General features: G+C 41.0%; 49 protein-coding genes, 10 tRNA genes, 1 riboswitch and 1 other annotated feature. Of the genes, 13 read left to right on the top strand and 46 right to left on the bottom strand.

All coding sequences use genetic code 11. The annotated features are described in order from the left end of the window. The 6 genes from V7161_RS02205 to acpS all read right to left on the bottom strand — a co-directional run. Nucleotides 1-180: hypothetical protein (locus V7161_RS02205; RefSeq protein WP_335442076.1), on the bottom strand; the 180-nt coding region annotated here is incomplete at its 3' end. A gap of 86 nt (nucleotides 181-266) precedes the next feature. After that, on the bottom strand, nucleotides 267-617 hold the full coding sequence (gene ndoA, locus V7161_RS02200) for a type II toxin-antitoxin system endoribonuclease NdoA (RefSeq protein WP_007083556.1): 351 nt from the start codon (nucleotides 615-617) through the stop codon (nucleotides 267-269). Nucleotides 618-621: 4 nt separating this feature from the next. Next, a complete protein-coding gene (locus tag V7161_RS02195; protein WP_223596333.1) occupies nucleotides 622-903 on the bottom strand; it encodes a CopG family ribbon-helix-helix protein in 282 nt (93 codons plus the stop codon). A 184-nt stretch (nucleotides 904-1,087) separates the two neighbouring features. Beyond that, nucleotides 1,088-2,251: an alanine racemase gene (gene alr / locus V7161_RS02190; protein WP_335442075.1), complete on the bottom strand. Its 1,164-nt coding sequence runs from the start codon at nucleotides 2,249-2,251 to the stop codon at nucleotides 1,088-1,090. Between the two features lie 84 nt (nucleotides 2,252-2,335). Continuing rightward, entirely contained in the window at nucleotides 2,336-3,346 is a 1,011-nt protein-coding gene (locus V7161_RS02185; protein ID WP_335442074.1) for a LolA family protein, read from the bottom strand. Between the two features lie 158 nt (nucleotides 3,347-3,504). Then, nucleotides 3,505-3,852: a holo-ACP synthase gene (gene acpS / locus V7161_RS02180; RefSeq protein ID WP_335442073.1), complete on the bottom strand. Its 348-nt coding sequence runs from the start codon at nucleotides 3,850-3,852 to the stop codon at nucleotides 3,505-3,507. 90 nt (nucleotides 3,853-3,942) lie between these two features. On the opposite strand from acpS, the gene V7161_RS02175 reads away from it, so the two are divergent. Then, nucleotides 3,943-4,671: a rhomboid family intramembrane serine protease gene (locus V7161_RS02175; protein ID WP_335442072.1), complete on the top strand. Its 729-nt coding sequence runs from the start codon at nucleotides 3,943-3,945 to the stop codon at nucleotides 4,669-4,671. 55 nt (nucleotides 4,672-4,726) lie between these two features. Here V7161_RS02175 and V7161_RS02170 read toward each other — a convergent pair whose 3' ends face one another. From V7161_RS02170 to V7161_RS02150, 5 genes are all read right to left on the bottom strand, one after another. Beyond that, nucleotides 4,727-6,211 (bottom strand): DEAD/DEAH box helicase, encoded by a 1,485-nt coding sequence (locus V7161_RS02170; protein ID WP_335442071.1) that lies wholly within the window; start codon nucleotides 6,209-6,211, stop codon nucleotides 4,727-4,729. 219 nt (nucleotides 6,212-6,430) lie between these two features. Beyond that, nucleotides 6,431-7,120: an alpha/beta hydrolase gene (locus tag V7161_RS02165; RefSeq protein WP_335442070.1), complete on the bottom strand. Its 690-nt coding sequence runs from the start codon at nucleotides 7,118-7,120 to the stop codon at nucleotides 6,431-6,433. Between the two features lie 24 nt (nucleotides 7,121-7,144). Next, nucleotides 7,145-8,524: a UDP-N-acetylmuramoyl-tripeptide--D-alanyl-D-alanine ligase gene (locus V7161_RS02160; RefSeq protein ID WP_335442069.1), complete on the bottom strand. Its 1,380-nt coding sequence runs from the start codon at nucleotides 8,522-8,524 to the stop codon at nucleotides 7,145-7,147. A gap of 70 nt (nucleotides 8,525-8,594) precedes the next feature. Continuing rightward, entirely contained in the window at nucleotides 8,595-9,674 is a 1,080-nt protein-coding gene (locus tag V7161_RS02155) for a D-alanine--D-alanine ligase (RefSeq protein WP_335442068.1), read from the bottom strand. 199 nt (nucleotides 9,675-9,873) lie between these two features. Further along, nucleotides 9,874-10,650 carry a hypothetical protein gene (locus V7161_RS02150; RefSeq protein ID WP_335442067.1) on the bottom strand — a complete coding sequence of 259 codons (777 nt, stop codon included), beginning with the start codon at nucleotides 10,648-10,650 and terminating at the stop codon, nucleotides 9,874-9,876. Nucleotides 10,651-10,904: 254 nt separating this feature from the next. On the opposite strand from V7161_RS02150, the gene mgtE reads away from it, so the two are divergent. The 3 genes from mgtE (at nucleotide 10,905) to V7161_RS02135 (ending at nucleotide 14,261) form a co-directional block, all read left to right on the top strand. Next, nucleotides 10,905-12,263 carry a magnesium transporter gene (gene mgtE, locus V7161_RS02145; protein WP_335442066.1) on the top strand — a complete coding sequence of 453 codons (1,359 nt, stop codon included), beginning with the start codon at nucleotides 10,905-10,907 and terminating at the stop codon, nucleotides 12,261-12,263. Between the two features lie 134 nt (nucleotides 12,264-12,397). Further along, nucleotides 12,398-13,582: an FtsW/RodA/SpoVE family cell cycle protein gene (locus V7161_RS02140; protein WP_335442065.1), complete on the top strand. Its 1,185-nt coding sequence runs from the start codon at nucleotides 12,398-12,400 to the stop codon at nucleotides 13,580-13,582. 85 nt (nucleotides 13,583-13,667) lie between these two features. Next, entirely contained in the window at nucleotides 13,668-14,261 is a 594-nt protein-coding gene (locus V7161_RS02135) for a DedA family protein (protein WP_335442064.1), read from the top strand. Here V7161_RS02135 and V7161_RS02130 read toward each other — a convergent pair. The 6 genes from V7161_RS02130 to argS form a co-directional block, all read right to left on the bottom strand. Further along, complete coding sequence (locus tag V7161_RS02130; RefSeq protein WP_289989528.1) at nucleotides 14,258-14,593, bottom strand: hypothetical protein; 336 nt, start codon at nucleotides 14,591-14,593, stop codon at nucleotides 14,258-14,260. The two genes, V7161_RS02135 and V7161_RS02130, sit on opposite strands and share 4 nt — an antisense overlap. Nucleotides 14,594-14,644: 51 nt before the next feature. After that, a riboswitch (guanidine-I (ykkC/yxkD leader) is annotated at nucleotides 14,645-14,748 on the bottom strand. Between the two features lie 57 nt (nucleotides 14,749-14,805). Next, nucleotides 14,806-16,629 (bottom strand): APC family permease, encoded by a 1,824-nt coding sequence (locus V7161_RS02125; RefSeq protein ID WP_335442063.1) that lies wholly within the window; start codon nucleotides 16,627-16,629, stop codon nucleotides 14,806-14,808. A 189-nt stretch (nucleotides 16,630-16,818) separates the two neighbouring features. Continuing rightward, on the bottom strand, nucleotides 16,819-17,310 hold the full coding sequence (locus V7161_RS02120) for a methylated-DNA--[protein]-cysteine S-methyltransferase (protein ID WP_335442062.1): 492 nt from the start codon (nucleotides 17,308-17,310) through the stop codon (nucleotides 16,819-16,821). Nucleotides 17,311-17,337: 27 nt separating this feature from the next. Beyond that, the gene (locus V7161_RS02115) at nucleotides 17,338-18,522 is read right to left on the bottom strand and encodes an MFS transporter (protein WP_335442061.1); all 1,185 of its coding nucleotides are present in this window, start codon (nucleotides 18,520-18,522) and stop codon (nucleotides 17,338-17,340) included. A gap of 80 nt (nucleotides 18,523-18,602) precedes the next feature. Then, nucleotides 18,603-19,070, bottom strand: coding sequence for a DinB family protein (locus V7161_RS02110; protein WP_335442060.1), 468 nt, complete (start codon nucleotides 19,068-19,070; stop codon nucleotides 18,603-18,605). 71 nt (nucleotides 19,071-19,141) lie between these two features. Next, the gene (argS, locus tag V7161_RS02105) at nucleotides 19,142-20,836 is read right to left on the bottom strand and encodes an arginine--tRNA ligase (protein ID WP_335442059.1); all 1,695 of its coding nucleotides are present in this window, start codon (nucleotides 20,834-20,836) and stop codon (nucleotides 19,142-19,144) included. Between the two features lie 51 nt (nucleotides 20,837-20,887). Next, nucleotides 20,888-21,102: a binding site (T-box leader), on the bottom strand. 103 nt (nucleotides 21,103-21,205) lie between these two features. Between argS and V7161_RS02100 the strand changes: the two genes are divergently transcribed. Beyond that, a complete protein-coding gene (locus tag V7161_RS02100) occupies nucleotides 21,206-21,457 on the top strand; it encodes an alpha/beta-type small acid-soluble spore protein (RefSeq protein WP_335442058.1) in 252 nt (83 codons plus the stop codon). A 134-nt stretch (nucleotides 21,458-21,591) separates the two neighbouring features. Beyond that, a complete protein-coding gene (locus V7161_RS02095) occupies nucleotides 21,592-21,858 on the top strand; it encodes a hypothetical protein (protein ID WP_223596297.1) in 267 nt (88 codons plus the stop codon). Nucleotides 21,859-22,029: 171 nt separating this feature from the next. Here the strand turns inward: V7161_RS02095 and V7161_RS02090 are convergent, their stop codons facing one another. Further along, nucleotides 22,030-22,599: a TetR/AcrR family transcriptional regulator gene (locus tag V7161_RS02090; RefSeq protein WP_335442057.1), complete on the bottom strand. Its 570-nt coding sequence runs from the start codon at nucleotides 22,597-22,599 to the stop codon at nucleotides 22,030-22,032. A gap of 217 nt (nucleotides 22,600-22,816) precedes the next feature. Between V7161_RS02090 and V7161_RS02085 the strand changes: the two genes are divergently transcribed. After that, nucleotides 22,817-23,416, top strand: a complete 600-nt coding sequence (locus tag V7161_RS02085) for an undecaprenyl-diphosphatase (RefSeq protein ID WP_335442056.1) — start codon at nucleotides 22,817-22,819, stop codon at nucleotides 23,414-23,416. Between the two features lie 47 nt (nucleotides 23,417-23,463). Here the strand turns inward: V7161_RS02085 and V7161_RS02080 are convergent, their stop codons facing one another. From V7161_RS02080 to V7161_RS02070, 3 genes are read right to left on the bottom strand one after another with little or no spacing between them, the layout of a single operon-like run. Then, nucleotides 23,464-24,246: an ABC transporter permease gene (locus tag V7161_RS02080; protein WP_335442055.1), complete on the bottom strand. Its 783-nt coding sequence runs from the start codon at nucleotides 24,244-24,246 to the stop codon at nucleotides 23,464-23,466. A 5-nt stretch (nucleotides 24,247-24,251) separates the two neighbouring features. After that, entirely contained in the window at nucleotides 24,252-25,055 is an 804-nt protein-coding gene (locus tag V7161_RS02075; RefSeq protein WP_335442054.1) for an ABC transporter permease, read from the bottom strand. Then, nucleotides 25,052-26,029, bottom strand: coding sequence for an ABC transporter ATP-binding protein (locus V7161_RS02070; protein WP_335442053.1), 978 nt, complete (start codon nucleotides 26,027-26,029; stop codon nucleotides 25,052-25,054). The genes V7161_RS02075 and V7161_RS02070 overlap by 4 nt, the downstream gene beginning before the upstream one ends. 157 nt (nucleotides 26,030-26,186) lie before the next feature. On the opposite strand from V7161_RS02070, the gene V7161_RS02065 reads away from it, so the two are divergent. Beyond that, nucleotides 26,187-27,092 (top strand): nuclease-related domain-containing protein, encoded by a 906-nt coding sequence (locus tag V7161_RS02065; RefSeq protein WP_335442052.1) that lies wholly within the window; start codon nucleotides 26,187-26,189, stop codon nucleotides 27,090-27,092. Between the two features lie 391 nt (nucleotides 27,093-27,483). Then, nucleotides 27,484-29,688, top strand: a complete 2,205-nt coding sequence (locus V7161_RS02060; protein ID WP_335442051.1) for an MMPL family transporter — start codon at nucleotides 27,484-27,486, stop codon at nucleotides 29,686-29,688. Nucleotides 29,689-29,732: 44 nt separating this feature from the next. Here V7161_RS02060 and V7161_RS02055 read toward each other — a convergent pair whose 3' ends face one another. The 5 genes from V7161_RS02055 to V7161_RS02035 form a co-directional block, all read right to left on the bottom strand. Continuing rightward, nucleotides 29,733-31,637, bottom strand: coding sequence for an ABC transporter permease (locus tag V7161_RS02055; protein ID WP_335442050.1), 1,905 nt, complete (start codon nucleotides 31,635-31,637; stop codon nucleotides 29,733-29,735). Then, nucleotides 31,612-32,382 carry an ABC transporter ATP-binding protein gene (locus tag V7161_RS02050; protein WP_223596282.1) on the bottom strand — a complete coding sequence of 257 codons (771 nt, stop codon included), beginning with the start codon at nucleotides 32,380-32,382 and terminating at the stop codon, nucleotides 31,612-31,614. The genes V7161_RS02055 and V7161_RS02050 overlap by 26 nt, the downstream gene beginning before the upstream one ends. Nucleotides 32,383-32,531: 149 nt before the next feature. Next, nucleotides 32,532-33,503, bottom strand: coding sequence for a sensor histidine kinase (locus tag V7161_RS02045; RefSeq protein WP_335442049.1), 972 nt, complete (start codon nucleotides 33,501-33,503; stop codon nucleotides 32,532-32,534). Further along, nucleotides 33,503-34,204 (bottom strand): response regulator transcription factor, encoded by a 702-nt coding sequence (locus tag V7161_RS02040; protein WP_335442048.1) that lies wholly within the window; start codon nucleotides 34,202-34,204, stop codon nucleotides 33,503-33,505. Before V7161_RS02040 ends, V7161_RS02045 begins: the two co-directional genes overlap by 1 nt. A 101-nt stretch (nucleotides 34,205-34,305) precedes the next feature. Next, a complete protein-coding gene (locus V7161_RS02035; RefSeq protein ID WP_335442047.1) occupies nucleotides 34,306-35,382 on the bottom strand; it encodes an ArsR/SmtB family transcription factor in 1,077 nt (358 codons plus the stop codon). A 101-nt stretch (nucleotides 35,383-35,483) separates the two neighbouring features. On the opposite strand from V7161_RS02035, the gene V7161_RS02030 reads away from it, so the two are divergent. Continuing rightward, entirely contained in the window at nucleotides 35,484-36,404 is a 921-nt protein-coding gene (locus tag V7161_RS02030; protein ID WP_335442046.1) for an MBL fold metallo-hydrolase, read from the top strand. 60 nt (nucleotides 36,405-36,464) lie between these two features. Here V7161_RS02030 and V7161_RS02025 read toward each other — a convergent pair whose 3' ends face one another. Continuing rightward, nucleotides 36,465-38,120, bottom strand: a complete 1,656-nt coding sequence (locus V7161_RS02025; RefSeq protein ID WP_335442045.1) for an FAD-binding dehydrogenase — start codon at nucleotides 38,118-38,120, stop codon at nucleotides 36,465-36,467. Between the two features lie 174 nt (nucleotides 38,121-38,294). Between V7161_RS02025 and V7161_RS02020 the strand changes: the two genes are divergently transcribed. Both V7161_RS02020 and V7161_RS02015 read left to right on the top strand, forming a co-directional pair. Beyond that, nucleotides 38,295-38,918, top strand: a complete 624-nt coding sequence (locus V7161_RS02020; protein ID WP_335442044.1) for a TetR/AcrR family transcriptional regulator — start codon at nucleotides 38,295-38,297, stop codon at nucleotides 38,916-38,918. A gap of 54 nt (nucleotides 38,919-38,972) precedes the next feature. After that, entirely contained in the window at nucleotides 38,973-41,081 is a 2,109-nt protein-coding gene (locus tag V7161_RS02015) for an MMPL family transporter (RefSeq protein ID WP_335442043.1), read from the top strand. 64 nt (nucleotides 41,082-41,145) lie between these two features. Here the strand turns inward: V7161_RS02015 and V7161_RS02010 are convergent, their stop codons facing one another. The 8 genes from V7161_RS02010 to sigW form a co-directional block, all read right to left on the bottom strand. Then, nucleotides 41,146-41,910 (bottom strand): hypothetical protein, encoded by a 765-nt coding sequence (locus V7161_RS02010; RefSeq protein ID WP_335442042.1) that lies wholly within the window; start codon nucleotides 41,908-41,910, stop codon nucleotides 41,146-41,148. A 4-nt stretch (nucleotides 41,911-41,914) separates the two neighbouring features. Next, on the bottom strand, nucleotides 41,915-42,646 hold the full coding sequence (locus tag V7161_RS02005; protein ID WP_335442041.1) for a hypothetical protein: 732 nt from the start codon (nucleotides 42,644-42,646) through the stop codon (nucleotides 41,915-41,917). A gap of 122 nt (nucleotides 42,647-42,768) precedes the next feature. Then, nucleotides 42,769-44,571 carry a glutamine--fructose-6-phosphate transaminase (isomerizing) gene (gene glmS / locus V7161_RS02000; protein ID WP_335442040.1) on the bottom strand — a complete coding sequence of 601 codons (1,803 nt, stop codon included), beginning with the start codon at nucleotides 44,569-44,571 and terminating at the stop codon, nucleotides 42,769-42,771. Nucleotides 44,572-45,049: 478 nt separating this feature from the next. Then, entirely contained in the window at nucleotides 45,050-46,399 is a 1,350-nt protein-coding gene (gene glmM, locus V7161_RS01995) for a phosphoglucosamine mutase (RefSeq protein ID WP_335442039.1), read from the bottom strand. Nucleotides 46,400-46,436: 37 nt separating this feature from the next. Further along, nucleotides 46,437-47,660 (bottom strand): CdaR family protein, encoded by a 1,224-nt coding sequence (locus tag V7161_RS01990; RefSeq protein WP_335442038.1) that lies wholly within the window; start codon nucleotides 47,658-47,660, stop codon nucleotides 46,437-46,439. Next, nucleotides 47,653-48,480 (bottom strand): diadenylate cyclase CdaA, encoded by an 828-nt coding sequence (gene cdaA, locus V7161_RS01985; RefSeq protein ID WP_335442037.1) that lies wholly within the window; start codon nucleotides 48,478-48,480, stop codon nucleotides 47,653-47,655. The genes V7161_RS01990 and cdaA overlap by 8 nt, the downstream gene beginning before the upstream one ends. Before the next feature lie 135 nt (nucleotides 48,481-48,615). Next, nucleotides 48,616-49,239 carry an anti-sigma factor gene (locus V7161_RS01980; RefSeq protein ID WP_335442036.1) on the bottom strand — a complete coding sequence of 208 codons (624 nt, stop codon included), beginning with the start codon at nucleotides 49,237-49,239 and terminating at the stop codon, nucleotides 48,616-48,618. A gap of 19 nt (nucleotides 49,240-49,258) precedes the next feature. Next, nucleotides 49,259-49,822 carry an RNA polymerase sigma factor SigW gene (gene sigW, locus V7161_RS01975; RefSeq protein ID WP_289989472.1) on the bottom strand — a complete coding sequence of 188 codons (564 nt, stop codon included), beginning with the start codon at nucleotides 49,820-49,822 and terminating at the stop codon, nucleotides 49,259-49,261. 190 nt (nucleotides 49,823-50,012) lie between these two features. On the opposite strand from sigW, the gene V7161_RS01970 reads away from it, so the two are divergent. Further along, on the top strand, nucleotides 50,013-50,165 hold the full coding sequence (locus V7161_RS01970; protein ID WP_335442035.1) for an aspartyl-phosphate phosphatase Spo0E family protein: 153 nt from the start codon (nucleotides 50,013-50,015) through the stop codon (nucleotides 50,163-50,165). A 38-nt stretch (nucleotides 50,166-50,203) separates the two neighbouring features. Here V7161_RS01970 and rocF read toward each other — a convergent pair whose 3' ends face one another. The 11 genes from rocF to V7161_RS01915 all read right to left on the bottom strand — a co-directional run bounded on the left by rocF (nucleotide 50,204) and on the right by V7161_RS01915 (nucleotide 52,637). Then, nucleotides 50,204-51,103 (bottom strand): arginase, encoded by a 900-nt coding sequence (gene rocF / locus V7161_RS01965; protein ID WP_335442034.1) that lies wholly within the window; start codon nucleotides 51,101-51,103, stop codon nucleotides 50,204-50,206. A gap of 528 nt (nucleotides 51,104-51,631) precedes the next feature. Continuing rightward, nucleotides 51,632-51,707, bottom strand: a tRNA-Ala gene (locus V7161_RS01960). An 8-nt stretch (nucleotides 51,708-51,715) separates the two neighbouring features. Next, nucleotides 51,716-51,790: transfer RNA gene (locus tag V7161_RS01955), tRNA-Gly, on the bottom strand. Nucleotides 51,791-51,845: 55 nt separating this feature from the next. Next, nucleotides 51,846-51,918 (bottom strand) — tRNA-Lys (locus V7161_RS01950). Nucleotides 51,919-51,921: 3 nt separating this feature from the next. Continuing rightward, a tRNA-Gln gene (locus V7161_RS01945) sits at nucleotides 51,922-51,996 on the bottom strand. A gap of 45 nt (nucleotides 51,997-52,041) precedes the next feature. Continuing rightward, nucleotides 52,042-52,126, bottom strand: a tRNA-Tyr gene (locus tag V7161_RS01940). A 15-nt stretch (nucleotides 52,127-52,141) separates the two neighbouring features. Next, nucleotides 52,142-52,214: transfer RNA gene (locus V7161_RS01935), tRNA-Thr, on the bottom strand. A 37-nt stretch (nucleotides 52,215-52,251) separates the two neighbouring features. Beyond that, nucleotides 52,252-52,327 (bottom strand) — tRNA-Val (locus tag V7161_RS01930). A gap of 39 nt (nucleotides 52,328-52,366) precedes the next feature. Beyond that, nucleotides 52,367-52,441 (bottom strand) — tRNA-Glu (locus V7161_RS01925). 20 nt (nucleotides 52,442-52,461) lie between these two features. Continuing rightward, nucleotides 52,462-52,534: transfer RNA gene (locus V7161_RS01920), tRNA-Thr, on the bottom strand. Between the two features lie 28 nt (nucleotides 52,535-52,562). Next, a tRNA-Asn gene (locus V7161_RS01915) sits at nucleotides 52,563-52,637 on the bottom strand. Between the last annotated feature and the right edge of the window lie 25 nt (nucleotides 52,638-52,662).

Below are 52,662 nucleotides of genomic sequence, written 5' to 3'. Positions count from 1 at the left end.
TGAACCGCTCTTATCGACCGCCGCTTCTCTTTTTTCTTGCTCACGGGCTTTATGAGTGACCGCTACCTTTCTTTTTTTCTTTCTCAGGCACTGTGATCCACTCAGAGTGACCGATTCCCTTCTTTTTTCTCCTTCCCGGGCACTATTAGGCCCACTTAAATTTTTATAAAAAAAAAGCAAGCCATGAAAGCTTGCTTCTAAGCAGTTTATTTATAAGGGCAGAATATGTATGAAAAAACGCTCTTTTAAAAAGAGCGTTCATTTAACTAGAATTCGATGAGACCTAAGCTGACTTGCAAGGCTTCATCCACTTTTTCCATCATTTCGTCATCGAGATGGGTAATTTTATCGGTTAACCGCTGCTTATCAATTGTACGAATTTGCTCTAACAGAATGACCGAATCCCGTTCAAATCCGTAGCGCTTCGCATCAATTTCTACATGAGTTGGGAGCTTCGCTTTTTGAATTTGAGCTGTAATCGCTGCAACAATCACTGTGGGACTAAACCGATTCCCGATGTCGTTTTGGATGACAAGTACAGGACGGACGCCGCCTTGTTCAGAACCAACAACTGGGGATAGGTCCGCGAAATAAACGTCACCACGCTTGACAATCAAAGGTTTATCCTCCGCTTACAAGACGTTCAACTGTATGTTCTGCCTCATATTCTGCTTGAAATGCTTCAGATGCAATTCGAAGATTAATCTTTGCCATTTCCATGTATCCACGTCTCATGGACTCGCGAATTTGTCTCTTTTTACGTTCGCGTAAATACATTTTTGTTGCCTGGTAGATAAACTCGCTTCGGTTTACATTTTCCTGCTTTACGAAACCATCTAACTCAGTTAATAAGTGTTGCGGTAACTTCACTAAGATTTCCGTAGTTGCGCCAGTTTCAGACACAAACATACACCTCCACCATCACTACACACCATTTTTTATCTGTACCATATTTTATAATAACACTAAACGAGCCCAATTCATAGACTAAATATAATTCTACTGTATTATAAGCCAATAAAAGCCTCTTTTATGCACAAACAACCGCAATATCATAAATATGTTAAAATTTCTTTTTTTAACCCTGTTATTCATCGAGCAAATAATTTTTTATCTCGACAATTTTACCGCCCTTTTTGTAAAGCCGCGGAACACGCCCTGCTACCATACAAGGGATTTCATAATTGATCGTCTCCAATTTGGCAGCAATATCATTGATTGATATCGTTTGGTTACCGTCTGACCCGATCAACGTTACTGTTTTGCCAACCGCAACCTCATAAGGAAGGCGAATCATGCATTGATCCATACATATTCTGCCGACAATCGGCACCCGCTTCCCATCCACCAGCACTTCTTGGCCGGACAGCTTACGTATCCATCCGTCAGCATAACCAATGGGAATCGTTCCAATCCATTCATCCTTCCCTGTTTCATACGTTGCCCCATAACTCACTTTATCGCCTTTTAGCATCTTTTTCACATGGACAAGCCGCGCTTTTAAGGAAAAGGCCTCTTTTAAGGAAAAAGGAATTTCTTTTTCCATCTCAAGCGATGGCGTTAAGCCGTACATCGCAATCCCAAGACGTACTGCATTAAAGTAAGCTTTCGGAAAACGAATGGCAGCGGCACTATTGCTGGAGTGAACATATTTCGGCCGTTTCGTTAACTCCGTCAGCAGGTTTTCAAATGCAGCTAATTGCTGCTGAAAATAGGTTTGATCCAGTTCATCAGCTGTCGCAAAGTGGGTATAGATTCCTTCAAAAAGGAACCTTGCTTCATTCGCCATCATTTGCTCCAATTCTTTTAACTCTTTGCTGCTGCGAATGCCAAGTCTACCCATGCCCGTATCAACCTTTATATGAACGGTTAGCTTCTCACCAGCTTGCAAATGTTTTTTGGCTTCCTCAAGCCAATCTTTTTGGAAAACGGTGAGAGTGATTTGATTTTTTGCAGCCATATGCACATCTTGAGGACGCGAGGCACCTAATACCAGGATGGGAGCTTGAATGCCTTTTTTCCGTAAGGCTATAGCTTCATCCATAAAAGCAACAGCTAAATAAGCAGCCCCTGCGGCCAAGGCAGTTTCAGCCACCTTAGCATCCCCATGTCCGTAAGCATTGGCTTTCACAACCGCGATGATTTCGACCTCTTTAGGGAGATGATTTTTCACGGAGGTTATATTCTCTTCTATACGATCTAAATCCACTTCAGCCCAGGTATCTCGGTAAAAATGATCAAGACTTTCCATAATTCCACTTCCTATAAGAGTTATCACATTATTATATTTTACCATAAAAAAACAGGCTCTAGGAAAGAGCCTGTAGTAAAGCGTTTATTTCACCGCATCGCCTTGAACTGATTGTGCAACATCAATTAACTCTTCTTTGGTTAGGTTTTTCGAGGCAATCATGTAATCGACGCCATCGTGAGACCAGGAGATGGAATGATCAGTTACTGCTCCGATGGTCAATCCTAGATCAACAATATCCCCTTCAACGTATGTTGGAGCCGTTGCTTCTTTAACCGTAACTTTCTCCTGAACTAGAGTAAATGACTTTTTGCCATCATAGGTTAATACAACTCGTTTTCCATTTTTGATCTTCACTTCTTTTTCCCCAATTAACTTTGTTCCTTTCAACTCAGCCGTAGGATACTTAACCGTAAAGGCCTTGTCGCCGCCCTCTGCCATGGCCGGTAAATGAAGCTGAGCGCGAGTCATGTTCTTCTTCATATCGAAAGCGTCCTTGTCGAAGCTGGCGTTAAATTTCACCTTGGAGAACTCCACTGTTACCAGGGCATTTCGATCAGGATCCATCACTTTGACAACAGCTGGTGATAAATCTTTTTTATTCAGTTTAATTTCCTGGAATGGAAGCATACTATTGTTTTGATAACGGGTTTTCGTTTCAAATACGTAGTAATCCTTTGTTGTCGAGAATTTAGCACTTTTATCTGCGACAATATCCTTGATCAATGATTCATACAAGTAAGCTTGGCTGCTGTTTTGCGGCCAATCGCTTTGGAAGCGGAAGCTCTTATTTAGCGCAGGCGTTAAGACAAATACCCCTTGTTCATTACGCAATATCATTTGGCTTTGATCCTTTTCGGCATTTTTCAAATTTACCCGATAAAAGGTAGGATCTTTATGCCAGATTTCAACGTTATAAACTTGAGAATCTGAACCCATTTTCAGTGTCATCTTTGCATTTACTTTATAACCAGACAGATCTCCGAGTTTACCATTTAACTCCTTCACCACATCATCTTGCGATTTAGAGCCACAGGCAGCAAGCATGAAGATGACCATCAGTCCCGTCATGAGCAGCAACAACTTTTTCCTCATTCCTTCAACCCCTTCTTGTCTCATTTCATATGATTTTAAGAAGAGAAAGGCAGGGAATGCCCATAGCTGACCTTGTCTCTCCTATTTCCCTATGAATATATGAGACAACCTTTGGGTTTATGATAAGGAGATTGCCAAGCTGTTTAAAAAATATATCCTTATTCTTCGATTACCACTTGAGCAACTGCATAATCACGACTGTGTGAAATAGATAAATGCGCACTAACCTCTGGTTTAACGATAATGGGCTTTCCAAATGAATCTGAGGCAATTTCAATATCCAAAAAGGATAACTCCTTGCCAATTCCAGTGCCAAAGGCTTTTGAAAAAGCCTCTTTTGCAGCAAATCTTCCTGCTAGAAACTCTACTTTGCGGCGTTCGGAAAGGGTTGCAAGCGAATCTTTTTCACGGGCAGTTAAAATCCTCTCCGCAAATTTCCCCTGTCTATTTAGCAATTCCTGAATCCTGGAAAGTTCAATAATATCAATGCCAATCCCTTTAATCATCGTTTATCTTCCTTCTATTTAAATTCTTTCTAGCATATTAGTGTACAAGATAGCAATTCTGTTTATGATGGTAATGAGAGGAGGTCAATAATGTTTACTCGAACCGAAAGCTTTCGTGAATTTATCCGCTTTTATCCGATTATTTCTATTATTATTGCCATTCATGCAGCATTATATCTTTTAACTATTTTACCAATGTTTCCAAACGATTGGTTCTTCGAAAACCTTTCCGGCGTCAATCTTTATATTATGGAAGGGGAATTTTGGAGGCTGATTACGCCGACATTCATGCACGGCAGTTTTTCACATATGCTGTTTAATAGTTTTTCTCTTGTGTTATTTGGACCGGCCCTTGAGCGTATGCTAGGGTCCGGAAAATTTATTTTCGTTTATCTCGCCAGCGGACTCATCGCTAATCTTGCAACGCTGCTTCTTGAGCCGTTAACATATACGCATGTTGGCTCAAGCGGCGCGATATTTGGACTGTTTGGATATTACATTGCGATTATTATTTTTCGGAAACATATGCTAACAAAGCAAAATTCCCAAATTATTATTACACTCTCCGTAGTTAGTCTAATTATGACCTATATACAGCCAAATATAAATATAACAGCCCACCTGTTTGGGTTACTTGGCGGTTTTTTACTAGGCGCCATCCCTTATTTTAATAAAAAAGATTTAGCGGATTCCATTCAAGTAACGACAAGCTGGGCTGGGAGCCAAAGAAAAAATTTGTCCTTTCAACCTCCACTAAAACTAATTATTTGGGGTGTTGTCATAATCATTGCCGTTATCGGATTCTTATCACAGCGGTAAAAGGTTCAGAAAGAAGCTAAAAAGAGCATGGACGGAATGTCCATGCTCTTTTCTATTAATGGTTAAAGCTTCTTGGCTTCGAAGATCTTCCGCCAGTTTTTTTCTCACCGCTTCTTGGCTTGACCGGTGCTTTTTTTCGGCGGTCGGAATTGTAGCCTCCACGTGAATCGTCCTTACGACGGCGGTCACGATCATTATACGGCTTTCTTTCCCGTTTTTGCGGAAGAGGTGCTTCTTCTGTTAATTTAACTGGAGTTGTATCCGGTTCTTTTGTTAACATCTTCAATACAGCGGCTACTACTGTTGTAGCATCATTTGCTTCTAGCAATTCATCTGCTGCTGCTTTGTAATAATGAAGATTGTTGGACTCAATTGTTTGCGTGATTTTATCAACAACTGCACGCTGTTGGCCTTCTAACGCTTCATCGAGGGTCGGTGCCTTCATTCTTTCCATTTTGCGCTTCGTAGTTTTTTCAACCACAGCAAGGTAAGACTTTTCACGTGGTGTAATGAAGGTCATTGCAACGCCTGTTTTTCCAGCACGGCCAGTACGTCCAATACGGTGAACATAACTTTCTGGATCTTGCGGAATATCGAAATTGTATACATGGGTAACGCCAGAGATATCAAGACCACGTGCTGCTACGTCTGTTGCGACAAGAACATCAATTGTTCCTTCTTTAAATTTACGAAGAACTTGCAGACGCTTTGCTTGGCTTAGATCGCCATGAATACCTTCTGCTGTATAACCTCTAAGATTCAATGCCTCAGATAATTCATCGACACGGCGTTTCGTACGGCCAAAAACAATCGCCAGCTCCGGTGATTGAATATCCAATAGTCTTGTTAACACATCAAATTTATTTTTCTCTTGGGTTTCAAGATAGTATTGTTCAATTAAAGGAACCGTCATTTCTTTCGTTTTCACACGAACAATCTGAGGGTCCTTCATGAATTTCTCAGCCATTCTCTGAATTGGTCCAGGCATTGTAGCTGAGAAAAGTAATGTTTGGCGCTCAGTTGGTGTTGACGCAAGAATAGATTCAATATCTTCAATGAATCCCATATTTAACATTTCATCTGCTTCATCAAGAATAACCGTGTTAACAGTATCTAAGCGCATTGTTTTTCTGTTAATATGGTCTAACACACGTCCAGGGGTACCAACGATAATGTGAGGAGCTTTCTTTAATGAACGAATTTGGCGTCCAATATCCTGACCTCCATAAATCGGAAGTACTCGAACTCTTTTACCTGATCCGATTTTATAAAGTTCCTCTGATACTTGAATCGCTAATTCGCGTGTAGGCGCAATAATAATCCCTTGGATTGCTTCGATACTTGTATCAACTTTTTCAACCAATGGAATTCCAAATGCAGCGGTTTTACCAGTTCCTGTTTGAGCTTGGCCGATCAAGTCTTTATTTTCTAGGCTCAATGGAATCGTTTCTGCTTGGATAGGTGTCGCTTCCTCAAAACCCATTTTGAGAACAGCCTTTAAAGTAGCCTGGCTTAGGCCTAATTCTTGAAACTTCGTCAATGTTTTCATTCTCCTTCATCTTTTTGAAAATATTTAATATAGTGCTGAATATATTCTCACTTTACGCATCAAAATGCGGTAATAGGTGCTTCTTTATTTTACCAAAAAAAAGACATTCTCCAAAGGAGTATGCCCTATTTTCATCGTTCTTTAGACACGTTGATGATAATCATACCATTATCATTAGTATAATGCAATAAAGACAAATTCTATACATCCTTACTGCTCCATCAAAAAATCCAATACTTGGGAAAATAGGGCCTCTTTTTCCTCACAGTGACAAATATGATGTTTCGACTGTTTAATATAGGTGAGTTTTTTTTGATTAGCACCAATCGTCTGATATAAGTATTCAGCACTTTTCGGCGGCACAATTCCGTCACACTCTCCTTGTGCGATTAAAGTCGGCGTCTGTACCTGATGCAGCATAGGTTTGATAAAGGAAACAAGCCGACGGAATTGCAAGGTGGCCGCGAATGGGGTTTCTGTTATTTTTCTTTTATAGCGCTGAAATAATTCATTCTTCTGTAAGTTTCCAGTTACTGAATCCTTCAGGACAGAGAAAATATCCGCTGCCATTTGTTTAGGATTCACATAAAAGGCTGCCGCACTTAATAATACAAGCTTGTCCACACGATATTGGGCTGCCAGAAAGCTGGCAATCATGCCGCCCATGGAAAAGCCAATCACGTACACGGTATCACAAACTTCGATAAGGCTTTTCAATTCTTCCTCGGCATGATGAATCCACTCATCAAAGTGGATCCCTTTTAACGAACCCGACTCACCATGACCAGGCAGTGTTGGGACACTGAATATCCAATCTGTTCTCTCTTTCAGGTATTCAACAAGCGGTTCTACTTCATAGGGCGCTCCCGTAAAACCATGAATACATAAACAGCCAATCATAAAGCTCACCCGCCATTTAAACCATTATTTACCTTGAAGAGCTGTGACGATTTCCTCTAATCTCATCCCTCTGGATGCCTTAACCAGCACCAATGTTTTTTCGTTTACATATTGCTCCAATTCTTGAAGGAGCTCGCGCTTTTCAGTAAAAGCAAAAACTCGATCTTCGCCAAGTTTTCGGCTTGCTCCTTTGGCGATATGTCTGCCTAAATTTCCAAAGGTAAACAGAAAATCAATTTTTTCGCTGCTTAAGCGTTCTCCAATTTGAGAATGATACTGCTCCTCTTCAGGCCCAAGCTCTAGCATGTCGCCAAGAACAAGGACTTTTTGCTCATAGCCTTGAAGGTTTGACACGAGTTCAATTGCTGCGAGCATTGAGGTGGGACTTGCATTGTAAGCATCATTGATAATTTTTTCTCCGTGACTGCCTTCGACTAACTCCATGCGCATATTTGTCAGTTTAATCCCTTTTAGCCCCTCGTTTATTTTTTCAAAAGGGACGGAAAAATAACGGGCAATCAGCATCGATGCTAGGGCATTTAAAATATTATGAGTTCCTAACACAGGCAGTTCAAACCATTCATTTGCAGCATTAATGGTGAAGCGGTTTCCCTGCTCCATTTGAATAATTTCGGTTGGATAGAAATCATTCTCATCCGTTCTGCCAAACGTTTGAACTTGAATATTTCCTTTATATTGTTGAATCCGTTCCATGAGCAGCGGCTCATCACCATGCAGGACGGCAATACCACCATCTTGCAGGCCTTGGAGAATTTCAAGCTTTGCTTCGGCAATACCTTCACGGGAGCCAAGGTCCAAAAGATGTGATTCCCCGATGTTTGTAATCACGACAGCATCAGGGCAGGCGAGCTTTGTTAAAAATTCAATTTCTCCCCGTCCGCTCATTCCCATTTCCAAAACGGCAATTTCCGTGTCCTCATCCAAGCCTAATACAGTTAACGGGAGGCCAATATGGTTATTATAATTCCCTTCCGTTTTTTGAACTTTATATTGTGTTGATAATATTCCCGCTGTCATATCTTTTGTGGTCGTTTTTCCGTTACTTCCCGTGATCCCGACGACCTTCACGGCTAGCTCTCGTCGGTACTTACGCGCCAATTCCTGTAAAGCTTCCAGGCAATCCTCGACAATCAGGATGGGCAGATGGGCAGGAGGATTTGGTACATCACTCTGCCAAAGGGCAGCAGCCGCGCCCTTACGGATAGCATCCTCTACATATTTATGTCCATCAGCATGTTCTCCTTTAAACGGAACGAACAGGTTCCCTGCTCCTATTTTGCGGGAATCAATTGAAACACCAGAAATCATCGTTTTAGCAAATGAAGTGATATCATTTTTAGCAGAAACCATTTTAGCAACTTGCTGTAAAGAACGTTTTATCATTGTTGATACCCTCCTTTATTTTTAAATGTAAATGGACACGGCAATTCAGCCGTGTCACCTGTTATTTTGATTAGAACGTGTATTTAATATTTTGTTTCTCGGCATGTCTTTCTTTAGCAAGACTTACGAGACGTTCGATTAACTGCGGATACTCGACCCCGGTGTGTTTCCACAGTAGCGGGAACATACTGAATGGCGTGAAACCTGGCATTGTATTTACCTCATTAATGAGAACCTTGCCTTCCTTCGTTAAAAAGAAATCGGCGCGCACAAGACCGGAACAATCCAATGCTTTAAAGGCCCCGATAGCCATTTCCTTAATCTCAGCGTATTCCTTATCAGTTATATCGGCAGGAATAATTAAGGCTGTATCGCCATCTTCATACTTTGCCTTATAATCATAAAAGTCTGTTTTCGGCACAATTTCACCAGCAACAGAGACTTCCGGCTCATCATTGCCGAGAACGCCTACTTCTATCTCACGGGCAATAACACCCTCTTCAATAATGACTTTGCGGTCAAATTGGAAAGCTTCAACGAACGCAGCCTCTAACTCAGTGCGGTTTCGGCATTTACTGATACCGACACTTGAGCCAAGATTTGCCGGCTTCACAAAGCAAGGATAGCCAAGCTCTAACTCCACCTTCGCATAAGACTCATCCTTCGCTTTCGCCCATTCACTTTTAATAAAAGCAACATAGTTTACTTGCGAAAGTCCGGCTTGCGCAAACACATTTTTCATCGTTACCTTATCCATTCCAGCGGCTGAAGCAAGAACCCCATTTCCGACGTACGGCAAGTTTAATAACTCTAACAAGCCTTGCACGGTTCCATCTTCACCGTTAGGTCCATGCAGCAATGGAAAAATGACATCCAATGGTTCTCTTTCTTGTTTCTCGGCTTGGAAAAGGGATGGTGCCAAGGATAATGGCGACAATTGATTTCCTTGAGAGAATTCAAGTGCTTTGACATTTGCCGGCGGCTCACTTAACTGCGGTCCTTTAATCCATTGTCCGCTTGTGTTTATGTAAATAGGATGAATATCAAATTTTTCAAGGTCTAATGCTTTAATTACCGCTAATGCCGTTTGCAGGGATACCTGATGTTCGGCGGACTTTCCTCCATATAACAAACCTAGTTTTGTTTTCATACGAAACAAACCTCCATATTCTCATTCACGTATTATTTTAACACTTTATTAATTAAGAAAGGAAATGTGTAATAGCCCATTTTAAATGTTTTTCTCTATTGATTAGTTTATGAACAATACTGCTTGCTTAAAAACAAATCTATCGGAATTTTGTCATCCATATCTCATGAAAAATAGCCCCAAGGCGGGACTATTTTTTTTAGATGACATTCAGCTTCCATTCCTTCGTTTTTTTGTCAAAGATGAGTTTGGCGTGGAATGGCTTATTTGAGATGTCCTGATATTCCTCATACATATCGTCCATATTGGCAAAATCGCCGATGACCCAAATTGGAATTTCAATCTTTGTGCGCTGATGGTCTGCATCCCTTAAGGAAATACAAATTCCTTCTTTTATGAAGGGTGTTAACGAAAGGAGGATTTCTTTCGCCACCGGAGGATATGATCGTTTTTTTCTAAGGCCTAGAAGGGATTTTTCAGGTTTAAGCTCCCCAAGCTTTGCTGCCAGGGCGACGCTTAATAAGTGAAAAAAGTCCTTGAAACTGCGGTAATAGATTTTGTTATACCAGCCGTCATCCTGCGCCAAATAAACAAAACGGTTACCCAGTTTATTATAAAAAGGCAATTTTAAATGATGCTTATGGTGTCCTAAGTATAAAAGTTCGGCCATCTCCTGCCCTGTCAGCTCATTCAGCCCATCTTCCTCAATAAAATCAATCCAGCAAAAATTCCCATAACTATAGACATCTTCTGCAGCCAATTTGTTAATTCTATCTTCCGGACAATATTCGAGCAGTGTGTGCATATTAAAATCAGCATCATCAAAACGGTGCGCTAGTAGCAGCAAATGGTTTAATGAACCTGAAAAAGCAGCCGTAAATTCATCGAATTCAATACCGTAAGACATTACATACTGGTCTGTTTGATTTAAATGGACATATATGAGATCCCGTATGTCTTGATGATGCTTCCTCAAAGCCAAACTCCTCCGTTCAAACACAATATATTTATATTAACTTTCCTTTTCCAATAAACTGCCAAATACCCTTTTCCATACTTCCTCATTTTATCAAATAATAGGCCAAATAGCTTATTTCAATTCTTTTACAAAAAATTTTTTTTGATTAATACCTTTACATCATAGCAATTTTATTATTGGTGCCTGACACCCTAAAAAATACATATACTATGTATAAGTTATTATTGGTTTTTAAAGTGAGGTTAATCAGCATGATTAAAGATATGTCACAGGATGAGTTAAGTTTATATGTAATTAAGACGTTAAAAGAAAATAAAAAAGTTGATTTTGAGGCGATTTTAGAGGAGCTTCAGCCCTATGATATTGCGAAAATCTATGTGGATTTACCGGAGAAGCATAAAGCACGGTTTCTTCTCTTTTTAAATTTCGACGTCCTTGCCGACCTTATGGAGGAGCTTGAGACGACAGAACAGCTCGATTTGTTGAATAAGCTCGGCATTGAGAAATCCAGTAAAGTCCTCGATTTAATGGATAACGATGACTTGGCTTTATTGTTACATGATTTGTCTCCGGAGAAAAAGGATTCCCTCCTATCTGGGATGAACACAGAGGAGTCCAAGGCTGTTAAAGATATCATGAAATATCCGCCGGAAACCGCAGGCAGGATCATGACGAACCGTTTTATCTGGATTCGCAGCTATTATACAGTTCGGGAAGCAGTCGATAAGTTTAAAAGCTTTGCGGAGTTTGCTGAATCAATGAATTATTTGTATGTGACCGATGAGGACCGAAAACTGGTCGGAGTTGTATCTTACCGGGACTTACTGTTAGCTGGGCTGGAGGAAAAAATCGAGGCCATCATGTATGAGCGGGTGATTTCTGTATCGGTTATGACTGACCAGGAATTAGTCGCACAAACAGCCGAGCGTTATGACTTCCTAGCAGTTCCTGTTGTCGATGAGGAAAATGTCCTTGTTGGGATTGTCACCGTAGATGATATTATCGATGTTGTTATCAAAGAGGCCAATGAAGACATTGAAAAATTATCGGCAACAGGGAAATCGATTGACTTTGAAACAAAAACATTCATAGCTGCCGCCAGAAGGCTGCCGTGGCTCATTCTTCTTTTATTTATCGGTCTTATTTCTGGAAGGATCATCAGCAGTTTCGAAGATACCCTTAAGCAGGTTGTCGCCCTCGCCTTTTTTATGCCGATGATTGCCGGCATGACCGGGAACACCGGCACGCAATCCCTCGCAGTAGTCGTGAGAGGTCTCATCTCATATGATATCGACAAAGGCGTGGTTGTCCGTTTGGTCACCCGCGAGCTTGGGGTAGGCATCACGATCGGGATCACCTGTGCCGTCCTGATTTCAATTATTGCCTATATTTGGCAGGGGAATCTAATTTTAGGAGCAGTAGTGGGCTGCTCGCTATTTTTTACGCTGATTATTGGGACACTTGCGGGTACTATCATACCGCTTATTTTGTACCGTTTTAAAATCGACCCGGCTGTTGCCTCAGGGCCGCTTATTACGACCTTAAATGATATCTTTTCGCTCCTGACCTATTTTGGGATTGCTACCATGTTTTTAAAGCATTTAATGTAAAAAATGAAACCTTTCATCTCCATAATCGTTATATATGTTAAAGGAATGTAATATATTTCCTAAAGGGTGTGGGAGGGCAAAGCTAATCTCTTTCAGCAACACCTCCTTAATCGCGGATAAAATGGGTGTGACGAATGGAAAGATACGTAAAAAAAGCAGACCGATTTGATTGGACGTTAACATTATTATTGATTCTTTTTTTCCTGATAAGTTGTGCGGCCATCTATAGTGCACAAACCTCTGCCCAGTACGATGAAAATTTTTTAGTCAAACAAGTTTTCTGGTATGCCGTTGGGGCTGGAATTATCTTAGTATCCATCTTTATCGATAGCTATCAGTACAAGCGTCTCTCCTGGTATTTATATGGATTGGGTCTTTTATTGCTGCTGGCTGTTTATCTTGCCCCGGAGTCCATTGCTCCCCATCGAAATGGGGCAAAAAGCTGGTTCATCATTCCCAAACTAGGCTCAATCCAGCCTTCCGAATTTGTTAAAACCTTTTTAATTTTAGCTCTTAGCCGTGTCATTATCATCCATCAAGAAAAGCATTTGGAGAAATCGCTGAAAACGGATTTTCTTTTACTATGTAAATTGGGGATTACCACGGCAGTTCCGCTCGGATTAATTATGCTGCAGCCTGACTTGGGAACAGCACTCGTTATTCTCTCTATTCTAACAGGGATGATTTTAGTGTCTGGGATCACATGGAAAATCATTTTACCAATTTACAGCTTCTTTGCTTCCCTTGCAGGCCTAATTTTTTATCTCGTTTTGCAAAAGCCTGAATTTCTTGAAAAATACCTTCATGTTCAAACCTATCAATTTAACCGGATTTATGCCTGGCTTGATCCGAATAATCATTCCACCAGTTCCAGCTACCACTTATTAAAATCATTAAGTGCCATTGGTTCCGGTCTCATTTCCGGAAAGGGTTTTAGCCAACGCGAAGTGTATATTCCTGAAGCCCATACCGATTTTATCTTTGCCGTCATCGGTGAGGAGTATGGATTTGTCGGCGGCAGTATTGTTATCGGCCTTTTCTTTATGCTTATCTACCATTTAATTAAGACTTCCTTAGAGACTACCGATCCATTTAATACATATGTCTGCACGGGAATTATCAGTGTATTGACCTTCCATGTCTTTCAAAATGTTGGCATGACGATTCAGGTACTTCCGATAACCGGCATTCCTTTGCCGTTTATCAGCTATGGCGGCAGCTCGCTGATGGGCAATATGTTTGCTATGGGTCTGGTGTACAGCATCCGCTATCACCATCGAACCTATATGTTCTCTTCTGAAAAATCATTTAGTTCATGAAAACGATAAATATTTCTTTATTAGATAAACTGTTATAAAATAAATCATGTTAAAAATATATATATTTCTTAAGTGAAGGTGAACTATGGCACACTATATTAACTCTATTTTGGAGTTCTTATCGCAATTAGGTTATTTAGGCATTGCCTTAGGATTGATGATAGAAATTATCCCAAGTGAGATTGTTTTAGGCTATGGCGGTTATATGATTTCTCAAGGTCATCTCAGTTTTCCTGGTGCCGTCATTGCCGGTACGATCGGCGGCACAATTGCCCAATTGTTTTTATATTGGGCAGGATATTATGGAGGCCGGCCTTTTTTAGAGAAATACGGAAAATATGTCCTGATAAAAAAGAGCCATATCGATATTGCTGAAAATTGGTTTAATAAATACGGAGCCGGCGTTATATTTTCGGCACGATTTATTCCGGTCGTCCGACACGCTATATCTATTCCAGCCGGTATTGCCAAAATGTCAGCTGCTAAATTTACTCTCTATACCGTGGCAGCAGTCATTCCGTGGACCATCCTTTTCCTTTATTTAGGTCAAACCTTGGGCAGCAACTGGTCCCATATTAAAGAAAAAGCCCATCCATTTGTCGTGCCATTTATTATTGCCGCCCTTGTGATTGGAGCCATTTACTTTTTAATCAAAAAAACAAAGAAAACCACCGACTAAGCGCGGTGGTTTTCTTCGTTTTTAGAAAATTTCCTTTGAGCCCAGGCATCCAGTTTTTTCACATGCTGCTTGCCGATGGTCAGTCCGTAAATAATGAGCAGGACAATAATCAAAGTAAATAAATCTAATTTCCCCGTTGAAATAAAGTTTATTATTCCCATTAACACTTGTGGAATTACTCCTGTAATGATCACCAAGAAAGTTGCGATCTTAAACCAAAAATCCGATTTTAATCCATAGCGGGCATATAACAGAAAAAAGGTGGATGACCACGCAAGTACCTCAAGACTGACTAATATGGCCCATTTATTTTCAACTAAAAAATCCATCATGTTCTCCCTCCTCAAAATAAAAAGCCTAGAAGAAATATCGTTCATCGATAATTCTCCCAGGCTTTTATCCTTCCGTGTCACAGAAAAGCTTCTCTGTGCGTTTTCTCTCGGACCAGACTGACCTCAAAAGCCACGGAACCCTAGAAAACTTTTTTATATTTATTTAATAAAGTCATTCTATCACAAAAAACCGTGTACGGCATTGCCAGTTTTTACTTTTTAAAATGAAACGGCAATGTCGAGACAATAACTTTCTTTTTAAAAATCAGATACGCTCGAATTAAAAAACTGGATTGATTGTGCAGGATATTATGCCAGCTTTTCTTTGTAATAAATTGCGGAATCAACACGGTGACCCGGTAATTGTTCTCGCTTGCTTTATGTTCAACCGTATCAATAAATTTCGAAAGTGGCTGAAGAACACTGCGGTAATGGGAATGCAAAGTGACAAGCCGGACATCTGGCTGCCATTTCTCCCATTTTTCCTCGAAGCGCTTTTCGTCCTCTCGATCAAACGAAACATACACTGCAAAAATTTGATCCGTTAATGATTTGGCATAATTAATCGAGTTTTCTACTACCTTTGTTACTCCTGCAACTGGAACAATTATCACATTTCCATCGATTTTAAGGGCTGGTTTTTCCGGATCAATCCTTAATTGTTCGCCAACCGCTTCATAATGCACTTTAACTCTCAGGAATGCAAAAACAATTAAAGGCAGGAAAATAAACACAAACCACACTTGGCCTAATTTTGTGACAAAGAAGATAATTAAAACCGTTAAGGTAATAAGGGCACCTATTAAATTGGCAGTAAGCTTTGCTACCCATCCTGCCGGCTTTTCTCGAAGCCACTTAATAATCATCCCCGTTTGAGACAAGGTAAACGGAATAAATACCCCAACCGCATAAAGAGGGATTAAATGCTCTGTCTTCCCTTTAAATGCAATAATAAGCAGGATTGAGGCGATGCCTAAGGAAACAATCCCGTTCGAATAGCCAAGCCGGTCTCCCCTGATAGTAAACATCCTAGGCATATATTTATCCTTTGCAAGAGCAAAGGCCAACAATGGAAACGCAGAATAGCCGGTATTGGCGGCCAGCACCAGAATAAGGGCAGTCGTTCCTTGGACAAAGAAGTAAAGATAATTTCGTCCAAAGGTTTCTTTGGCAATTTGTGATACAACTGTTTCCTCTGCTTTTGGAGCAATTCCGTAGTAATAAGCAAGGAAAGTAATCCCCGTAAATAAAAGAGCAAGGAGTGACCCCATTAATATGAGCGTTTTTGCTGCATTTTTTGGTGCCGGGTTTTTAAAATTGGGTATCGCATTCGATATTGCCTCAACCCCCGTTAATGCCGAGCATCCTGAAGCAAACGCGCGCAGGAGCAAAAATAACGTTATTCCCTGAACTGGAGCCCCAATGGCTACATGATGTGTCGCCGATACTTGACCAGTGAAGATCTTAAAAATCCCCACCCCAATCATAATAAACAGAGCAACAACAAATAAATAAACCGGATAGGCCAGAATCGAAGCAGACTCTGTAAGACCGCGGAGATTTAAAATCGTAATGAAAATAACTAACACACAAGCAATAGAGACAGTGTGTGCATGTAAAGATGGAAACGCAGAGGTGATGGCATCTGTACCCGCTGATACACTAACAGCCACCGTCAATATGTAATCAACTAATAATGAACCACCTGCAATTAAACCAGCCTTCTCGCCAATGTTCTCCTTTGAAACAACATAGGCACCACCGCCATGCGGATAAGAATAAATGATTTGCCGATAAGATAAAATTAAAGCTGCTAAGAGAACTAGTATCCCTACTGCAATGGGAATCGAATACCAAAACGCAATCACGCTAATTGTTGCAAGCACAATCAGGATTTGTTCCGTCCCGTATGCCACAGAGGATAAGGCATCCGAAGACAAAATCGCTAATGCCTTGAAAATATTTAATTTTTGTTCGCCTAAAGCCGTTGATTTTAACGGCCGTCCGATTAATAATCTCTTAACAGAAGAGAGCAAGTGTTTCACCCACCGTTTTTGAAGTAGAATTACCGATTGATTTTATCACAAGATATGGGATTATTTGAAGTGTTTTATTTTTGACAAAGGTTCTTATTGTTATTCTTTACGAAACTCCTTCGTTTATGAGGCAAAAAAACATGGAGATATGAGATTCTCCATGCACTCGGTTCTATTCAAAATGGCTGTTTATTTCGCAGCATTGACCTCAGCGTCTAGGAGCATTTTTTGAATCGGTGTATGGCTGCCGGCATATCCAACCAAATTACCATTTTTCCCAATCACACGGTGGCAAGGAATAATAATGGGTATTTTATTATTCCGATTTGCCTGGCCGACCGCTCTGACTGCTTTTGGATTGCCAATCATTTCAGCCACATCCGCATAGCTTCTTACTTCACCGTAAGGAATTGTTTGAAGGGCACTCCAAACCTTCTTCCGAAAATCGGTTCCTTCTGCGGCAAGCGGTAAATCAAACTCTTTTCGCTTGCCGCTGAAGTATTCATCTAATTGACGAATGGCTTCCCCGCAAAGCTCCATATCTTCTTGAATGTCTGGATGTTCTGTTAAGTACTTTTCCCAGTCTTCTTCAAATAGCTCGACTCGTTTTATCCCTGTTTTATCTGCAATGACTCTTATTTTTCCAAAGGGGGCCTGATAAGCGGCAAACCCTATTCTCATAAAAACCTCTCCTAATCTTGAAACCATTTATCCTTGCTGGGCAAGACTCCGACGCTCTTTATAAATAAAAAAGAAATAAAGCAGCATCGAAATAAAGACCGATAGCGCTGCCGCTTTGTAGATACTGCTGTATCCAAGCAGGTGCCCGATTTGTCCGAATACAATCGCCCCGAAACCGATGCCTAAGTCAAAAAAAGAAAAGAAGGTGGCATTAGCCATCCCACGGCGATTTAGAGGCGTTTTTTCAATCGACCATGCCTGCAGCGCTGGCTGCACCGTTCCAAAACCAAGCCCATATAGAATAGCAGCCAGATATAAGACAAGACTGTTTGGCAGCCAGGCAAGCAGCACCATTGCCAGCATGATTAATAAGGTGCCCGGAATATAGACTGCTTGATGGCCTTTTCGATCATACAGCTGTCCTGAGAAGGTTCTTGTGACCATTAAGGCAGCCGCATAAAGCAAGAAGTACCATTGTAGTCCTTCGATATGTTTTTCAGCCGTATATAACGGAAGAAAAGTAGCAATCCCGCCAAATGTTACAGTTAGAAAGAACATTAGCATGGAAGGCTTTAAAGCACTTTTTTCATAAAGATTCAGCTTTGCTGGTGCCTGGACTCGTTCCACCTTTTTATAGCGGATTTTTGAGGATAACAGCAAAGCCACCAGACCTAAACCCGCGCAAATAAGGAAAAATTGCTTAAAAGAAATGATGCTCGTCAGTGCAAGCCCTAGCGATGGACCAAAAGCCAAGGCCAAATTCCCCGAGAGTCCATAATAGCCCATTCCCTCGCCCCTTCTGGCAGCAGGAATTAAATCGGTCGCAATGGTTCCGGATGCTGTAGTGGAAAATCCCCAGCCTACTCCTTGTACTACCCGCACCATAAATAAGAAGGTAATGCTCGTCATGAACCCAAAGGAGCCCACTGAAATAACAAAAATGGCTAATCCCATTAAAAACACATAGCCTCTTCCCCGTGTCTCCAGCGTTTTTCCTGCATAGGGACGCAGCAACAAGGATGAGAAGGTAAAAATGCCCACCACAATCCCTATTAATTGATCGTTCCCCCCTAATTCCTCAACGAATAAGGGAATGGTCGGAAGGGTCATTTGAAATCCAATAAATACAAAAAAGTTCGCCAATACAATCAGAACAAAATCCCTTGTCCAAATCCTTTCCTTTGGTCTGTCTTTCATCTGTTGGTTAGCCATAAACTTAAAATTACTTCCTCTCTTGAAAATGAAAAATCGTTTCTACCAATTGGTAGAAACGAACTTTCATTTATCATTTGTTATTTTTCCTGAGCTGATTCAATCACGCGTTTCATCGCTTGGATTTGCCCTAAATGAGCCGCCTCGTGGAAGATTCCAAAATGTGCGACTTCCCCGAAGGTTTCTAACCCGAGAAACGGTGTTTTCAGCTTTTCATTGAAACTCTCTGCAGGAATTTCTTTCATTCTTTGGATTTGCTCTTTTAACTGTACTGATAATTCCTTTACGGATGGAACATCACCGTTCCAATCAGCCGGTTTTGTGCCAGTTGCAAACAGTTCCATATAATTTGCTGGTAAGTTGGTTGATTTTTTTGGAAAGCCAAATAAGAATTGCTCCGCCACCGTTAACACATGGCCCACATGCCAGCGGATTGTGTTGTTAAAGCCTGCCGGCTGAACATCCACAATGGACTCATCAAGAGCATCAACATTTTTTAAAAAATAGTTCCTTGCGAATTCAAAGCTTTTAAAAAGTAATTCACTCACCTATTTAGCCCCCCCTAACGTTTTCATCACTATTTTATACCATAATCAACCAATTTTGAAGTAAAATGAATTTACATTTCCTCGGGGGCTTGAATGCCTAACAATCTCAATCCTTCTTTCAGGACAACTGTTACCGAGTACACAAGTGCTAAACGTGCTCCTTGCTCTTCACTTTCTTCTAGCACCTTTACCTCCGCATAATATTTATTGAAGGCTTGTGCCAGGTCTACCACATATTTTGCCACCTGCGAAGGATCGAAGTTCTCACTTGCACGTTTAATGGCATGAGAGAATTCCATTAACATGCTGATAACCTTCCATTCTTTTTCCCATGAAGTGCTGTAGGCATAGTCCGAAGCATTCGCCTCCCATTTTCCTTTTCGTAAAATCGAACAGGCTCGGGCGTAAGTGTATTGGACATATGGTCCTGTTTCCCCTTCAAACCGGAGCATCTCCTCTAAAGAAAATTCAATATCGTTCATACGGTTATTTTTTAAATCATGGAAAATAACGGCCCCGACGCCCACCTGTTTCGCTACTTCATCCTTGTTGGACAGGTTTGGATTTTTCTCCTCGATATTATGTCGAGCCATTGCAATCGATTCATTTAACACTTCTTCTAGTAAAACAACCTTGCCCTTACGAGTTGACATTTTCTTTCCGTCCTTCAGCATCATGCCAAACGGAACATGGACCATTTTCTCAGCCCAGTCATAACCCATTTTCGTTAACACAGCGATTAACTGTTTAAAGTGAAGACTTTGCTCATGCCCCACCACATAAAGAGACTTGGCAAAGTTATAGTTTTCCTTACGATAAAGGGCGGCTGCTAAATCACGGGTCGCATAAAGCGTGGCTCCGTCAGATTTTTTAATCAGGCACGGCGGCAGCTCTTCTTCTATGAGCTCCACGACCTGTGCCTGATCGGATTCGACCAGCAACTGCTTCTCTTCGAGCAGTTGGACAACCCGGTCCATTTTATCATTATAAAAAGCTTCTCCTGCGTAAGAATCAAATTCGACGTTCATTAACTGATAAATTTTTGAAAACTCTTTTAATGACTCATCGCGGAACCATAGCCATAGTGTTAATGCTTCTTCATTGCCATCTTCTAGCTTTTTAAACCAGGCACGTCCGTCATCTTCAAGTGATGGGCTGGATTCAGCTTCCTCATGGAACTTGATATAAAGCGCCAAAAGTTCTTTGATTGGGTTCTCTTTAACCTTCTCTTCGTCTCCCCAGAGCTTATAGGCAGTAATCAATTTACCAAACTGCGTTCCCCAGTCACCGAGATGATTAATCTTAATCGGCTTATAGCCGCATTTTTCCATAATTAGAGCGATGGCATTCCCAATAACCGTGGAACGGAGATGTCCCATTGAAAATGGCTTGGCAATATTAGGTGACGACATGTCGATTGTGACATTACCTCCATTGCCAATGTTTTGTGATGCGAATTGATCCTTTTCGTTGATGATTGCATTGACGACCTTTTCCGAAACAAGCTTTTTGTTTAAAAATAAATTCAGATACGCGCCGACCACTTCTACTTTTTCAAAGATCGGTGATTGGATCTGTTCACTGAGTTCCTGCGCAATCACATTTGGCGATTTACGTTTTATTTTTGCGAGGCGAAAAACTGGAAAAGCCAAGTCACCGTGCGCTTGGTTTTTCGGTTTTTCAATCAACAGTTCAAGATCATGGAGCGAGATTGCCCCCTCTAGCACCTTAAAAAGTATTTCAGCGAGTTCCTTCTTAAAATTCATCGTTTTTGACCTCCTTTTTTCTATATAAACAAAAAACCCCCGCCTCTTATAAAAAGAGACGAGAGTTTGAATATCCCGCGGTACCACTCTAATTGTTCAATATGAACCAGCTTTCCCTTTGTAACGGAGGATTCTCCGGCGTACCTTACTCAGTTTCAGGCAAGCATCTCAAAAGTGCGTTTCATTATCTGCTCCGTATCAGGCTCCCACCGTCCCTGACTCGCTATCACTTCCTAGATAACTACTCTCTTTTTCATTGATTTTTCCGAATTGATTATCAATTATTATACTGGATAAATTAGGATTTATCCATAGGCCGCTGATTATTTTTTTCACAATGGAAATCCTAAGGGATAAGGAGGGATTTTTATGGCCAGAAGGAATAAAATTCTTGTTCCAGATGCTAGAAGAGGATTGGATGAGTTAAAAGCGAAGGTCGCACAGGCCAGCAGGCCCGAGGATGCAAAATTTGAAGCTGCAGAAGAGGTAGGCGTCCCGCTCCAAAAAGGATACAACGGCCAGCTCACCTCCGAGCAGGCTGGAAAAGTTGGCGGCAGGCTTGGCGGCAGCATGGTCCGCGAACTCGTGAAAATGGCACAGCAGAATTTAGCAAAAAAATAATATGGAAATGGGGCCAGTTTTGCTGGCTTCATTTTTTTGCAATAGGAAGTTTCAAAAAAGTTTGACGATTTTGTGACAAAAAGTTTGACAATTCTGTGACAATTGGTAGAATATTCAGTAAAGGGGAGTGAATCGTGATGCAAATCAAACATTTAAAAAGCTTATTTACCTTCAAAAAGATTGCTATTTATGGCAGTGGATTAGGGATTATTCTTATATTGCTCGGACAATTTGGAAGCGGTTTCAATTCATTTTTCTTTACTGCGCTAGGATTCGGCATCCTATTAGGCGCTGTGGTGAATTACCTTTTCGGAACCTTTATAAGTTTAATGGAAGAATATACTATTAAAAGTAAAGAGGAACCACAATTTGCGGTGTCCTCGCGGAATTTTTATCATTAAAAAAAAGACTTGTGTTCTTGCACAAGTCTTTTTTTGTATTGTCTATTTTTTAAGGTCCATTGTCTCTTTTTTTGGTCGGTTTGTCTATTTTTCTTAGTACTTTGTCCATTTTTTCTGCTGGTTTGTCTATTTTTTTGTGCTCTTTGTCCATTTAAACATTTTTTACCAGAATTACACTAGTCCTTTTAATAAAAATACCTTCATCACTTCGGCGATTTGTTCTGAGCTTAGCGGTTCATGGTTCCTTTCCCAGTCTGAAACCAGTGCGATATACATTTTTAATAGCAGAAAGCTTGTGATTTCGGTGTCTGCTGCCGGAATCGCTCCCTTCGTTATCGCGCCTTCAATTTTCCTCTTCAGATACTCGATTATTTCATTTTCGACATGCTGGAGCTTTTCCGAAACAGCTAATGTTCCCATTTCCTTCTCTTCTTGAACAAGCTTAATCATCAACTGGTGCTGAGAGCGGAATTCTAAGAGGCGATAGAGCGCCCGGTGAACATTTTCTGTAAACGGCAAATCCGGTTGAATCACAAACTCCGCCTCCGCAATCATCTCCTTCACCAATGAAGAAATGATCTCTTCAAACAATTCTTCTTTATTTTTAAAAAACGTATAAATGGTTCCTTTCCCAACATTCGCGAGCTTTGCGACTTGGTCCATGGTCGTTGCCTTATAGCCAAACAACGAAAAAGATTTCGTTGCTGCTTCGACAATCATTTTTCTCCGATCGAGCGCCATTTTCAAACCCCCGCCCCTTTGACTAATTTAGTTTTTCAGTCACTTATATATTTCCACTATAACATAGCTGAATTTGGGATTCAATTGGAAGAAAAAAACATGGCCCATCGCCATGGTTAAAAAGCTTACAAGTTTGTAAGTAAGTGTAATCTTATTCCATAGCAGCGGGGCCTCGGCTCTTTTTACAATAAATGTATCAAGAATATGGAGGTTTGTTATGTCATTTTCCAAAATAAATATTGATGTCTTTCGCTCGATCAATGATTTGGGTTCACAATTTTCCGCCTTGAACACTATGGTGATTTTTATGGCAGAATATATGTTGTATTTTTTATGCTTAATTATTGTCCTATTTTGGTTCTCAAGAAAAACCAAAAATCGAAGGATGGTTATCCAGTCACTTTTTGCCTGTACACTTGCTGAAATCCTTGGAAAAGCTGCGGGCCAGTTTTATTCGCATCACCAGCCCTTTGCCGTACTGCCGCATGTTAATAAACTAGTGGAACATGCTGTTGATAATTCCTTTCCCAGTGACCATACTATCTTATTCTTTTCCATTTTTATCTCCTTTTGGATGGTTCGAAAAAAAGGCTGGTGGTTATGGCTTGTTATCCCATTCTGCGTTGGTGTATCCCGAATCTGGGTTGGTGTTCATTACCCTGTCGATGTGGCTGCTGGTGCTCTTTTAGGAATTATATCCGCACTATTGGTCTACTGGATCATGCCTAAACTTTCCATCATAAATAGATTTCTAGTACTTTATGAGGATATCGAACAGCGCCTTTTACCTTTTAAGAATAAGTCCAAAAGTTTATAAAACCCACAGAGCCTGTGGGTTTTTCTCTTAATTCTGTCCCCATGATATTACGATCCTGTTGAACGATAGTGTCTTACACCAATTTGCCATACGAGCAAACATGGAAGTAAAAACAAGCTTCCCAGCACTGGTGTGAGCATATACAGAAGTTCATTACCGTCAGTTCTTCCCAAAATATAAAGTAGTGGCAAATAGTTCACGGTTCCAAATGGAATGACATAGGTAAAAAAACGGGTCACCCATTTTTGATAGATGTTTAATGGATATTGGGCCATTTCCCGGCCGCCATCGGTAAAAATATTAGCCACTTCAAGGCCCTGCACGGTCCAAAAACACATGGTAGCTGCAAGCATATAGATTCCTGTAAAAATAAAAACACCGCTTGTTACCATTAGCACAAGGGTAATAGCTTTAATCAGGGTCCAATCAATGGGAAGATTGCTCAAGGCCCAGATTAATACAAGGGCGCTTTGAAGCAGCCGCCCAGCTTTCGTAAACTCAAATTTTGATCCAAGCACCTGGATAAATGTACTTCTCGGACGTACTAGAATCCGGTCAAAATCCCCTCTGACGACAAGGCTCGAAAACATATCATACCCTCTAGCAAAGCATTCACTCAAACTGAAGGACATATGAATGACGGCGAAGCAAAGCGCCACCTCAAAAAACTGCCAGCCTTTTATTTGTCCGAACCGGTCAAACAAGAGGTAAAGCCCGGCAAAGACGGTAAAAGGAATAAAAAACTGGCCGGCCGTGAGGAGCCAAAAGGATGTGCGGTATTGCATCTGTGATTTAAAGAGAATTTGAAGGTACTTGAAATATAATTTCATATTGGTTACCCTCCTTGGACGACGACTTTTCGTAAAACACGATTCATGCTGATTCTTCCCAGCCAAACAAGAACTAGCAAATACACCAGTTGAATGGCAATGCCGATGAGGGCTTCTTTTTGCGGAATATGCCCTGAGTAAACTCTGAACGGAAAATCAGCCGTCCAGCGGAACGGAAGCACATTAGCTATATTCTGCAGCCACGATGGCATTAATGGAACCGGAATAATTAAACCTGCAAAAAATTCACCGAGGATACCAAATATCAGCAGCGACCCCATAGGGGACATGGTTATAAAGACGGATATGTACAGAAACATGGAGATGGCTACTAGAAGCAGTAACCCTAGCATTAGGGCGCTTAAGAATAATAGAAAAGCAGATAAACTTGGTGGAAAAGTCATGTTGTAGGGCTTTGGCAAAAAGAACGAAACGATTAAGATCGGGAAACAACGCAGTATGGCGCTTGATAACCGCTGCGCCAACAGTTTGGCAAACCAAAAGCCATAGAGCTCACACGGACGGCAAAGCTCGTAAGCGATATTGCCGCTCGTGATTAAATCAAACAGCTCACTATCGCGAAACCACACGGTAACGAATACCAGAAATGCTTGCTGCAGCCATATGTAGGTGATTAGTTCTTTTAAGGAAATCGGTTGAGTAGCCGCGGCGTTTTCGTAAAATGCTTGAAATACCATAATGGTAATGAATCCCCAGAAAAATTGGGTGGCTACACCGGCGAGTGCAGCTGCCCGGTACTGCATGCCATTAAGGAGACGAAGCTTCAACACGGATAGATATACCCTCATATTTGATACTCCTTATAAAGCTGCACGATGATATCCTCAATAGGCTGTGTTTCGATTGTGACATCTACCAGGTCTACTTGGGTGGTTAAATGAGTGATAATATCCGATGTTTTAAAGTTGGCTGTGTCTACACTTAATACTGCGCGCCCTGGTGACCATGAAAGAACTGATGCTCCTGGTATTTGAATCGGATCTGCCCTTTGTTTATATTCCGCTGTAATTGTTTTTTGGGTGCCAAACCTCTTTCTTAATTCTCCCAATTGGCCGTCGTACAAAAGGCTCCCTTTTCCGATTAGGATTACCCTTTCTGCAAGCGCCTCTATGTCATTCATATCGTGGGTGGTGAGGATCACGGTTACTCCTTTTTCTTGATTGATCGTTTTGATGAATTGGCGGACGGCGATTTTCGAAACAGCATCCAGCCCAATGGTTGGTTCGTCTAAAAATAGGATGTTTGGATTATGTATGAGGGAAGCCGCAATTTCACAGCGCATCCTCTGCCCAAGGCTTAATTGGCGGACGGGTGAATAGATGACTTCTTGTAGTTCAAGCGTTTCTATAAGCAGGTCTGTGGTAGTTTTATATTCTTGCTGCGGAACTTTATAAATATCTTTAAGGAGTTCAAACGAGTCTATTACCGGAACGTCCCACCATAGCTGAGATCGCTGACCGAAGACGACGCCGATATTTTTTACATATTTGGATCTATCTTTCCAAGGAGTGTACCCCATTATCGTGCAGGTCCCGGTTTCAGGCACCAATATCCCGCTCATGATTTTGATGGTTGTTGATTTGCCTGCCCCATTTGGACCGATATAGCCGACGATTTCACCCGTGTTTATGGTAAATGAGACGTTTTTAAGCGCTTCGACAATGGTGTGTTCCCGGTGGAAAAGGGCTTTCGCCGCCTGCCAGAGTCCCGTTTGGCGCTTAGCGACTTTATAGGACTTGCTTATGCCTTTTAATTCGATCAACTTTGGATTCGCCTCCTTGTATTTTGCCGAGGAGGAAAATAATAACATTCGGTTCTTGTTCATGTCAAGAATTTTCTAAATTGTAGTAAAACGTTCATGTTTTTGGACGATGTATGGTGGTATTTTTTTATAAAATGTTTTTGAAAGGATGTGGCATATGGTTAAAAAGCCCCTTACGAAAACAGCTGAATTAATCGCTCTAGGCATTTTAAACACAAGAATGGATTTATCAAAAGATGACAAGCAAAATTATTTAAGCCTGAAAAAAGGTTATGAAGGTGAGGTAAAGTTTAATTCTTTTACAGAAAGGCTTGGGTGCGAATGTTTGATTTTAAATGGGCTGCTGTTAGAGGTCAACAATACTAAATTCCAAATTGATTCATTGGTTATTTCGCAGCCAAAGATTTTCATGAACGAAGTTAAAAACCTTGAAGGTGAATACTATTATGAAAATGGAAGGTTTTATTACATAAACGGAAGCGAACGAAAAGATCCACTAATCCAGTTGCAACGAAGCTCATCTTTACTTCGCCAATTACTCCAAAATCTTGGGCTTTACATGCCTATCAAACCATGGGTTGTTCATATCAATCCCGAGTTTACCCTATATCAAGCCTCTCGACACGATCCCATTATTTTACCGACAAAGGTCAATAGCTATATGAGAAAATTGGATATGATGCCATCAAAATTAAATGGCAAACATGAGAAGCTGGCTGACAAATTGATATCACTGCATATTGAAGAACCTCCTTATCCAAGGCTGCCGCCCTATCAATATAATCAGATGCGAAGAGGTGTTACTTGTGCATTGTGCCATTCCTTTTCGATTTTTGTGTGTGGCCATAAATGTGTGTGTGGTGAGTGTGGCCACGAAGAGCTGGTTGAGGCCGCGGTATTGAGATGTGTGGAGGAGTTGAGGCTTCTTTTTCCGAAGATGAAAATAACCACTAGCGTGGTTTTAGATTGGTGCCTAGTTTTTGAGTCAAGGAAACGAATAAGCAGAATACTAGGGAAAAACTTTAAAATTATTGGGGATCGCCGATGGGTTCTATATGAATAAAGAGCATTATGGCATTGTATAGGACACTTTAGTCAAGGCCTTTGCATGCTTTAGTCCCATAGAGGCCTCCTATGGGACATTTCACTTGAACTTCGTTTCTATTTTGTCCTATAGAGTTCGCCCATGGGTCATTTCACTTGGACTTCGTTTCTATTTTGTCCTATAGAGTTCGCCCATGGGACATTTCACTTGGACTTCGTTTCTATTTTGTCCTATAGAGTTCGCCCATGGGTCATTTCACTTGGATTTCAATTCTGTTTTGTCCCAAAGTGCTTCTCTATTAAAATTTTCCACTCCAATTTTCACAAAAACCACTTTTAATCTTTTATTCATATTCCATTCACAATCAAAGCTTAAGCTGTAATCAAATCTTGAATGGGAGTTGAATAGGATGATGAATCCGTTACAAAGTTTAGTGAAATTTTCAAGCAGTAAACGCGGGGCCAAAGTGGTTCTTTTCATCTGGGTTGCCGCTGTTTTATTATTAAGCACACTCGCACCGTCCTCAAAACAGTATTCCGTAAGCAGCAAGGAAGGAAGCGTGAAGAACGATACTCCTTCCGCTATTGCCAACCAAATAATAAAACAACAATTTCCGTCTAAGGAAGGGCTAACTGGGGTACTAGTCTTTCATCGCGCCGAAAAACTAACTGATAAAGATCGACAAAAGATAAACGAAGTCAGCCAATGGCTTAGTTCCACCAAAAAACCCCCAAAAATAGAAAGCTCGCTGCCCTTTCACCAGTTCCCTAAACCGGTGCAGGATCAAATGTTTTCTAAGGATGGAACAACCTTGCTCCTCAATTTCACTTTAAAAGAGGGCACGGATTCCAAGGATGCCAATGAAACAATTAAGGTCATGAATGACCAACTGAAACAATTAAAATTAGGATCCCTACAGACAGAAATCACTGGACCTGCTGGTATTTCTTCAGATACCATTTCTATTTTTAAAAACGCCGACTTTGTTTTAATGATGGGAACCATTATATTGATCTTTGTTTTATTATTAATCATTTACCGCTCTCCCTTATTAGCCCTAACTCCATTAATCATTGCGGCTATTGTGTACCAGGCTGTGGACCGGGTATTAGGATTTGCAGGAAAACATGATTGGTTTGTTCTTGATAGTTCAGCTATATCCATCATGCTGGTTCTCTTGTTTGCAGTGTTAACCGATTACAGTTTGTTTATTTTCTCCCGTTATCGTGAAGAGCTAAAAAACTACTCCTCCAAATATAGCGCCATGGGGGAGGCGATTCACCATGTTTCAGAACCCATATTATTTAGTGGCGGCACAGTCCTTTTATCAGTGTTAACTCTATTCGCCACTGTGTTTATGCCATATAATCACTTTGCTCCTGTTTTTTCAGTAGCAATAGTCTTTATTCTCATTGCTGGATTAACCTTAATACCAAGTATCTTTGCTTTAATGGGGCGAAAAGCCTTTTGGCCCTTTATTCCGAGTGCAGATGAAAAAACGAAAGCAGGCTTTTGGAATAAGGTTAGCAAACAGGTCATGAAACATCCCGCCGTCATAACTGCGATCTTGTTAATCGTACTGCTTGGCGGCGCGCTCAATACCACATCGATTCAATACTCTTTTAATATTATGAAGTCGTTTCCGGAGGAGCTTTCCTCACGCCAGGGCTTTGAATTATTGGAAAAACACTACCCGGCAGGGCAATTAGCCCCCGTAACGGTTGTTTTAACAAGCGATGAAAGCATCGTATTAGATGAGAAATTTTTAAAAAGTGTCAAAACGCTTGAGGAGAACTTAAAAGCGGTCAAAGGGGTGGATTCCATCAGCCAAGGACCGACAGATGCAAATCTTAAGGACCAGACAAAGCTGCCAGACGGGTTTAGTGGGGAAAATAAAAGGACCTTTAAATGGCAGTTGATTTTAAAAGATAATCCATATGATAAAGGTGCACTAAAAACCGTTCAAAAACTCCGTAATCAAACAGGGAAAATCCTTAGCGAAAGCGGCCTTGCTACAAACAGCTATCATTTACACTTTGCCGGCCAAACAGCAGAACAATTGGATATTCGGGCGATGAATCAACGGGATACGATTATTCTCTTTTCCCTTGTTACCGTGTTAATAACATTCATGCTAGCGCTGCAAACCCGTTCCATCCTCTTGCCGCTGCTAATGATGGCTACCATTCTATTGTCGTTTGCAGCGACCCTTGGCTTCGGCTGGATTTTCTTCCACAATATCCTGGGGTTTGATTCGATCAGTTATCGATTGCCGGTCTACACCTTTGTCTTTATGGTCGCACTCGGCGTGGATTACAATATCATGCTGGTGTCGCGTATTAAGGAAGAAGCACTAAAGTCTTCTTGGAAGCAAGCAGTTGGAAACGGAGTAGCCTTAACAGGAGGCGTTATTTCTTCAGCCGGGATCATCCTCGCTGCAACCTTCGCCGTGTTAATGACACAGCCGCTGCAAGAGCTATTCTTGTTTGGGGTGACGATGGCTTTAGGTGTGTTAATGGATACGTTCTTAGTGCGCGGCATGCTGCTGCCTTCCATTTTGCTTTTAGTAAAAAAACAGGGTAAACCTCAAGAAATAACTATAAATTTTGATTAAATGAATACAAATACACCGTTCAGGAAATCTGAACGGTGTATTTGCTAAACCAACGTTTTCTTTAAGTTTCGTAAATAACGGAAACGAATTAATAAGAAATAAATGAATTGTGCGATTAAGAAACTTGCTAGGACAATGACAATCTCTTTTGCAATCGATAAGGAGAATAAGCTTTGCAGGGCCATGAATGCAAAGACACTATGCACGAAGGCTACTAAAATAGGAACAAAAAACAGCAGTGAAAGCTGACGGGTTACAATTTTGTTCAGCTCCTGATCTGTCAAGCCAACCTTCGTAATCGTTAAATAATGGCGTCTGTCGTAATCCAAATCCGCATACAAGCGGAAGTATAAAAAGCTTCCTGCCGCAATAAAGAAGACAGCCCCAATCAGTAACGCAACGAACAGCATCATCTTGTACATACTCATTTGATTTTCATAAATCGTTCCGCTGACTGTCATCGAGTAAGGGCCCTTATCAGAATAATACTTCATGCCATGCTCGACGAGATTCTCACCAATGCCGGATGTTTTCTTAAGGTCACTAGTGTAAAAGCCAGTATATATTTTAGTCCTTTCAGGAGTTACTTTTTCAAAAAGTTCATCACTAATAACGAGACCCTCAGAAAAAATTAACTGCATCGGAAGGACAACATATTTGGACATCTTGCTTTGACGAAGCTTCATATGGTCTTGTTTTAATGTATACGTCACTTCTTCCGGGTTACTAAAGGATCCCGTCCGCATTCCTAGCACTTCTTTTCCGGCAAGACGCTTTTCTTCAACAGCATATCCAGCCCAAGACATTATTTTCTTATAGTCTGAGAAGGAAACAACTGGTATTTCCTTTGGTGTAAATCGATCGGTAGACGATGCAACAGCAATATATTTTATCAGAACTTGATGGGATGTATATTCCAGCTTTCTTTCCTTTAGTTCCTTTTCAATTTGCAATAAATTCTGCTGTTGAACGGGTTGATCATTATTAGCTAGATAACTGATTTCTGCCGGAAAGTCCTGTTTCACCTGCCTGTTCATTACATTCATGGAAGCGAGTGTCCCAACGGCACAGAAGGCTACGGTCGATACGATGGTCACCATGAAAAACATTCTGGCATTATCTTTTAAGCGATATGCAAGAGAGGAAATCGTAATAATATTTGTTTTTTTCCAAAACAGTCCGCGGTTTTTCTGTAGTAATTTGGTAATGAACACGGATAGCTGGGTGTAAAAGAAATACGTTCCGACAATGGTCATTCCAATTACGGGAAACATCCGGAAAATCAATGTCTGCAGGGTAGTAGTGGCAGACAAATAATAACTGGCAATAAGCAAGACGGCTGAGAGCAATGATAAGAACGGTGATACCTTTGGCTCTGTTTTAGGCTTCTCCCCCGCTTGGAATAAATCGATTAATTTGTTTACTCTCACAAGTGCTGTTGTGAATAACGAAATACAGAAGAATAGAATGATAAAGGCACAGGTTGTCAGCAGCAATGCTTTTTCAGAAAAATAGAATCTTAGTGGACCGATGCCAATCATCTTCGCCCCTATCATTAAAAATAGTTTTCCAGTGATTACCCCCAGACCAATCCCAACCACAATTGCTCCAAGTCCAATCAGCATATTTTCTAAAAACACCATAAGGTTCAATTGGTTCCTTGTCATTCCATGCATCATGAGAATACCGAATTCTCGTTTCCGAGATTTGAGAAACGTGCTGACAGAATAGAGAACAAAGAGGAAGGAAAAAACATACATAATCACTTCCGCAGCTGTCATTAATTGGATGGCCGCAGTTTTCGTCACACCCTGTTTAATATCTGGATGAAAAATAAATAGTGCGTATACAAAGAAAATCAATACGGAAAAGGCGCTGCTTAAAAAATAAGCGGCATAGGTCCGTTTATTACGGACGACATTTCTATAAACGAACTGCGGAAAGGTCACGGCTTTCTCCTCCTAACAAGGCAAGCATGTCCATGATTTTTTGGAAAAAGGCTTGGCGGTTCTCCCCGCGGTAGATTTCGTTATAGAGCTTTCCGTCTTTAATAAAAATGACGCGGTGGCAATAGCTGGCAGCAAACGGATCGTGTGTTACCATTAAAGCTGTTGCTTTTTCCTCTTTATTAATAGCTGTAAATGTCTCCATAACATCCTTAGAGGCCTTTGAATCCAGGTTCCCCGTCGGTTCATCGGCCAAAATGAGGGAAGGGCTGTGAATGATGGAGCGCGCAATCGCAGTTCGCTGCATTTGTCCGCCGGAGATTTCATAGGTTCTCTTTTTTAAAATGGAATCAATTCCTAGTTTTTTCGTCACATATTGCAGTTTTTTATCCATCTCTTTTACGCTTTCGCCATCAAGGGTTAGCGGCAGGACAATGTTTTCCTCAACCGTTAGCGTATCCAGCAGGTTAAAATGTTGAAAAACAAAGCCAAGCTCATGCCGTCTGAATAACGCCGTTTCTTTTCGATTTAACACATGCGGATTTTTCCCATTGATAAATATTTCACCGGCGGTTGGCCGGTCGATCGTTGCAATTAAGTTTAAAAGAGTCGTTTTCCCACTGCCCGAAGGTCCCATAATCCCAACAAATTCCCCTTTTTCAATCGAAAAATTGATATTGTCTAAAGCCTTATGGGCGACTTTCCCCTCATATATCTTTTCTAAATGTCTCACTTCCAAGATGGACATGAACTCACTCCCTGTATTATTGATAACCCAATTGTAGCGAGAACCCCACCCATCTCCCATTTCCTTAACTTACAGTTACCTTACAATTTAGTAAGAAAACAGTACTGTCCATCCCAGGAGGACATATGTGCACGAATGGTGCCTGACACCTATATTATGATACGCACTATTGTCCCTTCGTTTAGGGTGGATTCTATTTCGATGCGGTGGCCTAGTTTTTCGCATATTTGTTTGACGAGGTAGAGGCCCATTCCCGTTGATTCTTGGAAGTTGCGGCCATTTTGGCCTGTGAAATAGGGGTCAAAGATACGTGGTAAATCGCTTGAAGGGATCCCCACACCTTCATCCCGAACTTCTAGAACTACATTGATTCCCCGTTGATACCCATGGAAATAAATTTTCCGTCCCTCTTCGACTGTATAACGAACCGCATTTGTTATCAGCTGTGTCAACACAAAGGACAGCCATTTCTCATCAGTGGCCACACTTAAATTCCCCTCAAATTGAAAGTTTGGAAATACTCGGCTGCGAATAAATAATCGTTTTTGGCTTGAGGTGACCGTTCGGACAACCTTTTGTAAATCAAGGGTCTCAACATAAAAATCCCTATCGAATGTATCGAGGCGGGCAGTATAAAGAACCATCTCGAGCCCTTTTTTCAACCGATCAAGTTCATCACCAATAGCCGTAAAGCGCGGGTCGTCCTCGTCCTGAATCATTAAATGGATAACGGACAATGGTGTCTTCATTTGATGAACCCATTGATTGATAAACTGGATATGGCCTTCGAGCTTGTACTTATAATTATGTAAATCTGTTTTATAAAGGCGGAATTGGCTTTTTAGAAGCCGCTGTAAGCCCTCTGCCAGGGGCGATGGCTGCAGATCACCTGAAAAGTCCTCCATTGATGTGAGCGGTTTTTCCAACCGTTGATAAAAGGAGCGATTCGTCATGTAGCGAATGAAGAGATACCCTATCAGTAGGAAGCCACTAAGGAAAGCAGCATATAAACTTATCATCAAATTTCGATAACCATCCAGCCAATAAATGAACGAGATGACCAATAATTGAAGAAGATAAAAAATAATTAGAAGAATTTGCTCGCGGAAAAAAAGCTTCATTATTTATTATCCTCCCAGATCGGAAGGAGCCGATATCCCTGGCCGCGAATCGTTTGAAGTGCTTCCGTAATCTCTAAAGAAGCCAACTTTTTCCTCACCCGCGTAATATATACATTCAAAGTATTATCATCAACAAATGCCTGGTCGTCCCAGATTTTTTCTAACAGCCGGTCACGGCTCACCACCCGCTCTGCTCTTTTCATCAATTCATCCAAAATTTTTGCTTCCGTATGGCTTAGCTCAATTTCCTGTCCGCTAAAAGTAAGACTCATTCGTTCAACGTCAAGCGTTAGTCCTGCAACAGTGGTGGTCCGTCCATTTTGTGAACTGGCATAGGTCCCATATGCCCGTCTGAGCTGACTATTAATTTTGGCGGTGACGATCTCATAATCAAAAGGCTTCGTGATATAATCATCCGCCCCATTTTCAAGAGCCATCACTTGGTCCATTTTTCCTTCACGAGCCGAAATAAACAGAATCGGGCACGTGGAAATACTGCGGATTTGCCGGCACCAATAGTAGCCATCAAACTTCGGCAGGTTGACATCCAATAAAACGAGATGTGGATCATATTCTTCAAATTGGGTGCGGACAGCTGCAAAATCATCGACAGATTTTGTGTCATACCCAAATTTATATAAATGCTCTTTCAGCAAGCTGACCAGTTGTTTGTCATCTTCAATTATTAAAATCTTAAACATCCTCATTCTCCTTTTGCCTATCATACTCATGATTGTAACAAAAATAAGGGAAACAATGGAAACAACAAAACATCTCCCATTTTTATGAGAGATGTTCAATTTCATTTATTTTCACTTTCAGTTTCCCTAAGCTGAATAAATTGCCTCAAGCCAACAGGAAATTCATTAAATGCATCGTATTGCAATTGATAAAACACATAATAGCTTTCGCGCCTGGATGTAATTAGCCCCGCATCCTGCAGCTGCTTTAAATGTTTCGAAACCGCTCCTTCAGTAACGCCTATTAGTGCTGCCAACTCCCGCGTTGACCGAGGCTTTTCAGCCAAAAATTGCACCATCTGAAGTCTGGTCAAATCCCCCATTGCACGGAAAAATTTCAAAATGTTCTCTGGCGGCATTGGTTTTATGGCTTCCTGCTGGTTTTCCATGATTGAGTAGTTAATTCCAACCGGGTTACGGCGATTCACAAATAAGTGCGGCCAAACAAAGTAAGAAGGTGTTAATAATAAAACCTCTTCTTCCTCAAAAAAGATGTCTGCTTTAGAAATCCTCCTAATTACAGCCTTTTTTCTCTTGTAATCAATCGCAATCTCCGGCGATAGACTTTCTAACAACGGCAAGGGCCCTTCATACATTAGTTTTTTCCCTCGGAAGGTAATATCTTTTAAAATTAGTTCCTCTATTCTTGGCCATTCCTCCCTCAGACAAGTATCCCAAAAGGCCTTCAATAAATGAGTAAATCGTCGCCGGACTTCAACAGGGTTTTCCAACAATCCCAATAAAACATTTCGGGATTTTGGATACCTCTCAATGACTTTTTCAAAAAATTCGTGTTGAAGGTCCGAATGGCTCCTAATAGTATCAACAATTTTTTGATAGAATTTCTCGATCGGTATTTCCAAAAATTCCTGCAATTCCTCTTCAAAGGAGCGGAAGGTAGTACCTTGATGGCCCCAATAGCTAATAATAGGCCGTTGATAAAAGAGACTGAAGGCATCAATTTCTTCTTTTAGACCGGGACTAGCCTTTTTACGGGCATTAATCACCCAAGGAATGTGCAGCGGATGATGTTTGCAGTCATAAAAAACATGCAGGGCCAATATGGTTTCGTGCGCAGGAGAATAACTAAAGGCTATTTGCTCTGATGAAAGATTTGCAAGGTGCATGGAAAAAGACATACTAATGCCCTCCAACTTATTTACTCTTTACTCAATAAGTAGTTTGGTTTATTACTAACATCATATAATTAATGACATAAAAAACAAAGGAGTGAAAAGCGTTGAACATTTCTAAATATTTTTCTCTTCAACAATTGTCGGAGGGAGTTTATGCCGCCATCTCTACTCCAGGGACTGGCTCCTGGGCGAACGCAGGAATCATCGATATCGGAGGGCAAACAATTATATTTGATACCTTCGCCACTCCAAGCGCAGCTAGAGATTTCCGCAGCGCTGCCGAGGAGCTGACTGGCCGAAAAGCTTCTTTCGTCATTAATAGTCATGAACACATAGACCATGTACATGGCAACCAGGTATTTTCAGATGCATCGATCATTAGTACCTATCAAACAAGGCAGCAGATAGCGGTCCGACAGCCGAATTTCATTGACATGGTGAAAAAAAACACCCATTACCTCGATCAAATGAGGAATGAAATGAAGCAGGAAACAAACCTTGCTAAACGTCAAGAAACCGAAACTTTATTAGGTGAATATACAGCAATTACCAATGACGCTGATCGCTCCACTCTCACTTTACCGAGCATTACTTTTATAGAGAAAATGATATTCCATGGAACACGCCGTTCTGCTGAACTAATTACCTGCGGCAGGTGTCATTCATCCAGCGATTCGTTTCTATATCTGCCTGAAGACAAGATTCTTTTTCTAGCAGATTTGATGCATATCGGCTGCCATGCAGATTTCAGGCAGGGAGATATCGATAATTGGATCAACTCGCTTGATAAAATAAAATTGTTGGATGCTAGAGTTGTTGTTGCAGGGCATGGAATCGTTGGAACTGCGGAGGAATTGACGGTTATGCAAAATTATCTGTTAGACCTTAAAAAGCTTGCTTATGATTGGTCGCAAAAAGATGGAACGACGGAAAATGTTCATGAACTCGACATTCCCGGGGCGTATAAAGATTACCTGGTACCCTCCGTTTTTTACAGTAATCTGCGCTTTCTGTTGGAAAAATAGAGTAATACAAATGGAATAACACCTCCTTGGACAACCTGCCAATGAGGTGTTTTCATTTTTTTATCTCAATTCTTTAGCAATCGCCCGGCCGGCTGCTCTTCCTGAAAACAGACAGCCTCCTACAAAGGTCCCTTCCAGGGAACGGTAACCATGTACACCCCCGCCGCCAAAGCCTGATGCTTCTCCTGCAGCATACAATCCCGGGATGGCTTCTCCCGCTGCGTTTAGGATCCTTCCGGATAAATCGGTTTGTAATCCGCCTAATGTTTTTCGGCTTAAGATATGCAGGCGGACCGCAATCAAAGGTCCATTCTTTGGATCCAGAATTTTATGCGGTGTGGCGACACGGATTAATTTATCCCCAAGATAATTACGCGCACCACGGATGGCTGTTATTTGCAGATCCTTCGAAAAGGTATTATCCAATTCCCGGTCCCGCGCCTTTATTTGCCGCTCGATTTCTGCAAGCTCCAACAGATTGTCACCCGTTAGTTTATTCATACCAGCTACCAAATCAGCCAAATTATCCGCAATAATAAAATCCTCGCCCTTATCCATAAAAGCCTTTACCGGTCCAGGTGCACCAGGTAAAGCTCTTCCCAATACCTTGCGAATACTTTTTCCGGTTATATCCGGATTTTGCTCTGATCCGGATAGGGCGAATTCTTTTTCAATAATTTTTTGAGTTAAAATAAACCAAGAATAATCGTAACCTGTCTTTTGAATGGCCTCGAGTGTACCTAATGTATCGAAGCCTGGGAAATTAGGTGCGGAGAAGCGCCGGCCGCGAGCATCCAGCCATATAGAGGATGGCCCTGGAAGAATGCGGATACCATGATTGGTCCAGACCGGATTCCAATTTTGGATCCCTTCAGTGTAGTGCCACATACGATCCCGATTGACAATTCTCCCCCCTGCCTCCTCGGTGATGGAGAGCATCCGGCCATCGACATGTGCGGGCACGCCAGAAATCATATGTTTTGGAGGCTCTCCCAACCGGCTCGGCCAATTTTTACGAACAAGATCATGGTTTCCGCCTATCCCGCCACTAGAGACTAACACCGATTGCGCACGATATTCAAAGTCTCCTATTACGTCTCTGTTGCTATCCTCCCCGCGGGCAGCAGAACTCGGAGCAAGAACAGAACCGCTCACACCAACAATTGCCCCATTACTATTAATTAGACCATCAACGCGATGACGAGGGCGGAATTCCACTAATCCCTTTTTCACGTGCTCCCTAACCCTTCGTTCAAATGGAGCAACAATGCCGGGACCTGTTCCCCAGACAACATGGAAGCGTGGGACTGAGTTTCCATGTCCATCAGCTAGATATCCGCCACGTTCCGCCCAGCCTACTACTGGAAAAAAACGCACTCCCATGTCGTACAGCCAGGCACGTTTTTCTCCTGCAGCAAAATCCACATAAGCCTCTGCCCATTTTAGCGCCCAGTAATCCTCGTTATTTTCCCGGTCGAAGCCAGCCGTTCCTAACCAGTCCTGCCATGCTAACTCTTTAGAATCCTTTATTCCCATCCGGCGCTGCTCCGGCGTATCAACCAAGAATAAGCCGCCAAAAGACCACCATGCTTGTCCCCCCAACGAGGCTTCTGATTCTTGGTCTAAAAGCAGCACTTTTTTACCTGCATCAGCAATCTCTCCCGCTGCTACTAAACCAGCGAGTCCTGCCCCTACTACTATTACGTCAAAATGCATGAATTCATCCCCCCTGCCATCTATTCTTCAGTTTAACGATAATACATAATTTTCAGATATTTATATTGTATTGCTAGTATAAAATTGGAATCTAATAACAGTCAATATACTCATTTAGAAAATGTTATTTTCCATTGGTTCCTTCATTGTTTATAATAGGCTTGGGGTGAAAAAATGGCACGTGAACGCAAATTTTCTAAAGATGATTTATTTCAAGCCACAGAACAGCTTCTTCTCACGCATGGCTATGAGGGATTTACAATTAGTCTTCTTGCTGATGATTTAGACGTATCACGGGGAGCACTTTATAAGTACTATGAAAATAAAGAAGAGTTAATTACCGACTATATGCTTTATGAAATGGAGCATTTTCTTACCAAGTTAAAAGAAATAGAATTAATAGATGGATTTGAGGCGCAGTTCGACTTTCTTTTAAATCTTATTTTCAGTTATTCCGACATTCAAAAAATGTTTAAGATTGGCCAGCAGATTCCCGTAATGGCTAACAATAAAGTGAAAGAAAATAAGGATCAATTAGACAAGTTTCATTTAGAAATGTATCAATGTTTACAGAACTTCCTTAAGCATGGGAAGGAAGAAAAGAAACTAAATCCGTGTATACAGGAAGCGGTCATTTTGGGATATATTTTTCAATCTGTCGCCATTCCGAATCATTTTAATATCCCCCATTCCGTTTGGGTTGGTTCGATTAAAGAAATGATTTGCCACGGAATGTTCNNATATGTTACTTTGAAAGATAATAATAGTGACATTAGTGTCAATTTATTTTTTCACTAAAGTGACAGATGTGTCACTTTAAACAAAATAAAAAAAGGGGGTAACGGCAAAAACATGAAATTACTCTTACAAGCTATTACCGATTATGTTTCAACCAAAAAAGGAATGTGGATCACCCTTGCAGCCTGGTTCATCATTACTATGGTATTGGCTGTGTTTGCTCCAAATGCAAAGGATTACGAGGTATCGAGAATCGATTCCCTCCCTGAGGACGTCCAATCGGCCATTGCACAAAAAAAGATGGATCAGTATTTTCCTAATAATGAAGGAACCCCTGCCATATTAGTCTTCCAATCTGGGGATGGTCAGATCATATCCGCAAAGCTTGCAGAGGTTTTAGCAAAAATTGAAAACGAAAATATTAACGGGATCGCCCAAATCATCCCTTTAGCATCCCTGCCACCACAAGCAGCCGCCAGTTTCTTTTCAGAAGACAAGACGACGGCCATTATCCCTTTAACCATTGATTCTTCTTTAGAAACAAAGGAAATGAAGCAGTCTTTAGCACAAATCAAGAAAGTCGCCGCTGAATCATCAGATTTTAAGCTGTATGTTACCGGACCAGCAGGAATTGCCACAGATTCTCTTGATCTTTTTTCGCGTGCAGATGTTGTCCTGATTTTATCAACAGTAGGATTAATCCTTATTTTATTGATTGTGATTTATCGTTCACCGTTATTGGCTTTGATTCCGCTCCTAGCTGCCGTTTTTGTCTATGAAGTGGTCATGCAGGTACTTGGGTTAATGGGTAAAGCAGGCCTGGCTTTGAGCAATCAAACCATTTCCATTATGTCAATTTTGTTATTTGCTGCGATGATTGATTATTCCTTATTTGTGTTTTCCCGCTATCGGGAAGAGCTCACCCGTCATGAAAGCAAGTTTGATGCCATGAAAGAGGCGATGAGAGAAACTGGAATGCCAGTCTTCTTTTCTGGGGGAACTGTTTTAGCCGCGATGCTTGTATTGTTTTTTGCTCAATTAGGAGACATTAAAAGCTTTGCCCCAACCTTTGCCATAACCATGGTTGTGATTATGATTGCATCCGTTACACTCGTTCCAGCTTTGTTTACCCTTTTCGGCAGGAAATCCTTCTGGCCTAGAATTCCGCGTGTTGGGGGTCAATCGGCCAAAAAACATTTTCTTTGGGGTACAATCGGCCGCTTCGTTGTAAGGAAGCCCGGACTTTCCGTTCTTGTAATAAGTCTTTTCCTGCTGTTATCTGCTAGTAATCTATTTAATCTGAAATATGAGTTCGATACGATGAAATCGTTTCCTAAAGATATGCCTTCCCGCCAGGGCTATGAAATCTTAGCTGAGAAATTTGAAAGGGGCGAACTTGCCCCTACATCCGTCGTGTTTGAATCATCAAAATCAATCACTGCCGAGGAACTGGAAACATTACGTAGTACACTAGCCAAGCAGCCAAGTGTTAGTAAGGTCCGATTATCTGGAACTGGCAAAGACAAAACAGTAATTCAATATAGTTTAACGTTTCAAGGAAATCCATATTCTTCAAGGACCTTGGATGCCTTAGAGAAAATCATAAGCCATGAAAAACAAATCGTTACAGACAGTCACCTTAATGGGAAGCTTTATTTTGCAGGGGAAACCGCTGTGAAAGTCGACGATCGTTCTACTAATAATAGGGATGTCCTTGTCATTGTTTTGATGGAAACGATTCTAATTTTTGCAATGTTAATCGTGTTAACGCGATCAGTTAAAATGCCGATTTACATGATGGGGACGATATTAATCTCGTTCTTTGCTGCATTGGGATTGGGAATGTTTTTAAGCAACCTTTTCTTTGGTATCGACACGATCAGTAACCGCGTTCCTCTTTATGCTTTTGTTTTCTTGGTAGCGCTCGGAATTGATTACAATATTATGCTTATTTCAAGGTTCCAAGAAGAACGAGCCAAGCATTCTGTTAAAAAAGCAGTAGAAATTGCTGTTGCTAACACAGGCGGGGTCATCTCCTCTGCAGGAATTATTCTCGCTGCAACCTTTGCTGTTTTGATGACACAGCCCATCCAACTACTGTTTATTTTTGGCTTCATTGTCGCCGTGGGTATTTTGCTGGACACCTTCTTAATTAGGGGGATTTTATTACCAGGTCTAATTGTTTTATTAGAGAAGGACAAAACCACTAGCGAGAGTAATTAGATTCACGACATGAAAAAACGGGCTTGTTCGATTCTCCTAAACAAGCTCGTTTTTTATGTCCTGATTATTGTTCTAACGGTTCTTCAATTTTAGATTTGTTCAAAATACTTATATAATCTAGATTTATATCGCCATTGGTAAAGCTGCTGCCATTCACGGAGTTCATGATACCTGCCTCTTGATTTGATTGATCAAATGAAATAAACCCAAAATAAAAATTATTATTATTTGGCAACACACTATCAATAAGTCTATCAGAAATATTTGGATTTCCTGCTTGCTGCAAGGATTTCATGATTGCTAACCAATCAGCGGGCATGGATAATACGCCATAGGACTTATTCATTAGGGTTACCTTTTTCTCTAGCTGGATTTTGGGGTTATAAGTTTCAATTCCATCATGGCCTTGAGATCCTCTGTCACGAATAAAATAGAATTTCATATAGCTCACTTTGTCACCAGGATGAGAATTCCACACTATGTAAAACGTTGAAGGGTCATTACTATTAATCTTCCAAAGACGCGGCTCCCCAGCATTATTAATATAAAGCAACTTCCATTTATTCTTCTTCCACTCCCAATAACTTACCCCATACCGGCCCTCTTCCGAAACAAACGGGACGAACACATGCCTCTCATCAACTTGAACATGTTCCTGGATGCTCTTCACAGCCGCTGTTGGAAGAACCTTATTCATCTTCTCCATCAATTGTTCATTAGCCGGAAAGGAAGCTGGTTTGGAAAAATCAAACCAATAAAACCAGGCTGCTGCCGCCAAAACAATGACAACACCTACTAAACCAATAGAGACCCATCTCTTGTTCAGCATGCTTTTATTCCTCTCCTTTCAGCAAGGACTCATCGGAGCGAAAATATAGCTGCTTTTGAGGGGCTGTTACTAATATTCCTTTTCCATCGGCTTCTAGGTAAATAATCGGGTACAGGCCGCTTCCCCATTTTGATGATGTTCCGAAAAGCTGATAGGGAAACCGTTCATTCCTTTTGATCGATTGCTCACTTCTAATTTCTTTTTCTTGATACCACTGAATACCCTGAATTTTTTCTTGACTCATATTATGTAATTGTTTTAGCAAAGTATCTGTATCTAAAACGCTTTTTTCCCCAGAGGGATGGATACTCCTGATCGATGCATTCTCGACGGTAGACATATAGGTAGACAGCTCATTTTTAGGATATGTGGCATTTTGAATGGGTACTGCAATTAGAGCAGCTACTAGAAAAATAAAATTAGCCCAAAACCCGAGCCACGCGAAACGCCTATAGGTCACCCAGCACCCTTCCTTTCTTTTTAAAAAGGCATACAAAATCCAAACACCAAGCGGCAGGATGGATATCTTAATCGGCGTATCCCATAACGACGGAAAATTAATCGAGAAAGAAAAAAGACCGACCAGCACACAAACGAGGGCTTTCCAGGTCTTTGGTTTCACCTGCAATTTTTTCATCATTCGATAGGCAATAATTGCAATAACACACCATGCTAAAATAAGTGAAATAATGGGAATAAGTTGAAACGAAAAAGCAAAATTATAATTTATGGTCATTGTCCACCTCCTAATTTACATAATTCACCAATCACCTACATATTCCTTTATTATGTTTTAACAAAATAAAAAAGAACCGAGAAAACGCACATAAAGTACGTTTCCCGATTCTTAAGAACAAATTACTCAACCGTTACAGACTTTGCCAGATTACGCGGTTTATCTACGTCGCAATCACGGTGCAGAGCTGCGTAGTAGGCAAGTATTTGTAATGGTATAACAGAGATAAGTGGTGTTAATAATTCATTTACTTCAGGAATGACGAAGCTGTCTTCGTCCATATTTAATCCCTTCATCGAGATGATGCATGGGTTGGCACCGCGGGCTACAACTTCCTTCACATTACCACGGATGCTTAAGTTTACACTTTCTTGAGTAGCAAGAGCAATAACTGGAGTACCTTCTTCGATTAAAGCGATTGTACCATGCTTTAATTCCCCACCGGCAAATCCTTCAGCTTGAATATAAGAAATTTCTTTCAGTTTCAGTGCACCCTCTAGGCCAACGTAAAAGTCGATTCCGCGGCCGATGAAAAAGGCATTACGTGTTACAGATAAGAATTCTCTTGTGATTACTTCAAGCAATTCTTTAGAGTCACAAAGAACTTCCATTGCATTTGCCACCAAACCAAGCTCTTGAATCAAGTCAAAGCCAATTTCTAAACCGCGGCTCTTGGCTGTTACTTCAGCCATAATTGCAAGGACAGCTAATTGAGCTGTATATGCCTTAGTTGACGCAACCGCAATTTCAGGGCCTGCATGCAGCAGCAATGTATAGTCTGCTTCACGAGAAAGCGTAGAACCAGGAACATTGGTGATGGTTAATGCAGGGTAACCCATTTCTTTGACATTAACAAGAACGGCACGGCTGTCAGCAGTCTCACCGCTTTGTGAAATGAAGATGAACAATGGTTTTTCCGATAGCAGCGGCATATTATAGCCAAATTCACTTGAGATATGAACCTCTACAGGGATTTTCGCCATTTTTTCAATGAACTGCTTTCCAACAAGACCAGCATGATAAGAAGTACCTGCCGCAATAATATAAAGGCGGTCAGCAGCATTCAATGCATCCACGATTTTCTCGTCAATCGTTAATTCACCGTTCTCATTTTGATAGGTTTGGATGATCTTACGCATCACAAGCGGCTGTTCATCAATTTCTTTTAGCATGTAATGAGGATAGGTACCTTTTTCAATGTCGCTGGCATCAAGTTCAGCCTGATATGGTGCACGTTTAATAACTTCACCATGAAGATTTTGAATCGTCACGTTATCCTTTGTAACAATAACAATTTCTTTATCCATTAATTCCACATATTGATCCGTTACTTGCAGCATCGCCATGGCATCACTTGCTACAACATTGAAGCCGCTGCCTAGTCCAACCAATAGCGGGCTTTTATTTTTTGCTACATAGATGGTTTCATTATCTTCCGCATCTAAAAGGGCTAAAGCGTAAGATCCATGTAAAAGTGTCAAAGTTTTGCGGAATGCCTCTAAAACCTCTAAGCCTTCACTCGCAAAACGTTCAACCAACTGAACAATAACTTCTGTATCAGTTTCACTAACGAATGTAACATCTGTTAGATATTCACGCTTTAAAAGATCATAGTTTTCGATTACACCATTATGCACTAGCGTAAAACGTCCAGATGCACTTTGATGCGGGTGGGAATTCACCTTGCTTGGAACGCCGTGGGTAGCCCAGCGAGTATGTCCAATACCGATTTTAGCCCAAACATTCTCATCGACAATCGCACGCAAATCAGCAATTCGGCCCTTTTCTTTAAAAACATGAATTCCGTTCTCATTTTTCACAGCAATACCCGCTGAGTCATATCCTCTATATTCAAGCTTTTCTAAACCTTTTAGTAAAATCTCTTTCGAGTCATTATTTCCAATATAACCAACAATTCCACACATTTTTCTTTATCCTCCCTGATACAGGGGGCAAGAACGCTTTGGAGGCCCACCTTGCCCCCTTATCTCTGTTTTTGTCGGGTATCTGTCTATACCCTTTTAAACATTATTTTTAGTATGCGCATTTCCTTCTCTTTGTGCACAAAGTTGCCTATGTGTTTTAAAGAAGAAATTTCGGCCCTGCGTCTCAGCCGGGAGGTATCCGCCGAAGTTTCGATAAACCTCCTCCTCGTCAACTAATCAACGTCTCTAGATTAGTTCAGGCGCTTTAGAAAAACAATTTTTCCAACTGCCCACCTTTCTTTTTAAAAAATGGTAAAAAAAGCTTTGAATAAACAAAGCAAGTTAATACTACATGATTAAGGACACCCCGTCAACTAATTACACAAAATAATATTTTTTCCATTTTCTATAACACCATACATAATAAAATATGCATAAGAGACTTGGAGAGTTCCCTTATGCATATTAGACGTTTCATCTATTCTTTTAGTTCCATTTCATCTTTTACAACTGTGACAATGCGATCGACATACGATTCACAAAGCTCCTTTGTTGGTGCCTCCGCCATAACACGGACTAATGGTTCAGTTCCGGAAGGCCTAACAAGAATTCTTCCGTTTCCAGACATCTCTTCTTCAACCTGTTCAATGATCTCTTTAACCTTTACATTATCGGTCACATGATGTTTGTCTGTCACTCTAACGTTTACAAGCTTTTGCGGGAATTTCTTCATTTCACCAGCCAGCTCTGACAATGGCTTCCCGGTTGCTTTCATGATATTCACTAATTGAAGCCCTGATAATAAACCATCGCCGGTTGTGTTATAGTCCAAGAAAATAATGTGGCCAGATTGTTCCCCACCAAGATTAAATCCGCTCTTCTTCATTTCTTCGACTACATAACGGTCGCCAACGGCGGTCGGAACGCTATGAATGCCATGAGTTTCAAGCGCTTTATAAAAGCCAAGATTACTCATAACGGTGGATACAATCGTTCCATGCTTTAGGCGTCCCTGCTCTTTCAGATATTTGCCGCAAATGTACATGATTTGATCGCCATCGACGATTTCTCCCTTTTCATCAATCGCAATCAAGCGGTCCCCATCACCATCAAAGGAAAGACCCACATCGGCCCCTTTTTCCTTCACTAAGGCTGCGAGTGCTTCAGGGTGTGTTGAGCCAACACCGGCATTAATATTTAATCCGTTTGGTGCAGCCCCCATCGTAGACAAATCTGCATCCAGATCAGCAAACAAGTGTGTCGCTAAAGAAGAAGTTGCACCGTTTGCACAGTCCAGTGCAATATGAATACCGGAGAAATCTTCATCCACGGAATTCTTTAAGTATTGAAGGTACTTTTGTCCTCCTTCAAAATAATCCATGACCAAGCCCAAATCACCACCTACAGGTCTAGGCAGCTGATCGTCCGGCATATCAATAAGCTCTTCAATTTCTAATTCCTGGTCATCAGAAAGCTTAAAGCCATCAGGGCCGAAAAATTTAATTCCATTATCGGCTACTGGATTATGAGAAGCTGAAATCATGACCCCAGCCTGTGCTCCTAATGCTTTCGTTAAATAAGCTACTCCCGGAGTAGAAATTACGCCAAGACGCATAACCTCCGCTCCAATGGAAAGTAAACCTGCCACAAGAGCACCCTCAAGCATATGACCTGAAATACGAGTATCACGGCCAATTAAAACCTTTGGACGATCTTTATCCTTTGTTAAAACATATCCGCCAAACCGGCCTAGTTTAAAGGCCAATTCCGGTGTCAATTCGCTATTTGCTACTCCGCGTACCCCATCGGTACCAAAATATTTTCCCATTTTAAAAAATCGCTCCTTCAACAATTATTGCTAGGTATTAGGCATTTTTCGTAATTGTAATTTTCGCAGTCGCTTTATTAGGCTTCCAGTTTATATTGGCAGGGCCATCCACGTGGATATTCACTTCATGACTGCCTTCATCCAAATTGGATAAATCAATATATACATTAAAGTCCTCAGGCTTTAATCCATCTACAAGCGAGCTTGGTCCGTTTACGATCAGATTGATGATCTTATTATCAGGATCATTAATCTCCGCTATGTACGTATCAGATAACCCTTGGATTTTTAAAGGTATTCCTGATACGGTTTTTTCCTCTTCCTTTTTCACCAAGACCGTTGCTTTTACCATTTGCGGCGTGACCTTCGTAATCCCATTTGAAATGATCACCGGAAGATTAAGGGTGGTGTTTTCCGTAATTTTACTGACATCTACTTCCACGCGGACATTTTCAGTCCCTTTCAGGATATCTTCCGGTCCAATAATCGTGGCTTCTTTCACATCCAGATCAATGGAATCAATCGTAATACCATCCTGCGGCGTTCCTTTTTTAATAATACTAATTGGAACAGTTTTACTATTATTTTTTATTGGTATCGTCACTTTTACGGTTTCTGGCGCGACCACTGCGTCTAATTTATTCAAGTCTTTGTCAAGAACCTGTACGTGGGCCTCTCTGGTAATCGTCTCTTTCAGTTTAGACTTTTCCTCAAGTGTTGCTTTGACATAGGCAATTCGATCAATCACGCTTTTTGCACCGGTGATTTTTACTTTGTTTGGTTCGACAACCGGCTGTCCGGCAGAATAACCTTCCTCCACTTGACTTGCATTAAATTCAGCTTCCACTTTAAATTCCTTGGTGATCTTTTCTTGAACATTCACGGTGACAGAAGCAGGATTAATAGTGGCCTTTAGTTTATCAGATAAATCTTTCACTTTAAGCTTTACTTTTTGTTTCCCTATCTTAGCTTCTGTCAAATCCACATACACTTCAAAGTTTTTTAAGGCTTTTGTGGATTGGACGTGGGTAATAGGCCCTTTAATTGTGATAGCCACCGTGTTTGGAATCCCCGAAACCACTAAATTCTCGGTATCATAGTAGACATTTACGGGCATATCTTTAATCGTCGCAGAAGTCGATTGACTTGGAACGTTAACTGTTAATTTATTTTCTTTGTTCGATACAGTTGAATAAAGCAAAATGGCTAAAAGTAATGCGAGAATTTTGATAAACCAGCGATTATCCATCAGCTTATCCATTATTTTTCCCCCTCCAGTTCCAACGAGCTGAAGAAGCTTGTTTAGGCTTATTCGGTAACATCAATTCACTCGTGAGGAGTTCCTTAAATTCTTCTGCCTTTAAGTCACGATGAAGTTCACCATTTTTCGTCAGTGAGATACTACCCGTCTCTTCTGAAACAACCACGGTAATACTATCGGTTACCTCGCTGATTCCTAATGCCGCCCGGTGCCGCGTTCCAAGCTCCTTTGAAATAAACGGACTTTCCGATAAAGGAAGATAGCATGCCGCTGCGGCAACATTATTTCGTTGGATGATAACGGCCCCATCATGGAGCGGTGTATTTGGAATGAAGATGTTAATCAAGAGTTCAGATGAAATCTTAGAATTTAGCTGAATACCTGTTTCTATGTAATCACCCATACCTGTTTCTCTTTCAATCGAAATTAAAGCCCCAATTCGGCGCTTGGCCATGTAGTCAGTTGCCTTAATGATTGCCTGAACAGCTTTTTCCTGATCATCATCATCAGGGCTTGAGCTTCTTGAGAAAAATTTCCCCCTTCCCAATTGCTCAAGGGCTCTGCGGAGTTCTGGCTGAAAAATAATAATAATCGCAAGAAACCCGTATGTTATGACTTGCTGCATCATCCAGCTTAAAGTGGATAAGCCAAAAAAATCACTGACTACTTTTACAAGAAGAATAACAAAAATCCCTTTTAGTAACTGAACCGCTTTGGTTCCTCTTATAATGTTAATCAGTTTGTATATGACATACCATACGAGGAGAATATCAACAATACTAGCTAAATACTTCCATATAGTAAAATCGGCAAACGGCATTGTTTTTCCTCCGTAATTTTCTTAAAAACGTATATATTGGAATACAACTACATTATTATAGCATAAATCAAGCTTGTACTTATTATATGTATCTCATTAAAAAAACAAATCACTCATAAACGAGTGATTTGTTTTTTATTCGGTTTCAGAATGGTCAAAGATTTCGATGGTCTCTTGGACCGTTCTTTTCATATGATACCAAATCCAATCGAACACTTCGTTCACTTCATCAATTTGTCCTGTCACATGACCGGCAAATGCCAGGTACTTTTCACCATTTATGACGGTAACGTCTCCCTGCACTTCCCCTTCAATTTTCAAAGTCCCATTCCGAACAATCACATCGCCTTTGACGACCTCGCCTTTCGGGACAATGACAGTATTATTTTTAACCACCAGGTTTTTTTGCTTCGATACCGAGAATTCCCGGTCTTGATTCCAGGTGGAAACAAGGCTTCCCACCATTAAAATAAGGAATAATGAGGCTGCGGCTAGCATTGGATGGTTTCTCAGCCAGCGCCCCATCCAAACTTTCTTTTTCTCTTTAGGCAGACGCGCTAGGACATTGGCTGTAAAGTCTGCCGGTGCCTGCATATTTGATATACTTTTAACGAAGGCTACTGTCTTTTTTAGTTCATTAAATATAGCCTCACACTCTTTACAGCTTTGAATGTGCTCTCTTAAGATCCGTTCTTTTTCTTGGTCAATTTCCTCGTCTAAATACTCGTGCATGAGATCGATGATATGTTCTGGACACATTTTTTTGTTTCACCTCTTATCAAACATAACGTAATTGTTGTCTTAAAGCTTCCCGTCCTCGGTGAATTCTTGTTTTAACAGTCCCTAGAGGAAGATCAAGAATTTCACTAATTTCATTTAATGATAATTCTTCAACATATTTCAAAACGATCGCAGACCGATATTTCTCTGGCAGCTTTAATATTTCCTTCTGTACGGTTTCCTGCAACTCTAAGCTTTCCAGCTCTTTTTCTGGCAGTGGAGTATTGGAAGGAATCTGGGAATACATAGTTAACCCTTCTGTTCCAGCCACTTCTGCATCTAAGTAATAATCAGGTTTCTTTTTGCGCATTCGATCGATACATAAATTGGTGGCAATCCGAAATAGCCAGGTGGAAAATTTCAAATCTTGGTTAAACGATTTTATATTCACATAGGCACGAATAAACGCCTCCTGTGCCACATCCTCGGCTTCATGTTTATTTCCAAGCATTCGGAAACACAGCTGATAGACACTGTTTTTATAAATTTCAACGATTTCCCCAAATGCATCCTGATCGCCTTTTATCACTTGTTTTATTCTCTTTTTTACAATAGCTTCCATTAACGTTTCTCAGCTCCAATACGCTATACGTTCATACGAATCGTTAGCAAAAAAGTTTCGTTTTTCACGAAAAAACTTCTCCATACCTATAATATTAACAAAAATTTACCAAAAAGGCTCAAATACGAGTTTAAAGAATTTTCTGCTGGGGATAAAAGTAATAATACATTGGAAAGAGGTCATGTTTTACATGAGAGAGGGACTATTAGCGGAAATTGAACGCTGCCGGATGGATATGGTTCGACTTGCGTCTGTAAACTCATTTGCCCACCACGAAGTAATTGAGGCTAGTCGGAGGCTTGATTCTCTATTAAATGAATATTCATCGCTTGTGGAAAAATAAAGCAGCTACACCGAACCCGGATGCAGCTGCTTTATTTTTTATAATAATTTTTCTCCGAATAATGAGCCCATTAGACCAACAGCGATTTGTGCTGTTTTATTTTTTTCATCTAAAATAGGGTTTACTTCCACAAATTCTGCAGAGGTTATAAGCTTTGCCTCTTCGAGCATTTCCATAGCCAAGTGGCTTTCACGGTAGCTGATACCACCCATAACCGGTGTTCCTACTCCCGGACATTCACTTGGATCTAACCCATCCAAGTCTAATGAAAGATGAACGCCATCTGTTCTTTCTTTCAAGTAGGCAATCGTTTCTTCCATGATGTGTGCCATTCCTAGACGGTCAATTTCATGCATTGTGTAGACTTTAATTCCTTTTTCTTTTATGAGGATTCTCTCCCCTTCATCCAGGGATCTTGCTCCGATAATGACTACGTTCTCAGGTTTAACCTTCGGGAAGTAACCGCCCAGTTCCGTTAATTTCGGATGCCCTAATCCAATACTCGCAGCTAAAGGCATGCCGTGGATGTTTCCTGTCGGGCTTGTATCTGCTGTATTTAAGTCACCATGGGCATCATACCAAATGACACCTAAGTTTTTATAGTGCTTTGCAACCCCCGCTAAGGTTCCAATTGCAATGCTGTGGTCACCGCCAAGTACGAGCGGGAATGAACCGGATTGGATTGCCTCATCTACTTTTTCTGCCAGCATGGATGTTTTTTCTGCAACAAGATCGAGATTGCGCAGGTTTGATTCTTTATCGACAACGACTTCTGGTCTGCCGATTGCAATGTCTCCAAGATCGTGGATATCATCAAACAGCGGCTTTAGTCTTTCGTTAATGCCAGCATAACGGATTGCACTTGGTCCCATATCTACACCGCGGCGCATTTGTCCTAAGTCCATCGGCATCCCAATAATTGAAAGTTTTTTACTCATCTTAATATTCCTCCTACCCTTTAATATGTACTATTTTAACCGCTTTCAGTGTAATGACTCAACTCGACAAAATTATGTATATATATGCGTGGTGGTCGTCATTTCCGTTAGGTTGATAATTGGACTTTTATAAGAAAAACACCAAAACTAATCAAACGTTTAATTAGTTTTTTTGTTACTGAAAAAGAGGTAGTATTAAAAGTAAGAATTTCTCAGTGAATACGAATATGGGACATTTTGGATGGTAAATCTTTAGGAAGTGCCTCATGGAATATTTTTATGAGATATTAGGAAGGTAAATCCTATAGAAAGAGTCTCATAGAAAGGCTCTATGGGACATTACCGGCTTAATTTTTTTGGGAAGTGTCCCATAGGAGAACTCTATGGGATAAAATAATCTGATGAAGTCGGAAAATTGTCTAATAGAAATAACCATACTGGAAATCAATACGGACTAAAATGTTTTGAAAACACAAAAAAAGCCTAGAATCAGTATGATTCAAGGCATAAATTTTATATGTAGTGTGATGGTGGAGTCTAGGGGGATCGAACCCCTGACCTCCTGCGTGCAAAGCAGGCGCTCTCCCAGCTGAGCTAAGACCCCATTAACTATGGAGCGGAAGACGGGATTCGAACCCGCGACCCCCACCTTGGCAAGGTGGTGTTCTACCACTGAACTACTTCCGCATTTTCCATAAATAAAAACCCAAGACTAATGATAACCTAGGGTTTAAATATTAAATGAGCCATGAAGGACTCGAACCTTCGACCCTCTGATTAAAAGTCAGATGCTCTACCGACTGAGCTAATGGCTCTCTTGGCTGGGCTAGCTGGATTCGAACCAACGCGTGACGGAGTCAAAGTCCGTTGCCTTACCGCTTGGCTATAGCCCAATAGTTGATAACAATTAGTATATCCAAAATCAAAAAAATTATAAATGGTGGAGGGGGACGGATTCGAACCGCCGAACCCTGAGGGAGCGGATTTACAGTCCGCCGCGTTTAGCCACTTCGCTACCCCTCCATAAAAAAAGAAAGGTGCCGGCTAGAGGACTTGAACCCCCAACCTACTGATTACAAGTCAGTTGCTCTACCAATTGAGCTAAACCGGCACAAATGAAAATTATTTTCGCTATCGCGAAAAAATTATGGTGGAGGATGACGGGATCGAACCGCCGACCCTCTGCTTGTAAGGCAGATGCTCTCCCAGCTGAGCTAATCCTCCGAATTCATGAAAGTTATTTTCGTTATTACAAAATAACGATGGTGACCCCTACGGGATTCGAACCCGTGTTACCGCCGTGAAAGGGCGGTGTCTTAACCGCTTGACCAAGGGGCCATACAATTTAAAGATAGGTAAGCTTCCAAGCGGGCTCGAACCGCTGACCTCTTCCTTACCATGGAAGTGCTCTACCTACTGAGCTATGGAAGCATAGCTGATATTCTTGATGAAATAAAAATGGCTCCGCAGGTAGGACTCGAACCTACGACCGATCGGTTAACAGCCGATAGCTCTACCACTGAGCTACTGCGGAACAATAATATAACAGCCTGGCAACG

It is taken from the genome of Neobacillus drentensis (assembly GCF_036965425.1).
Lineage (GTDB): Bacteria > Bacillota > Bacilli > Bacillales > Cytobacillaceae > Neobacillus > Neobacillus drentensis_F.
The sequence above is the reverse complement of the archived record's forward strand: the minus strand, read 5'-3'. Positions and strand labels throughout refer to the sequence as shown.

Bases quoted from the DNA above. Each gene is read 5' to 3' on its own strand.
- alr (WP_335442075.1), bottom strand. From the start codon at position 2,251: ATGGAAAGTCTTGATCATTTTTACCGAGATACCTGGGCTGAAGTGGAT.
- V7161_RS02185 (WP_335442074.1), bottom strand. From the start codon at position 3,346: ATGAGGAAAAAGTTGTTGCTGCTCATGACGGGACTGATGGTCATCTTC.
- acpS (WP_335442073.1), bottom strand. From the start codon at position 3,852: ATGATTAAAGGGATTGGCATTGATATTATTGAACTTTCCAGGATTCAG.
- V7161_RS02175 (WP_335442072.1), top strand. From the start codon at position 3,943: ATGTTTACTCGAACCGAAAGCTTTCGTGAATTTATCCGCTTTTATCCG.
- V7161_RS02165 (WP_335442070.1), bottom strand. From the start codon at position 7,120: ATGATTGGCTGTTTATGTATTCATGGTTTTACGGGAGCGCCCTATGAA.
- V7161_RS02160 (WP_335442069.1), bottom strand. From the start codon at position 8,524: ATGATAAAACGTTCTTTACAGCAAGTTGCTAAAATGGTTTCTGCTAAA.
- V7161_RS02155 (WP_335442068.1), bottom strand. From the start codon at position 9,674: ATGAAAACAAAACTAGGTTTGTTATATGGAGGAAAGTCCGCCGAACAT.
- mgtE (WP_335442066.1), top strand. From the start codon at position 10,905: ATGATTAAAGATATGTCACAGGATGAGTTAAGTTTATATGTAATTAAG.
- V7161_RS02140 (WP_335442065.1), top strand. From the start codon at position 12,398: ATGGAAAGATACGTAAAAAAAGCAGACCGATTTGATTGGACGTTAACA.
- V7161_RS02135 (WP_335442064.1), top strand. From the start codon at position 13,668: ATGGCACACTATATTAACTCTATTTTGGAGTTCTTATCGCAATTAGGT.
- V7161_RS02130 (WP_289989528.1), bottom strand. From the start codon at position 14,593: ATGATGGATTTTTTAGTTGAAAATAAATGGGCCATATTAGTCAGTCTT.
- V7161_RS02120 (WP_335442062.1), bottom strand. From the start codon at position 17,310: ATGAGAATAGGGTTTGCCGCTTATCAGGCCCCCTTTGGAAAAATAAGA.
- V7161_RS02115 (WP_335442061.1), bottom strand. From the start codon at position 18,522: ATGGCTAACCAACAGATGAAAGACAGACCAAAGGAAAGGATTTGGACA.
- argS (WP_335442059.1), bottom strand. From the start codon at position 20,836: ATGAATTTTAAGAAGGAACTCGCTGAAATACTTTTTAAGGTGCTAGAG.
- V7161_RS02100 (WP_335442058.1), top strand. From the start codon at position 21,206: ATGGCCAGAAGGAATAAAATTCTTGTTCCAGATGCTAGAAGAGGATTG.
- V7161_RS02090 (WP_335442057.1), bottom strand. From the start codon at position 22,599: ATGGCGCTCGATCGGAGAAAAATGATTGTCGAAGCAGCAACGAAATCT.
- V7161_RS02085 (WP_335442056.1), top strand. From the start codon at position 22,817: ATGTCATTTTCCAAAATAAATATTGATGTCTTTCGCTCGATCAATGAT.
- V7161_RS02080 (WP_335442055.1), bottom strand. From the start codon at position 24,246: ATGAAATTATATTTCAAGTACCTTCAAATTCTCTTTAAATCACAGATG.
- V7161_RS02075 (WP_335442054.1), bottom strand. From the start codon at position 25,055: ATGAGGGTATATCTATCCGTGTTGAAGCTTCGTCTCCTTAATGGCATG.
- V7161_RS02065 (WP_335442052.1), top strand. From the start codon at position 26,187: ATGGTTAAAAAGCCCCTTACGAAAACAGCTGAATTAATCGCTCTAGGC.
- V7161_RS02060 (WP_335442051.1), top strand. From the start codon at position 27,484: ATGATGAATCCGTTACAAAGTTTAGTGAAATTTTCAAGCAGTAAACGC.
- V7161_RS02050 (WP_223596282.1), bottom strand. From the start codon at position 32,382: ATGTCCATCTTGGAAGTGAGACATTTAGAAAAGATATATGAGGGGAAA.
- V7161_RS02045 (WP_335442049.1), bottom strand. From the start codon at position 33,503: ATGAAGCTTTTTTTCCGCGAGCAAATTCTTCTAATTATTTTTTATCTT.
- V7161_RS02040 (WP_335442048.1), bottom strand. From the start codon at position 34,204: ATGTTTAAGATTTTAATAATTGAAGATGACAAACAACTGGTCAGCTTG.
- V7161_RS02035 (WP_335442047.1), bottom strand. From the start codon at position 35,382: ATGTCTTTTTCCATGCACCTTGCAAATCTTTCATCAGAGCAAATAGCC.
- V7161_RS02025 (WP_335442045.1), bottom strand. From the start codon at position 38,120: ATGCATTTTGACGTAATAGTAGTAGGGGCAGGACTCGCTGGTTTAGTA.
- V7161_RS02015 (WP_335442043.1), top strand. From the start codon at position 38,973: ATGAAATTACTCTTACAAGCTATTACCGATTATGTTTCAACCAAAAAA.
- V7161_RS02010 (WP_335442042.1), bottom strand. From the start codon at position 41,910: ATGCTGAACAAGAGATGGGTCTCTATTGGTTTAGTAGGTGTTGTCATT.
- V7161_RS02005 (WP_335442041.1), bottom strand. From the start codon at position 42,646: ATGACCATAAATTATAATTTTGCTTTTTCGTTTCAACTTATTCCCATT.
- glmS (WP_335442040.1), bottom strand. From the start codon at position 44,571: ATGTGTGGAATTGTTGGTTATATTGGAAATAATGACTCGAAAGAGATT.
- glmM (WP_335442039.1), bottom strand. From the start codon at position 46,399: ATGGGAAAATATTTTGGTACCGATGGGGTACGCGGAGTAGCAAATAGC.
- V7161_RS01990 (WP_335442038.1), bottom strand. From the start codon at position 47,660: ATGGATAAGCTGATGGATAATCGCTGGTTTATCAAAATTCTCGCATTA.
- cdaA (WP_335442037.1), bottom strand. From the start codon at position 48,480: ATGCCGTTTGCCGATTTTACTATATGGAAGTATTTAGCTAGTATTGTT.
- V7161_RS01980 (WP_335442036.1), bottom strand. From the start codon at position 49,239: ATGTGTCCAGAACATATCATCGATCTCATGCACGAGTATTTAGACGAG.
- sigW (WP_289989472.1), bottom strand. From the start codon at position 49,822: ATGGAAGCTATTGTAAAAAAGAGAATAAAACAAGTGATAAAAGGCGAT.
- V7161_RS01970 (WP_335442035.1), top strand. From the start codon at position 50,013: ATGAGAGAGGGACTATTAGCGGAAATTGAACGCTGCCGGATGGATATG.
- rocF (WP_335442034.1), bottom strand. From the start codon at position 51,103: ATGAGTAAAAAACTTTCAATTATTGGGATGCCGATGGACTTAGGACAA.